Source organism: Mycoplasma testudineum, from assembly GCF_002245785.1.
GTDB lineage: Bacteria > Bacillota_I > Bacilli_A > Mycoplasmatales > Metamycoplasmataceae > Mycoplasmopsis_B > Mycoplasmopsis_B testudinea.
Genome location: NZ_NNCE01000003.1, coordinates 1 through 57,671 on the forward strand (window position 1 = coordinate 1; position 57,671 = coordinate 57,671).

Sequence of the window (57,671 nt, forward strand, 5' to 3'; positions counted from 1 at the left end):
TTTTCAAAGAAAGAAAAAAATACAAAATTCAAAAGTCCTTCCAAAATAGTTTCATTATTTATTGATGGAATATTTGTAAATACTAACAATAAAACTACTGGCAGAAAAAAAGTACTTATTCATTCAATTGGAATAGATGAATATGGCTCGAAAATTTAATTTCCACCTTTACTATTTAATTCAGAAAACACAATTTCTTATAAAACCTATTTCAGATATCTAAAACGTTTAGGTTTAGAAAAAGTAAATTTAGTTGTTAGTGACACTTCATTAAGTGTTTCTAAAGCAATTAAGGAAGAGTTTAGTAAAACTTTACATCAGACTTGCTTAGTGCATCTTAGAAGAAATTTAGAAAAAATTTTAACGACTAAATTTAAGGCATTTAGTTCAAAGATTATTGAATTAATCAAACTTGAAAATCCAAAATTTGTTGATGATCAAATAAGCAAATATTTGCCGCATTCTATTTTTAAAAAAATTAAAAGGATGCTAAAAATTGGTAGTTATTTTACTGTTCCAAAAATTGAAAATTGACAAACTTCACAATATGATCTATGACCAACCAATATAATTGAAAGTGTAAATTCTGAATTAAGATTTCTAAAGTGTAATGCCTATTTTACTGATCCTAAACAGGTCTTTAAAAGAGCAAGATATAAATTATTAAGTAAAAATAACTAGATTGGTCGCTTCATTCTACAATCTATTTTTTTGTATTGACTAAATGTATAATTTTATGTAATATTTAATTGCTAAGGTAAAAATGAGACTTAATTTTAAGTTTAAAAAAAATAAAATTTTAAATCCGTGAATTTTTACTTGCTCCCCTCCTTCTTAGTCGTTGGGTTTTTTTAATTATAAAAAAAGTGCAACCTTTTTACTTAAGTGTTGCACTTCATTTTTCAATGGTGGATTTTAGTTTTAAAAAAATATTTTAAAATCCGTAAATTTTCGTCAGCTCCCAAAATCTAACTATATCATTTGTCTTTTATCACTTGGGTTTGGAAATAAACACCTGTTTGTTCAAGTATTCAAGATCTTGATTTAGGCCTTTAAATTTCAGCATGTATGAATGCAAATATATTTGCTTAGCGTTTTTGCCACCATAATATTTATCTCCATAAATTGGGAATCCTAATTTAGATAAAGTTACTCTTATTTGATGTTTTCTACCTGTTAATAATTGTGCATAATGGTAGTTTCCTTCATCTCATAAAATTGTTGAAGCAACTTTTGTGTCTGGCTTTTTTTCTTTATATAAAATTGCCCTTTGTTTTATTGGGTTATACTCATGGTAGAAATTTACAGTGTGTTTTTCAGGCACTAAGATGTCTGCTTTATATGTATAGATTTTTTCAATATTTTTTTCAGTTTTTAACTCTCTTAAAGTTTTGTAGTTTTTTGCATAACATACCAAACCAGAAACAAATTTATCAATTCGCCCAATTGATGATGGAATGAATGAATCTTTTTGTACAAATTTTAAATATCTTAAAACCTGATTATCTAAAGAATTTGGTTCACCATGCATCACTATTCCTGTTGGCTTATCAATAATTAAAATATTGTCATCTTCATATATGACATTAAATTTAATCTCTACAGGTTGATAAGCATTTCTAACTTTAGGATTTTCTATTCCATAAATTATTATCTGATCACCAGCCATCACTGGAGTATCTTTATCAACATTTCTTTTACCGTTAACTTTTATATCTTTTAATCTAAATATTTTTTCAACTCTGGAATTAGGAACATTATTTAAATATGATCTTACTACTTTAAAAAGAATTTTACCCTGATCATTTTCTGTTGCATCTATTGTAAACATTATTCTTCTCTTTGTGATTGGAATAAATTAAATGTCTGTTCATCATCGTCGAATTCAACATCAGTAAATTCAAATTCTTGCAATCTAGGTAAATCATGTAGTGATCGAATTTTGAAATAATCATAGAATTTATTTGTAACCCCATATAGAATCGGATTCCCAGGAGTTTGTGCAACACCAACTTCTTCAATTAAACCTTTTAATAATAATCCTTGGAAAACAGCATCAGAAGATACACCTCTTATTTCATTTACCATTGATCTAGTTACTGGTTGCTTATAGGCAATTATTCCAATTGTTTCTAAAGAAGCTTTTGATAATTTTTGATTCTTTTTAAAACTAACAAGTTTTTCAACATATTCTTTTACATTTTCAGATGTAGCAATTTTAAATACTTTGTTAAACTCAAAAACTTTTGTCCCAAGACCAAGTTCGTTATATTCTTTTTTAAAATCGTTAAGCAATTTTAATGCTTCATTTTGATTCATTTTTTTATCTTCTTCTGGATCAAAATTAAATACTTTTTGAACATGGTCAATTGTAATACCTTCTTCTCCTTGTATAAAAGCTAATGCTTCTAAAATTCTACTGTTAGGACTCATATGCTTCTCCTTTTGCAATTGTTATTGTTCCGAATTGTTCGTTTTGAGTTAATATAATTTCTTGTTTTCTACTTAAATCTAGTAATGCTAACAATGTAATAACAAAGTGATTCATAGAAGGCAATTTAAATATCATTTCGAATGTCAATTCATTGTGCTTTTTGAATAATTCTTTAATATAGATGATTTGATCAGCAGGAGTTAAAGTAAAATTTTCAAATTTTGCTTGCTTTAGTTTAACAGCAAATGTTTTTTCGAACATTTGCCTTAAGGCAATAATTATTTGAACCATATTTGAATGTCCTTCTAAAATAGATTCATCATGTTCTAATTTAAAACCTTCAGTTGATTCGGGATTTTTTGTAAAAATTGCTTGTCGATTAATTTCCTTCAATTTCAAATCTTCTGACACTTCTTGGAAAGCTTTGTATTCTGCAAGTTTTAATAAGATAGCTTGTCTATCAATTTCAATTTCTTCCGGCAATTCATCCTTAGCTAAAATCATCGCTGATTTAATTTGCAATAAAGTTGCTGCCATAACTAAATAATCACTTGCTAAATCAATTTCATTTTCTTGAAGCGAATTTATTATTTCCAAATATCGATCTGCTAATTCAATTAGATTTATATTTTTAATATCAACTTTTTTATCTCTTACTAATGAAAGAAGAAGATCTAAGGAACCACTATAATTAGATATATCAAAATTATGAATTGAATTATTCATGCTTGTCACCACCTAAATATTCTTTTTCAATTGCACTTTTAGTATTTTTCATTAAGGCTTCTTCACTTAAAGCTAATATATTTTTATATGCTATAGGCTTGTTAAAAATAACTTCTACTGTTGCCTTTTTATTTTTTTTATCAAAGCCTACTTTTGAATAATTTATGGTTGTAGGAATTATTGGTAACAAATTAATTTTTGCAAGTTTGAATGCTCCTCTTTTAAACTCACCCATGACACCTGTTTCACTTCTTGTACCTTCAGGAAAAATTACACCATATTTTTTGTTTTCTTTAACCATAACACCAAAATCTAAAGTACCATTTCAAGCAGATTTAAATTTAGCTCTGTCAATAAAAACTCCATCTAAAAGTTCAACGGCGTGTTTAACAATACGCTTTCTTGTTAATTCTATTTTTCCTAAAAATGAAATCAATTCATGATTCACACTTTTGTCTTGAGTAGTTTTTAACATGGCATACATTAAGGCAAATACATCTAAATTATCGTTATGATTTGGCATTATAAGCGCAGGCGCTTTTTCTAAATTTTCTCTACCTTTAACAACAACTTTAATGTTATAAATTTTTAACATTCGTTTTGCGATTTTCAAAATAAAATCATTTCTTTTTTGAACATCCAAATCTTGAGGATAACGTCTGTGCTTTCTTGCAAGCATTTCTAGCCTTAACAATTTAAACATTAAGTAAGGCGAATTTAAGAATAATTTAAAACTTGGACTCATATTATTTCCTTTTTAAAGCTATAGCTATAACTTCATTTTCTTCGTTGCTTGTAGATATTTCAAAACCTGGAAATAGATATTTGCCATTTGATTTAGTTATTTCAATTTCATTGAAAATTACAAAACTATTATCTGCTTTGAAAATGGCTTCTTTTATTGCCCATCGTGTCGCCAAAAATAGGGCTTTATTTTTTGCCTTAGCATAATCATCTTGCTCTCTATTTGTTAAGATTCTGCTTATCACTTTGGGCTTCAGAGATTCAAATCTATTTATTCTAGTTAAATCTATACCTAACATAAAAAAATTATAGCAATTTATGAATTTTCTCAACCAAGAATATTTAAAAGGTTCTTTCTTAAATTAGGATTTTTTTTCTTAAAATTTTGCACAATAAAATAAAAAAACTTCCGAATGAAGTTTCTAATTATTTAGCATTTTTCATAGAACGCATAACTTGTCGAATTCTACTTTCACTTGCTTTAACTCCCATTTGAGAGAACATAACACGAATCATGTTTTCGGTAATAGGAGGATTTTCTCGAAGTTGTTTTTCAAACAATTTTCTTGTAATGAAAAACGCTGCGATAGCACCAATTATTAAGCCTAAAATAAATAATCCGACAATCAAACCAATCGCTAATCCTAAATCCATTTTCACTCCTTATTATTAATGTTTTTTTATTATACAATCTTTTAAAGTAAGATTAAATAAAAGCAAAAGGAGACAACATGTATAGACAATATAGTAAAGGAATGATTGAAGTAATTGCTGGTCCTATGTTCAGCGGGAAGAGTGAAGAGTTATTAAAAAGATTTAGAATCTTAGGACACGCAAAAGAAAAAATAGTACTAATAAAACCATCTTATGATACTCGTTATGGCGTTGATATGATTAAATCTCGTTCTGGAGTTCAATTCAACTCATATGTTGCTAAAGATAGTGATAGAGTTAAGGAACTTGCAAGTGATTACAATTTTGTAATAATTGATGAAGTTCAATTTTTTGATTTAAAAATTGTTGATGTTATTGAAGAATTAGCTTCATCTGGTAAAAGAGTTATTGTAAGTGGCTTAGATACAGATTTCAGAAGAAAACCATTTCCAGTTGTTGCACAACTTTTAGCTATGGCAGAGCATGTTACAAAACTAAGTGCAGTTTGTGTTATATGTCATAATGCTGCTACTACAACATATAGAACGAGTGATTCAACTGAAACGAATTTATTAGGAGATGATGATATTTACCAAGCTAGATGTAGAACTTGCCATATTGAAGGAACAAATAAAAGAAAGAAATAAAAAAATGGGGTGAATAACGGGGATCGAACCCGCGCGTGTCTGAACCACAACCAGATGCGTTAACCACTTCGCCATATTCACCACATGAACTATTCCATTATATATAAAAAAAACTTTTTGTTTTAACTTTGTTGACTTGATTAAGCATTGAATAAATTTTTATTTTACTCACAATTAAATACATAAAAAATAATTAAATAATTATAAATGTAAAAATAACTTGGCAAAAATCATATTTATTATCATGCTGCTAATCTTAAATAAAGCCAGCTTCCTTATATAACTTAAATTCAAAATATTTTGAATACATTTCAGGGTTTTTATATGTAAAACTTCAATTTACGTTATTTCAAACCGCTTCTCTTATGTATACAAATTTCTCAATTCGTTCAGTTGCATTTTTGATTTTTTTAAAATAGTAGCGAGATTGAAATTTTATTCTTCTATCTTTTTCAATATTAAATTTATTCAAATCGCTAGGAAAAACATAATTTTTTACTTTAGAAATTTCATCTTCTAATATTTTGTTGAAATTTTGATTGTTTCTTATCAATTCTTTTTTAAGATTTTCATCAGTTTTTTTGAAGTATTTTAAAAATTTTATATAAAAAACATAATTACAACTTCAAATAGTAATCAATTGACTATCATTAGAACAATTATTCAAATTGGCATATTATTTGAAGAAAAAATAAAAATAATAGGTATAGAAATTGGGATAATAAAATATGCTATTGATATAGATCAAAGAAGTTTATATTTAAGGTTGATTAAATTAACGGTTCTTTTTGTATAAAATTCAATTAAATTTCTTTGCTTGTATCTATCATCATGGTCAATAATTTTATCACTGTTTTTAGATTTGAACGGATTATAAAAATTAATTCAAGTTATATAAATATAAAATCAAAAAAATATAAATGAAGAAACTATGCTAACTATAAAAAATAAGATATTCATAAGACTATTTACCTTTCAATTGAAACAATAAAAAAATAATTTAGTTGTATTTTATGTAATTTGAAATTTATAATTTTAATTTCTTACAATTTTTTAATAATTTCACTAGCCTAACTAGAGGAAAATAATTGCTAATTATTAAGCCTAAATATAAAAAACTATTTTAAATTTCAATAAACCCCGCTTCGACATATATTAAATATTCAAAATATTTTGTGTAATTAGTAGGGTCGGCATATGTATGGCTTCATTGAATATTATTAGTTACAGCTTCTCTAACAATTGAAAACTTACTAATTTTGCCATCCGTTAATTTTAAGCGTTTTTTAAAATAGTTAAGTTGAAATTTTATTCTTCTGTCTGAAACAATATTTTTCAAATTAATTTGATCTTCAAATTTGTATTTTTTTATTTTAATCAATTGTTCATTTAGAATATCATCAAATTTATCATTATTTAATTTTAAAAAAATTTTTGTTTCTACATCTTGTATTTTAAACACCTTATAAAATTGTATGTCAAGGAACAATATGATAAATTGGTATATCAGACTTGATATTATCATCACAATTGGAATTCATAAAATAACGAACTGGAAAAATGAGATGTAAAATATCGGTAAAAATACTGAAAAAAATAAAAATATTATTAGAATTGAAAATAGCAATCAATATTTATCTTTCATTCTTTTTAATGAAGACAATGTATAAAATTCAATGTAATTCAATTTTTTTCAATTCTCTTCTATTTTTATTTTTTGGTCCTTCTTTTTTAATAAAAATAAGGGATTGAAGAATATTTTATTTCTATTATGTAAATACATTCCCAGAAGACAAACTAATGCAACAAGATGACCTACAAACAAATATGTTTCCATATACCTTCCTTTTAATTATATTAATTGGACATAGAGTTATTATAAATAAAGTAATTATATAAACTCTATGTCAACTTGGACTCTTAAAATTGGCATAAGCAATTTACAAACAATAAATTGATATATTTTATGAATTAAAATAGCATTTAAAATGACTGCTCATTATTTTTCGTTAATTGGAATTGTTAATTTTTTTATATCAATTAATAATTTTTCTAAAGTTATTGAAAAATTAACGGTTGAATCTCTTCTTTTTAAAAATGAATCTACAAGTACATTCATTGCAAGAAAATTTATCCCTGTTTTTCTTTTATGATTTTTAAATTTAGTTTCATGTTCTAATCCTAAACTTAAATTTGAAAAAATCAGCCTAATAAAAACTTGGAGCACATTAAGTTTAAATTCATAATCATCTTTTTTGATGTTTTTATGCAAGAATAATATCAATTCATTTACTCATTTTTTATCCTCTAATAAAATTCCATAAAGTTCTGAAATAAGTACATCATTTCTTTTGGTTACAAGTTTTTTTGTAGCTGGTATATCAGGAATTGCATTAGCATAAACAGCAGCATAAGGTGTTTTAAAATTTTCAGAAATATATTTAATTTTCTCGCTGACTGTTGGTCCATTTATATAGTAACTTTGTGTACGACTTTTAATAGTTGGAATTATTTTTGAGTAATTATTTGTTGTGATAATTATGTGTGAATTTTCAGGAGCTTCTTCTAATGTTTTTAAAAGTGCATTATTAAAATTGTTTGAAGCATTTTCCAAATTAATTAATATGAGAATGTTTTTCTTGTTTTGCTCTAATGGTGTTTTGTTTAATTGTTCGAAAACATATTCTAAATTATCTTTAGATAATTCTTTTTTAGAATAATCTAAAACATATATGTTTTGACTCAAATTTTCTTGATTTAAATTTTTAAAATTTGTATTGCCAATTTTATTAACTAAAAATAAAAGTTTATTATTTAAATCTACACCCGGATTTGCCCTTAGAATAATTGCGTGAGGCAATTTATTTAATGAAATAGATTGATTGATTAATGTTTCAAAATTTATCACTATTTTATTAGTTGCTTAAATTTATCTAATGTAAGCATGTGCTTTCAAATTTGATTTTTAATTTCAGTTAAAGATTTTCTGCCATCAATCACAACAAATCTTTCTGGTTCATCGGCAATCAACATTTGATAACCGTTATATGTACGCTTGTAAAAGTCATTAGGTTGGCTTTCTAATCTGTCTTTTGCTTGCTCTCTATTATTTCTTCTTGAAATTGTTTGTTCATAGGAAATATCAATGAAGAAAGTCAAATCAGGTTTGAACTTGCCAATTATTAACTCAGTAAGTTTTTTAGTCCATTCAATACCTAAATTTCTTCCATATCCTTGATATGCGTAAAACGAATCAATATAACGGTCAGAAAAAATTATTTTTGAATCGTAATTAGGTTCAATAATTCTATCAATGTGTATTCTTCTAGAAGCTGAATAAAGCAAGGCTTCACTAATGTCGCTCAATCTATTTTTAGAATCTAAAATAACATTTCTTATTTGTTCAGCTTCTGTTATCCCTGCTCCACCAGGTTCACGAGTAAAAATAAAATTTTTCTCTTTTTGTAACGAAACTAATTCGTCGTGGATTAGATTCATAATTGATGTTTTACCTGCTCCATCCATTCCTTCAAAAGTAATTAACATTATTCTCCTGTTCTATTTTTAAATGCTGCTGTTAAGGTCATGTCGTCAATATAATCAACTTCAGAATTTATTGGTAATCCAACAGCAAATCTACTTGTTTTAATATTTCTATTAGCTAAATAAGTTTTAATATATTGCATCGTTATTTCGCCACTTAATGTAGGTGAAATTGCAAATACAATTTCTTCGATTCCGTTATCAATATAGTTAATCAATTGCTTCATTCAAAAAGGTTCACTTCGAATAATACGATCACTAAGTAGTGGATCAGTTATAAAATAATAACCGTTGTAAATACCTAATTTTTCGAATTTAAAAACATTAGAAGATATTTCGAAAATCATCAAAGTTTTTCTTCTTTGAGCATTATTGCAAAAAGAACAAATTAATTCTGATTGAATCAAATTGCATTTCAAGCAAGGCTTTGTTTTTTCTCTTAATTCATTTAATGATGAAATTAAATCTTCAAAGTTATTTGAAGAATATTTAATAATGTGCTGAGCAATTTTTATTGCACCTTTTTTACTTACACCATTAAGTTTTGATAATTGCAAAATAGCGTTTTCAAACTCAATATTTTGCATGCTAAAAATTTAATTTTGAGCCATTATTATTTATTTCATCGTAGGCTTGATCAATTTGTTCTAGTGCTTCATTAGAACAAATAATAATCATTGTTTCTAATATTTCTGTATCATCAGGATCAACGAGAGCATCATCAATTTTTATAGAAGTCATTTGTCTTGATCCATTGAAAGTAATAGTAATTCCTTGTTTTTCAACTGTGAAACTTTTTGCTCTAATTTCGTCTTCTTTTTTTTCAAGTTCGGCTTGCATTTTTTTAGCCATTTTCATCATTTCATTTGGGTTCATAATTCCTCTTTTCTATTTTTTATTGAATAAATCTCCTAAAGATTTCATTAACAATGTTTTCCCTGTCTTGATTGGTTTGGGAGCTTCAATTGTTTGGGTAACTGGTAAAGACATAATTTGTGTTTTATTATCAATTCAATATATTTTAAATTCGTTAAATAAAGATTTAGTTATTGCGACAACTTGTTTGTATGATCCAAAAATTGCATAAATTAAATCAATCATTCTAGGGTCATCTTTTCTTTCGTTGATTCTATAAACTGTTTCATCATGATTAGATGATAAAATTACAAAATTTTGACCTGAAGTAATGAATAAGCTTTCCAACATAGATTCAACTATAGGTTTAAATCTTTCATTTTTCATAAAACTTTTTAAATTACTAAATTTTACTTTTTCACGTGATTTTTCAAGCGATGGATATGCTTGTCTTACGTAATTTGCAATTTCTTCTAATGTGTAAATATCAGAAGTGATTATTTCCTTAACGGTGTCTAAATTTATAATATCTGCATCGTCATTAACATCTATTATTTCGTCATTTTCTTTATCATTCGTTTTGGGTTGTTGCTCAATATCCATTGTTAAAGTTATTTCTTCAGTTACAGAATTAAGTGTTGTTTTGTCAATCTTTTCACGAAGATTTTCTAGTTCTGCCATTTTTCTTTTTTGTAAAAATTCGTTTGAATCATTAATTAACTCTTCAATATTTACTTTTTTTGTAATTGGCTGCTCTTCTGTTTTAAATAAATCTAAATTAAAACTATTTTGACTATCTTCTTCAACTTCAGATTCTTTTTCAACTAACTGGCTATTCATTGTGTCTGTAGAAAATTCGTTTGTAGAAATTAATTGTTCTTGGGTATCAATAACATCTTTTTCTTCATTTAAGTTTGAAATAAAATTAGCACTGTTTTGCAAAACATCAGTCTTTTTAGGTTTTGCACTTGGAACAATTATTTCGGTTGTTTCAATTGGGAATTGAATGGTACTTGTTGTAGTAGGCAAAATATCAAATTCATTTGAATCATCATTTTCAAGAATAGATTCATCTTTTTTATCTTTTGAAGTATCGTTATCAAAATTTAAAATATCAGTCATTGCACTTGATATTTTTGATTTACTTTTATTAGAAGTAGTTAATTCTCCGGAATGACTTAATTCAAGATCAATATTTTTGGAAATTTCTGCTTTTTCTTTTTTGATAGTTTCTTTAATATTGTCGATTGAAATATCAATATTTCCTAGTTCGTTATGAATTTGTATTAATAATATCTCTAATAATTCAAAGGGCATTTTTGAATTATGAAAGTATTCTAATGTTTCCATTGCTAATTTTAATATTTTGTATGAATGTGAAAGATTAAATACAATTTTTGATTTGTCTTCTTTTCTTAAAAGACTTGTATATTTGTCACTATTCATTTTGGAAATTAAAATATAGTCTTTAATAACATTGACAATGTTAACCAGTAATTGTTCAGGGTCAGCACCATCTTCTGAAAATTTTTTAAGCATGATGATGGCCTGTGAAATATTATTGGCTGCGTTATTTAACAAAGTTATTATATTTGCTGTTGAAACAATCCCAAACGCATTTGCTAATGCAGTTGTTGTAATGTTGTTGTTTCCATATATTCCCGCTTGTTCTGCAATTGAAAAAGCATCCCTTAATGAGCCATTTGCTAATCTAGTAACAGCTACCAAAGCTTCTTCATCAAAAGCAATTTTTTCAATACTCAAAATTCTTTTCAAGTGTTCAAAGATAATTTCGTTAGTAATTCTTTTGAAATTTAATCTTTGAACTCTTGAAAGAATTGTATTAGGTATTTTATGTGGTTCGGTAGTTGCCAAAATAAAAATAGCATGTTTAGGTGGCTCTTCAAGCGTTTTTAAAAAAGCATTAAATGCAGACTTGGAAAGCATGTGAACTTCATCAATTATGAAAATTTTATAATTTCCTTGTAACGGACTAAGTTGGGCACTTTCATTCAATTTCCTTATATCATCTGCACCATTATTTGAGGCAGCATCAATTTCCATAATATCTAAATTTTGGTTGATTCTTGCAATACATGATTTACATGGCTCTAAATCATTTTCGCTATGAACACAATTAATTGCATTAGCAAAAACTTTCGCAACTGATGTTTTCCCAGTACCATGCGGACCATTAAAAAGATAACCATGCACCAATTTATCTTGAGTTAAGATATTTTTAAGTGTTGTTACAATGTGGTCTTGTCCTTTGATTTCATCAAATCGTTGCGGTCTATAAGTTCTATATAATGTTTTATAGCTCATCTCCACCTCTATTATTCAAAAATTATAAATTAAAAATAGAAAAAATAGGCTTTTAAGACTCTACAACATTAAAACCTTATATTTGCCTATTTATTGTTTATGTTTTGTTAATTTGAATTTAGATTGTAGCTTTTTGATTTTTTCTTTGAAATTTCAATTAATTTCTCACTTAGGCATTGCTTCAAAATTTTTATTAAATTTAGCAAAGGCTTTATCACTAAAATAGTAAATAAGCGCTCCTAAATATGAAAGGGTACCAAAAAGAATTGTGTAAGTTATTACATGAAGTGGGAATTTTGTTAATGGCGGAGCCAAGTTTGAAACAAAAGGATTAATATCACTTGAAATACTTACATAAGCTCAATTTGCATGTCAATTTAAGTCCTTTGATATAGCAGTAAATGAATTTAACATCAGCATTATCATTAAATATGAAAAAATGACAATCACAATTTGATAACTTCTTCTAAAAGTTAATTTTGGTCGATAAAGAAGTAATAATATTCACGGAATAAAAACATTTTCTAAGTGAGTAACTAAATAATCTCAAAATACTAATGAACGAGATCCTCATTTTACTTCAACACCATATACTGCAATGTTTCCGCTTAAATCAGGTGTAGTTAAAGCAGCGATTCCAGTAATAACAGATATGTATGCTGAAAAATGCATATATTCACTTGAACGGATTTTATGGCCGGCAAATAAATAAAATATATTTACTAAAATAAGCAATCTAGATCAATGTAATGGAATTGCTTCTCACAATCTTGGATATAAATTGTTATTAGGACTAAATACATTTAAAATCACAAATGTTCTCAACATAAAGTGCGATAAAATTAATGCACCAACAATTGAAAAAGCTATGTTGATTATAAGTTTTGCTTTTGAAGCACTAGCTATTTGAGTTTTAAATTTAATACTTAATGTTGCACTAAAAAATGAAAGTATTATTAAAAGAAGCAACACAATAATAAATATTGAAAAAAATATTGGTTTTTGACCAGCATCATTTCAGGTAGGAGATTGTACTTGTCCTTGTCATAATAACGAGTTTTGTTTTAGGTCCATTTTTGTAATTTTAGCAATTTTCCACAAAAGTGGCTTTTTTTATATTTAAATATTTGGAGCAAAAATAAATAAAAAAACATGCACAAATTTTTGCATGTTTTAAATGATTTAGTAAAAATTAAATTTTAGCAACATGTAAGATTAATCTTACTAATTGTGAAACGAATGACATTTCATTGTCATATCATGCTCCAACTGTAACTAATTGTTTACCATCTTCTTTAGCTTCAACAACTTTTGTTAATGTAGCATCGAAAATTGAACCGTGTGTTGATCCAATAATGTCTGATGACACAATTTCGTCTGTGTTGTAACCAAATGTAGGTTTAATTTTGTCTGAAAAAGCTTTAGCAGCAGCATTAACTTCTTCAACTGTAACTTTTTTACCTAATACAAATGTTAAATCTGATAATGAACCTACAATAGTTGGAATACGAATAGCAGCACCATCTAATTTTCCGGCAACTGAAGGTATAACTAAACCAATAGCTTTAGCAGCACCTGTTGAAGAAGGAACAATGTTTTGAGCAGCAGCTCTACCTCTACGTAAGTCTTTAGCAGCAGGCATATCAACTAATCCTTGGTTACCTGTGTAAGCGTGAATAGTTGTCATTTTACCAACTAAAATTTTGAATGATTCATCCATGAATTTAATAACTGGAGCAATTGAGTTTGTTGTACATGAAGCAGCAGAAATAATAGTGTCTTCTTTTGTTAAAGTTTCATGGTTTACATTGTAAACAATAGTTTTAACATCGTTACCACCTGGAGCTGAAATAATACATTTTTTAGCACCAGCATTAATATGTAATTGTGCACCTGATTTATTTGCAAAGAAACCAGTAGCTTCAATAACAACGTCGATTTTTAAATCTTTTCATGGTAATTGTGAAGGATCTCTTTGAGCTAATACTTTAACTTCTCTTCATTTATCATTTGCAATACCTTTTTTACGATATTTAAATCCTTCAGCTGTTTGTTCGATTTCACCAATAAATGATCTGTAAACTGAATCATATTTTAATAAGTAGATAATGTTTTCGATTGATGTTAAATCATTAACTGCGACCAATTCTACTTCTCCATCGTGGTGTTCGAAAATATATCTTAGAGTTGTACGACCGATTCGTCCAAATCCATTAATAGCAATTCTTGTCATCTTTTCTCCTTAGATTTTTATGTGATTTTATTATAGTCTTTTATAGAAAAATTGAAATTAAAAAAAATAATTATTGCCTATAAATTTGCTAGTGTTTGTACTCATAAAAATTAGTTTAATAGTTTGAAATTCTCTTTTTACCAGCTATTTGATAATCAATTAAATATATTTTTTTATCTTTAGTTTCTAGTTCAATTATGGAAGGATGATTTTTGAATTTAGGACTAATTTTTGACTTATCATCTACTGCATTATATAGTTTAATTCTTTTATCATCAATCATTGTTCAAGCACCTGGGTTTGTTGCAAAAGCTCTCATTTTATTAATTGCTTCTTGAGCATTCATATTTTTAAAATCAATAAATGAATCTTCCTTAAATAACTTCGGACTCAAAGTTGCTAAATCATGATTTTGACTAATTGGTTTCAAAATTCCTTGATCTAAATTGTTTAGCCACTTTACTATGTTTTCAGAAGCTAGATCAGCAAGTTTTATAAATAAATCATCAGCTATATCATTGGGCTCAATATTTATTTGTGCTTTAGCAAGCATATCACCTGCATCCATTTCTTTGGCCATATACATTAAAGTGATTCCAGTCTTATCATCGCCATTTAATAAACTATACTGAATAGGGGCAGCGCCGCGATATTTTGGTAGTAAAGAACCATGTATATTTAACGAGCCTTTTTTAGCTAAATCTAAAACTTTCATAGGAACGTATTGACCGAAACTTGCGCTAAGTAAATAATCAAAATCAAGCACACTTAATTCATCATAAATTTTTCCAATTTTGTCAGGTTGATATAATTTAATGTTATTTTCTAAAGCTAATTCTTTAACGGGATTAGGCTTAATTTTCATCCCTCGATTTGCCGGCTTATCTGGCTGAGTTACAATTGCTAATACTTCATAATTTTCAATAATTTTTTTAAATGACTGGTATCCAAAATTACCAGTACCTGCTAAAATAAATTTCATTTTAATCAGCTTCCAATTCTAAAATTAAATCTCTTAATTCAGCTGCTCTTTCATAATTCATATCTTTGGCAGCTTGCTTCATTTGTTTTCTTAATGTTGCAATAACTTCTTCTTTTGAAGTTACTCTCATTTTGTTTTCTTTTTGGTTTTTCTTGTCTTTTTCTTGATGTAAATAATAATCAATAGCATTTTCTAAACCATGTCCTTGAATTGCTTCAGGAATTTCTTTTATAATCGTTTTAGGAACAATATTATTTTTTTCATTATATTCAATTTGGATGCGTCTTTTTTCTTCATTATCTTGCATTGTTTCTTTCATGCTTTTACTAATAGAATCAGCATAAAAAATAACTCTACCATTTGCATTACGAGCAGCTCTACCAGCAATCTGAATTAAACTTCTTGTATTACGCATAAAGGATTCTTTATCAGCATCTAAAACTAGAATTAAGGAAACTTCGGGTAAATCAATACCTTCTCTAAGAAGATTAATTCCAATTACAATATCGTAAACTCCCTTACGTAATTTTCTAAGAATTTCATTACGTTCAAACGTTTTGTGTTCACTATGAATGTAAGCAACTTTTTCTTCTTTTGTCTGAAAATATCTAGTTAATTCTTCACTAAATCTTTTAGTAGTAGTTAAGATCAATGTTCTTTCATTTTTAGCTTTTTGTTCTTGAATACGATCATAAATATCTTCAATTTGATTTTCACTTTTTCTTACTTCAATAATTGGATCTAATAACCCTGTTGGTCTAATAACTAATCTAACAACTTCGTTATTTGCCTTTTCTAATTCATAATCAGCTGGTGTAGCAGAAACATATATTTTTTGCAAATCAAATTTATTAAATTCTTCAAATTTTAATGGTCTGTTATCTAAAGCTGAAGGCAATCTAAATCCATATTCAACTAGGTTCATTTTTCTAGCTCGATCACCTTTATACATTGCATGTAATTGCGGAATCATCATATGTGATTCATCGATAATTAATAATGTATCTTTAGCTAAATAATTAAATAATGTATATGGTTGCTGACCTTCGGCTCTACCATCAAGATGACGAGAATAATTTTCGATTCCTGGTGTAAAACCAAATTCTTGAAGATTATCTATATCTGAAGTAATTCTTTGATCTAATCTTTGCAATTCTAGCAATTTATTTGCTTCTCTAAATTCTTCTTTTCTAATTGCAAATTCTTCTTTAATTAACTCTATTGCTCTTTTTAAAGCATCAGCTGACATTGCATAAGCACTTGCTGGATAAATCCAATATTTATCATGTCTTTTTATTACTGTTTTATTTAATGGATCAACAATTGCAATTTCTTCAATTTCATCTCCAAATAAATCTATTCTAATAATTTTTTCAGTATCTCAAGAAGGATATATTTCAATTACATCGCCTTTAGCGTTAAATTCACCAGGATTTAAACTTACTGGATTTCTTTTATATTGTCTTTTAACTAGTTCAAGAAAAAACTCTCTTCTTTTAATTTTTAGTCCTCTAAAAATTTCAATAAATCCTGATTCATAATCTTCAGGATTTTGGACCCCGTAAATTGAAGCAACACTAGCAACAACGATTGTATCTTTGTGTGTTAACAATGTATTGTAAGTTGACATTCTCATTGCCTCAATATCTGAATTAGTTTTACTTGTTTTATCAACATATGTGTCTGTACTTGGCATATATGCTTCTGGACGATAATAATCAAAATATGAAATAAAATATTCAACATGATTTTCTGGGAAAAATTCTTTTAATTCTACATATAGCTGACTTGCAAGTGTTTTATTATGTGATAAAACTAAAACTGGTCTTTGAACTTGTTGAATTACGTTGGCAATTGTAAACGTTTTACCTGAACCGGTTACACCTAAAAGAACTTGATCAGATTTATTTTCTTTAATCCCTTCAACTAATTGTTTAATGGCATTTGGCTGATCACCTGCTGGAGAATATTTTGAAACTAATTTAAACATGATTTGATTATATTGTTAAATAACCACTTTAGAAAAAACTTACTAAAGTTACTTACTTTTTAAAATAGAAAATTCAACATCATCTAATTGAGAAATAATACTTAATTGGAAATCTGGATCAAATTCAGAATAGCTTTTTGCTTTTTCAATTAACTCTAAAGCAAAATTATCTATTGCAAAAATATAAAGTTTTTTAACTTTTAGTAGTGTCGAAATAGGCATTGACCAGATACTTGTATTGTTAGTAATATTCTCTTTTTGATTTTGTAATAGCAATTCTGTATTTTGTGTTGTTGCTTTATCTTTGATACAAATTTTATTGTCTAAATTTTGACTAGAATAGGTAAATGATCCATTTTGATTTAAAACTAAAACAGCTACATCAATAACTTTGTCATGATTCAGAATTTCTGAAAAATTATTTTCATCTGGAAAATGTATATCTTCTAGTAAAGTTTTAGAAATAAATTTTTCATTTAGAAAGTGATAAAAAGATTCAGTGCTTGATTCATCAATATTATCTAGTTCTAGATTGGAATAAAAACGAACTTTATCAAAATCAACAAATTCTTCATATGCTAAGTGAGTTAGAAAAAAATAAAAGTCAGTTAATTTCTCACTAGCTTGAAAAAGGATTTTTGATTTTTCGTTAGTTTTTACAATTGCATTAACTTTTTGAGCCAGAATAATGCTTGCTTCTTTGATATCGGAATATTCTTCAATTTTCATAATTACTTTTTATCTAGTTTGCATTATTATATTAATTAAATGAGTAAAAATTCAAAAATAGCAATGTTCCCAGGTTCATTTAATCCGTTCCATTTAGGACACAAGGAAATTTTAATAAAAGCAGCAAAAATATTTGACCATGTTTATGTTGTTGTTACACAAAATCCTGATAAACCAAAACAAGAAGATATTTTGATAAATTGTGAAAATATTAAAAATGAAATTAAAGAATTTGATAATGTTAGCGTATTAGTAAATGAACATGAATTTACAGCTGTTTTTGCACAAAAAATTGGAGCTAATTATTTAATTAGAAGTGCTCGCAATTTGCAAGATTACAATTATGAATTGGAATTAGCTGCTGGAAATAAAATGCTAAATAAAAATCTGGAAACAATTTTAATTTTTCCAGATTATAAAAATATAACTTTTTCTTCAACATTAGAACGTCATAGAAAATTGATGAAAAAGTAACTATTCTTGATTAGGATTTTCAGGTTCAGTTTTAACATTATTACCTTGCGGCACAATGTGTTGAAAAGCATCTAAAAGTTGCTTTCTTTGCTCAGGATTTAGTGTATTTACAAATGGTAGTAAATCAGCATTCAATGAACTTAAATCATTATTTTTTAATGCTTCGATATCTTTTTCACTTATTAATAAATTGTGCTGTCTTGCGATATCTCCTGCATTTCTTCTTGGTTGAGCAGAATAATTATTAAATAAAGAAGCTACTGATTGAAGAGCTATTTCAATTAATAAATTATCAAATTTTTTAGTCCCTTGTTCTGTATAAACTTGATAAGGATTTTTTTGTGCATATTGAACTAAATTAGTATTTGAACGTAATTTATCCATTGAATTAATATGGTTTTGTCATAGTGCATCTAATTGAGTTATTATTTTAATTCTTTCTTCTGCATTAATTACTTCTTCACCATAATTGTCGCCAATGTTAAGTCTTAATTCTTCATATTCATCTGCTAAAACATCGCTTACAAAAGATATTAATTCTTCTTTATGTAAAGAAGCTAATTTTTCTTTTTTAAATTTATAAGGAAGTTGTGTTAAAAATTGCTCGTTTAAATAGTTGGTAAACTTTTCGTAATTAATGTCACCATTTTGTAAGTAAAAAGTTGGCAATTTAAGTAAATGTTCAACACTTCTAACAATCATTCTTTCGATAATATACATGTGATCTTTGATAGTTAAAATTAAGTCTCTTTGTGAATAAATTAAATCTCTTTGCTGACGAATAACATCGTCGTAATTTAAAACAGTTTTTCTTGAATCGTAATTGAAACCTTCAATTTTTTTCTGGGCTCGGTTCACAACACTTAATAAACCTTTATCATTAATTGGATCTTGACCAGCTTTAGCAAATATTTTTTTTCATCTATCTTGAACTGAAAAACGAAGAATTAATTGATCATCAAGAGAAAGGAAAAATCTTGAATAACCAATATCGCCTTGTCTACCACTTCTTCCTCTTAATTGATTATCAATTCTTCTACTTTCAGCTTTTTCGGTTCCAAGAACATATAAACCACCAACTTCAAGAGATTTTTTATCAGGCTTAATATCAGTTCCTCTACCAGCCATATTTGTAGCAATAGTAACTGCTCCAAATTTACCAGCACGACTAACAATATCAGCTTCACTAGAATTTTGTAAGGCATTTAAAACAGTATGCGGGATGCCTTCTTTTTTAAATAGTCTATGTAATTCTTCGGATTGTTCAATTTGCTGAGTTCCGATTAAAAGTGGCTGGCCAGTCGCATGGACTCTTTTAACTTCATTTACAATTCCTCTGTTTTTACTTTCCATATCTAGATAAATTACATCTTCATCGTCGATTCTAACAATTGGTTTATTTGTTGGAATTACGTTGACTCTCATGTTGTAAATATCAATAAATTCTTGTTCTTCTGTTTTTCCAGTTCCTGTCATTCCTGATAGCTTTTTAAACATTCTGAAAAAATTTTGATATGTAATAGTTGCTAATGTTTTTGTTTCTGGTTCAATTTCTAAAAGTTCTTTTGCCTGGATAGCTTGTTGAAGACCTTCTGAATAAGCTCTTCCTTCCATGACTCTACCTGTAAAAGCATCTACTAATTCAATTTTACCTTCTCTAACTATGTACTCAACATTTATTGACATAATTTTATGAGCTCGAAGCGCATTTTGAATTCGGTGAACTAATTCACTATTTTTAATGTCATACAAATTGTGTAAATTAAAAAATTTATTAGCTTTATTAATTCCACTTTCAGTTAATTTAATTGTTTTACTTTCTTCGTCAATTTCAAAATCTTCTTTAGAAATTGTACGAACATATTGATCAGCACTTTGATATAAAGCAGAGTTATTTTCTTCACCACCGGAAATGATTAATGGAGTCTTAGCTTCATCAATTAAAATTGAATCTACTTCGTCAATTAAAATGTAATTTAAGCCGCGTTGCACTTTTTGATCCATTGATTTAACCATATTGTCTCTAAGATAATCAAATCCTAATTCTGAGTGAATTGAATAAGTTACATCACAAGCATACATTTGACGTTTTAAATTTGGGTCCATTTGTGGTTTATTTGTACAAACTGTAATTCCTAAAAAATTGTGCACTTGTCCCATTTCAAGTGCATCACGTTCAGCTAGATATTCATTAACTGTTGAAACAATTACACCTTTACTTTCCAAGGCATTTAAATAAACTGGAGCAATAGAAGTAATTGTTTTACCTTCCCCGGTTTTCATTTCCGCCACTGAACCTAAATCAAGAATAATTCCGCCAATCATTTGCACATCATATGGGAACTTTCCTAAGATTCTATAAGTAGCTTCTCTAGCAGTTGCAAATGCCTCTTCTCTAATATCTTCTAGCGTTTCGCCTTCTTGCAGTCTCTTGCGAAATATTTCTGTCATTTGCCGCAAATCTTGATCCGACATATTTCGAAACTTATCTTGGTAAGAATTTATTTTAACCAAAGAAGCTTCAGCTATTCTCATTTCTGTAGATTTAAAAACTGTATTAAATGAATTTTTTAACTTATCAAACATATATAACATTTTACTAAATAATTACTTATCCAAGTTTTATTATTAAAGAACAAAAAACGCACTTATAAAAGTGCGGAATTTATATTGTTAAGCTTATTTTTTAGTTTTTGTTTCTTTTTTAGCAGCAGGTTGTTTGTCTGCTTTTGAAGAATTATTTATTTCTTTTTCAGCTGTTGCTTTTTCACTTGCAAGTAATTTTGCTTTATCTTCTTCAAGTCTTTTAGCTTCTATTTTAGAAATTTCAGCAAATGCTTTTTCATCATTTAATTCGATTAATTTATTTATGATCATTTCATTAACTATCGATACTTGCATTTGAGCTTTTGGTAAAGCATCTTTAACAGATTTTAAAGGCATACCATATTGACTTGCTAATCTAATGTAGAAGCTTTCATAATCTTTTTCTTCAGCATTAATTTTTTCAAGTCGAGAAACTTCAATCATTATCATTTGTTCTGTTAAAGATTTTGTTGCTTCAGCTTTAATTTGTTCAGCTAGTTTTTCTTCATCCATTTTTGTAAATTCTAAATATTCAGGACGAGTAATACCTTGTTGTTTTAATGTTTCTTCAAATTTTTCATTGATTTTTTTCATTTCTTTTAAAACTAAAACACGTGGGTAAACTATTTCACTTTTTTCATCGATAGCTTTTATAATTGCAGTTTTGAATTCTGCTTTTGAACGCTCAATTAATTCAACATCTAATTTTTCTTTAACATATTTTGTTAATTGTTCAACAGTAGAAACATTTTCAATTCCTAATTTTTCAATGAACTCTTTTGTTAATTCAGTTTTTTCTCGTTTTTTAACTGCTTTAACAACAATTTTGAAAACTGCATCTTTAGCTTTATATTCATCAACATAATAATCTTTTGGGAAAGTAACTTTAACTTCAGATTTATCACCTTTTTTAAGACCTACAAGTTGATCTTCAAAACCTGGAATAAATGTGCCTCCACCAATTATTAAACTGTGATCTTCTGCTGCTCCACCTTCAAATTCTTTACCATCAATAAATCCAGTAAAGTCAAAAGTCATGTCATCACCTTTTTCAGCTTTTTCATTAGATTCAACTAATTTTGAATGTCTTTTAACAATTGTCTTGATTTCTTCATCAATATCTTTTTGTGTAGGTTTGATTGAGCCAAATTTAACACCTAATTTTTTGTATTCAAACTTTTTCATTTCTGGATATGTTGGAAATGAAAAAGAAATTGTTAATTCAGAATCTGAAATTTTTGATACATCAAAAGTAGGATGATCGATAACTTGATCAGTATCTTTAATTTCTTTTAATGCTTCTTGTAAATAAACTTGTAAAAACTTCTGACTTAATGCTTCTTGTCAAATAGATTGTGAAGAAATCATTTTGCTTGCTACTTTTTTCTTTGCTTCAGTTAATTTTGATTGACGCATTCCTTTTATTTTTAAATTAGTTGCTAGTTTATTAAAGGCTTTTTTCTGAGCTTCTGCCCATGATTCACTTGGAACTTGGATTTCTACTTTAATTTCACTGTTTACTTTATCAAATGATCTATTAGCCATTTTTTCTCCTTAATTTGTAGTAATTGCGTTATTTATAATTATATTCTAATATTTTTTTGCCTTTTCAAATGTTTTTAATAATTTTGTAGCATTTTTATTATGAGCAACTGAAGTATAGTTTGAAAAATAACAATGATAAAACCTATAAAAAACAGAACAATAAATTTTTCAATTCATATTGATAAATTTTGTTTTTTAATTTACAGTTTGTACTTAAATAAATTCCATAGTTTGTTGATTGCTTAAAATAAAAATTGGATTTTTTAAGAAACAAATGCAAGTAAAATATCAATACAGTCTTAAAAAAAGGCAATAAAAAAATGGCGATCGCGAGAGGATTCGAACCTCCGACCACAAGCTTAGAAGGCTCGTGCTCTATCCAGCTGAGCTACGCAATCACACTTTTTTGATTATACAATAAAAATTAAACTCGTAAATAATTAATTGAACCACATGTTTTAAATTTATAGATTTTAAACATGTTTGAACTAATCATTTAGTTATTTAACATTGCATATTATATCAGTTTTTTTAAAATAACCGTACTAATTTGTTTGATTCGCCAAAATTTTTCAATTTATAGTTACTTGTATTGATAATGAATAAATGAAAAAGAAAAATATAATAAAAAAACTATTAAACATTGGACTATTAGCAAGTTTGCCGGTAACGTTTTTTGCATTGTCCTCAAATCACTTAAATACAGTTATTCACCGAGTGAAAAATGAAAATAATACTAATGAAAAGGCAAATTGAAATGATTTTAGTATTAAAAATGGATATTCATTGTCTTACAAAGATACTGAAATTATTTCGGAAAGTTCATTAGTTGATTATGAATGAGTAGATGAATATGAACAAACTGATGATATTACTTATCTATTTAGTGATGAAAATCAAAGACTAGATTTTATCGAAAAAGTAAATATTAAAATTAGAAAATTACTAGATACAAATGTTGTGTCTCTTTATGAATCAAAATATTCGGGGATCGTAGTGTATTCATTTAAAAATAAATCAGACTTTGAAATTAATTTAAAACTCATAAATGATATTTCAAATAATTATGATTCAATTGTTAACAAATTTATAGATTTAAAAGAAAATAATTTGCATGAAATTGTTAGTACAGCAGAAGTGATGCCTTACTATACACTATTTCAAGATAATCCATGAGATTGAAGAAACGATCCTGGATCATCATGAGATTGAGAAAAAATTGAAATAAACCGTTTTGTCGAAAAAAATAAATTATCAAATTTTGAAATGGTTGATAAATTTCAAGTTTTTGGATTAGATGATAATTATATAAATAAATTTAATTACAAACATCACAAAGACATTAAAAGAGTTGGGATGATAGAATGGTGGGGAACTCCTGTTAATGAATACAGATTATTTAAAAATAAAATTAATTTACACTATCTATATTCTTGAGATCAAAGGTATTCTGATAACCAAACATATAATGACCTAATTAACGAAAATGATAAAGATGGACATATATTGAAAGGGCACAAATTTTTAGGAATTGATGCAACAATATTTGAACCAGCAATTTACAATATTGTCAACAGAACACGACTAGGTCTGTCTCATGCTACAGCAGTTGCTTCTATAATTATGGGAGCTGAATCAACAATATGAAACGGCGATATTTATGCAACGTCTCTAAAAAACAGCTATCGAGTTATGCCTTCATACGACACTTTAATTAACAACGGAATAAAACTAATTAACAATAGCTGGGGTTTTAAAAAGAAAATAGATAAGACAATTTTTTTCGATAAATTTGCAAACATTATAGATCGTATGGTTTATTTCAATAGAGATTTAACAATTGTAAATGCAGCCGGTAATGATGCTAATCTTGATGGAGGAATTTATAAATATATTGATAGCTATAATTCATCTATGAATTCAATTATTGTAGGAGCGATTGAGCAAAATTATTTAGGTGATGAAAACAGACCGCTAGAAAACATGTATTTTTCAGAAATAAGTCGTGAAGATTACGATGATGATACAAAAAAAACATTACAATTATTTAACTGTTGCTGCCCCAGGAACTAATTTTGAAAAACATTTTCAAAATATGCAATATTTTATTAACAATATAAACATTAGAGATCTTGCCAATAAAATTTTAGAAATTATTAAAACCACTAAGCAGGTTGTTGAAATAATCCACAAAATTAATCTCGCAATATTAGATGCAATAAACCCATTTTCATTTATTTTTAAATTATTGAGACTTCCAAATCCATTTGCAATTCCATTGAATGCAATTCATGATTTTTTCCAAAAAACTACTGATGACATTATAAATTTTCTTAATACTGAATTACTTAGAAAATTAAACGAATATACCTTAAGTCATGGTACATCATTTGCAGCACCTCTTATAACCAACTTACTCGCAATGCTTAAAACAGAATATAAGGAGAAAATGGAAGCAGGAGATGAAGCATCAATTTCAAAAAATATCTTAATAGCTAGTTCATCATTTAACGGACAAACTCAAAATAATTTATATGATCCAAAAATTGGTTTTGGAATACCAAATTACAAACTGATGAAGCAAGCTATTGAAAATTCTGTATTTAAAAAAATTGAAATTGGGATTAATTACGAAATGAAAAAAAGCTTCGAAAGTTCTCAACCAGTTCGGGTATCTAGTTCATGAGTTGCAAATAATGGAATAGAAATGGAATTATCTATTCTAAATGGTAAAGGTGAAATTGTTTTCAAAAGAAACAATAATAATTGAAATGTTTTAGTAGGCGAATTTACTCCTATACCTGGCGAAGAATATACTTTTAGAATAGGTAATAGAAATAGATATAGAAGAGATCCGGTTGATGTTTCTTTAACTTATGTTCAAAAGTAAAATTTCCTTATTTAAATTAGTAATTATGTCTCCGGTAGTTTTAGCCACCACACCAATTCTAATTTCTTGCGAACATTTTACTCTTTCGAGCTGAAAAGATAGACTTGAAAATAGCAAAAAAGAATTTCCAATGTGAATAAGAGAATTTATTACTAAATTTGGAAATGAAAATAAAGTTTACAATTATTTTTTTGAGCAAAATTATGAATTTTGAGCTAGGAACATTATTTATATAGTTCCAAAAGATTCTAGTTCAATCCAATCACTTAAATCTTCATTGCTATTTAATTATGTAAACAAAATAAATGCTAGTGGGTATACTAAAGTAAGACTTGAAGAATTTCATAATGGGTCAAAACCAATTGCACTGACACTTTTTTATCCTTTCCATGAAATGTTGATGAATAATTTTCAGGGATTGATAGATTTTCAAAATGCTTCAGATTTAATAAAAAGAATAGATGTCTATATTCAATGAGCATATGATCACAGTACCTTTTAAAAAAATAGGGCACACTACTAATAAGGGCCCTATTTTTTATTAATACATTTTGAAAACCTAACTTGCCTTTGCAAATGGTGCTAAATCATTTACAAATAGTGCCTCAAAATTAAAGCTTACATTTTCAGATATTTTATTTAAATTGTTTGTACCATTATTGAAATATGTTCTTAATTTGTTAACCTGAATATTTGTGCTTGCAGAAATATTTGTATTCACTTCATATGAAAAACCTGATTCAACAACAGAAGTATTTTGACCGGCATTTGAAACCACTTGCAATTCATAATAAACACTATATGTAAAAGTTAATTGCATGGTAGTTGGTTCAAAAGATACATTAGAAATGTTCTGAATATTTTTAGAAATGGTTACAGAATTTTGTCCAACACTTCCATCTAAATTTCTTGTTTCTAAGGCTAATCTTGCAGATTCAATATCAGAATTAACTCTTGCGCTTACATTAGCAAAATAAACATTAGCAATGTCTGTTGTGAAATTATCTTGAATATATGTATATTTATCTGAATTACTAAATATATTACCTTTAGGAAAGTTTTCAATAAATGTTGTATATAAATTTCTATTTTGGTTAGTTAATGCAATCGGAGCATTACTTTCAAGATTTTTAAAAAAGGAATCTTGGCTTTCTTGTGAACACGAAATAGCAGCAATGGCAATTATGGGTGCACTTATTACAATTCCTGTAGAAAGAGCTATTTTTTTAAATTTGAACATAAGTTCCTTTCTAAAAATTCGGACCAAGAACTAATACAAATGGCAAGCTTAGTACAATTAAAAATAAAGCCATTAATATCGTTAAAACAAAAACTGAAATATTTTTATCTTCAAGAATTTTCCTAAAATGATATTCATCAACTCCGACGTAATCGTCTTGATTTCATTTATTCTTTTTATTATGATCTCGTCTCTTTTTAAAATCATAACCAGGCTTAATTAACGAAGCCATAAAGCCAGTTTTGGTAATTATGATAAGCAATATGTTAATTACAATCAATGCTGCAGAAAGTGACATTAAGATTGTTCAAATATTGTAGATTTTGTGACCATACTGTCATCATAAAATTGAACCAATTATCACTAATAAATTGAATAGTAATGCAACAATTAAAATTTTATAATTAAATTCTTTTTTAATTCAAAAACCAATTTTTTTAAGCTTCTGCTTCATTATTTACTGATGTTCATCTTTTGAATTGTTCTTCGGTTGCAAAAAGATTATGTTCAGCATTTACTTCATACATTTTTGCAACATTAGGGAATCGTTGTTCAGCTAGATATTCTAAATTAAAATTAGAAGCTCTAAAAGGTATATTTGCATTTGATAATTTTGGTATTGAATCAAATAAATTATTTGTATAAGGATGAAGTGGATTTTTGTAAATCTCTCTAGTTTCACCTTCTTCTACAATTTTACCTAAATGCATAATATGAATTTTATCTGCAATGTATTCAACCATTGATAAATCGTGAGCAATGAAAACTAAAGCAAATCCTCTTTTACGACATAAATCTTTTAATAAATTAACAACCTGTGCTTGGATTGAAATATCAAGAGAAGCAATTGGTTCATCTGCCACAATAACTTTTGGATTACTAATTAAAGCTCTAGCAATAACAATTCTTTGTCTTTGTCCTCCTGAAAATTCATGAGGATATCTATATGCAAATTGTCTTAGTAAACCAACATCTTCAAGTGATTTATAAATTAATTTTCTTAATTCAATTTGCTTAATATGTAATTTAGAAAATGGGTCTTTTTTTATTCCAAAATAGTGCTTAATTTTATCTATATCTTTTGAAAGAATTCTTATTTCCATTTCATAAGATTTCATAGTATCCATTTTGGCACTAAGAGTTGTTTTATAATTATTAATAGTATTTTTAACTTCTTTTTTATCGCTTGAATTACTTTTTATATTTTCGAAAAATTTCCTATAAGTTTTTTTCAATAAATCGTCAATTTCTTTTTCATCTTTAGCAAAATTTTCAAATGTTTTCTTTTGTGATTCTATAGATACATCTAACTGTTTAAATCTTTCTAAATATTTGTCTTCAAAAGCTTTAGTTTCTTTTGCAAATTCTGCTTTAGCAACATTTAGCAATTGAGTTACTTCTTCCAATTTTTCCGGTGTTGGTTCTGGAGCACTCATGCTTTTATATTTTTCTTTCATCTGTGCAATATCGCTTTTTGCTTTTGATATTTCAGTTGTAACTTTATTTAGATGTTTTGCATTTTCTGTAAGATATGAACTGAAATCGAAAGACCAATTTTTATTAATTTGTAATTTTATATTTGTATCATCGTATTTTTTATCATTTGATTTTATAACTGCTAATTGCTCTGAAAAATAATTGCTTAAAGAATCAATTAAATTAGATAATGTTTTTACAGATAGATAATTTAAATTTTTTTGGTGAGTTTTTAATTCAGAAATTATTTTAAGTGTTAAATATTTTTGCTTAACATTGAAATTATATTGTTTGAATTCTTTGCTAGATATACGATTATTATCAAAATATTTGTAATCCGTTTTGTATTCATAAATGTAATTTTTTACAATATTAAGAGAACGATTTGAATATTCTCTTTTAAATTTTAGTAAATTTTTATATTTATCATTTGCAGTTTTAATTTTTGCTTCCATTTCAACTTTTTTAGTTGATTGTTTTTGGAGTTTTTTAGTTAATAAATATTTTTGCTCGGCTTCTTTAAGATTTTTTTCATCAATTAATAGATCATTATTTCTATATTGCTTTTGATATTTTAAATATGAATTTTCAAGCAACTCTATTTGCTTATAAGTCATATTAATCATTTGATTCATTAAACTTTGTTTATCTTCATAAAATTTCGAAATACGATTAAAAATATCATCATGTGATTGATTTTGGTCAAAATTAAAAGAGTGTAACTTTTTTAATCATTTTTTTTGAAATTCAGCGATTAATGGGTTCTTATGTTGATAGATTAATAATTCAGATTTCAACATATCTCTTTTTAATGTATATTTGAAATGTCTAATGATTTGATTTCAGTCAGAAAATAAATTTTTGTATTGGTCTTTTAAAATACCATTTACAACTAAAGGTTCTTTTAAAATCGAAAATATGTTATGTTGTCCATTTAAAGATGTATGAGGGTCTTGAAATATCATTTGCATATTTCTTCTTAAAAACTTATTATTGGCTTTTGAAATTCTTTTACCGCTAATAATTTTATCGTCCATTGTAACGATACCAGAGTAGTCATCGTAAAGTCTAATCAAGCTTCTGCCAACTGTTGTTTTTCCCGAACCAGATTCACCAATTAAACCAAGAATTTCTCCTTCATTTAAATCAAAACTTATTCCGTCAACAGCTTTTACAACTCCTGAAGAAACTCGGAAATATTTTTTTAAATTATTAACACTAAGAATTTTTTTATTAGTTGTTATTTCCATTATTAAATATCTCCTTTGTAGTTTCTAATTTTAATTTTAATTTTTCAGGTATTTCAATTTTTGGTGAATCAGGATGAAGTAATCATGTAGCAGCATAATGACTATCACTAACTTTAAACAGTGGAGGTTCTTTTATAAAATCAATTTCCATTGCATATTCATTACGAGGTGCAAATGGATCACCAACATGTAAATTAGCCATATCTGGAGGTGTACCTTTAATGTTATATAAACTTACATCTTTATCTTCCGGTATTGATTGTAGTAATGCTCAAGTATATGGGTGTTGTGGATTTGTAAATAAATCGTATTTTGTTGCTCTTTCAACAATTCTTCCAGCATACATCACATAAATGTAATCACAAAATTTAGCAACAACAGAAATATTGTGGCTTATGAAAATAATAGATATTTTGTATTGCATTCTAATAGTTTCAAATAAAGCTAAAACAGCAGCTTGAACGGTTGGGTCTAACGCGGTTGTGGGTTCATCGGCAATTATTAATTTTGGACGCAAACTAACAACCATTGCAATAACAATTCTTTGTTTTTGCCCACCGCTTAATGAATGTGGATATGTTCAAAATCTTTCTTTTGCGTCTCTAATACCAAATTTTTCCAAAAGATCAATACAATAAGCGATTTTCTCTTTTTTATTTTTAAATCGCTCATCTTTTTTAATGGCATCAAGCATTTGATCGCCTATTTTTCTAGTTGGATTTAAAGATGTAAGAGGATCTTGTGGAATGTATCCAATTTTTTTTCCACGAATTTTTGTTCAATTTCTTTTTGATTTAGATTTATATGCTTTTAAAATATCAACATCATCTACTTGGATTTTTTCGGCTTTTACAATAGCGCCTTCGTTAATATTTAATAATGATTTAGAACTAACACTTTTACCTGAACCAGATTCACCTACAAGTCCAATTATTTGTGCTTCTCTAACCTTAAAATCGACACCTCTAATAATGTTAATTATTTTTTTGCGACCTGTTTTAAAACTAATTTTTAAATTTTTTACATTTAAAAGATATTCCTTTTTTTCAGACATTATTTAGCCTTTCCTAAACGGGGGTCTAAAGCATCATGGAAACCTACAGCAACAAATTGCAATGATAGTGTAATTAATAATAAAGCTCCGGCTGGTAACAATAAAGCTCATAAATTAGCTTCAAATTGTGTTGGAGTTGCGGCTCTTCTTAAAACATTACCTAAATTTGCAGCATTAGGGTCGTTAAAGAATCCTAAAAAGGCTAATGAACTAACTAAGAAAATGATCCCAGGTATCGATAATACGTAAACGTTTATTAATTTACCTAATATAGCAGGTAATATGTGATAAATTATTCGTCTTGTTTTTGATGCACCAATTGATTGAGCAGCAACAACAAATTCTCTATCTTTTAGAATAATTGTATATAAACGTGCAGTTCTAACCGGGTCAGCTCAACCAACAAATATTAGTGACACAACTAATGCTCAAAAAGAAGTACCAAAAGCAGCAGTTAATATTACAAAAAATACTAATACTGGTAAAAGTGTAAATATCTCGATGATTCTAAGCAATAATGTATCAATTCAAGTTCCGACGTGAAAACCTAAATATATTCCAATTCCAGAACCAATCACCATTGTAATTGTTGATACTAGAAACGCTAAGCCTAATGAATTTGTAATTGAAACTCCGGTTCTAGTTCAAACATCAATACCTGCTAAATCTGTACCGAAATATGAAGTTAATAAACTTGCTTCTTTTATTTGGTAAGCTGCAGCATTACCTATACCAGCAATAGCTCCTGGATATGCAGCAACTAAAGCAGCTTCACGACGCATTACCATTCCTTGAATTAAAACATAAGCATTTCATGTTGCAGTTGTCTGATTGGCAGTAGCGGTTGTAATGACATATTGTAAGTCTAATTCCGGAAAAGCACTTTGAATAAGTGAAATTTGTGTTTGCAAGTCTTGAGGAACTACCCTAGACTGGCTTAGCATTGGGCTTCAAGATGGCGGTAAATTATAAATAACATCATTTGTAGGTAAATTTGACACAATTGCTGATTCAGCATCGTAAGGTGAATTAAATGTAACAATTATTGCTAAAATAAGAAGAGTAACAAAAATAACAAATGAAATTGCATAAAATGGGTTTGAAAAAAATCTTTTAAAAATTTCAATTAAATTCCTTTTGGGTTTACCAACAATTTCACTGATGGCAACTTTTTCGGCATCTATTTTCTTAAATAAATCTTTATCTAAATTTCCAAGATTATACGCCTTATTGAATTCATTTTTATCCATTATTTTTACCTCCTTTATTTTTTATTAACTTTCTAGAATAATATGTATATCAATTATTTATTGATGCAACATATTTATTTTTATGATTATTAGGTTTTTCTAAAGTGTTTTCAATCAAGAAATTTTGACGCTTAATTTTAAGTGATAATTTTTTCAGTGTATTGATTTCAGAACTCTTTGCAATTCTAATTCTTGGGTCAACAATAACAAATGCTAAATCCAAAATAATTGCCATTACAATAGAAATTGAACCATAGAAAATACTATTAAACATAATTACATTTATTTCACCGATTCTGAAGTAGCTAATAATAATTTGACTCGAACCTGTAATACCAAATAAACTTTCGATAACGAATGAACCACCAAGTAAAACAGTAAATGAAGGCAGAATAACACTAATTAATGGGATTCCGGAATTTCTCAAAACATATTTGAAAAATACTTCAAATTCATTCAATCCTTTTGATCTTGCAATTAAAACATAATTAGATTTTAAAATATCTACAGTGTTATTTCTAACTACTGATGCATAACCTGCCATACTTATTAATGTAACGATAATTACCGGAAAGAAATAAATTTTAAATGAAGCATCAGAAAAAATATTGTCAAGCTGACCATTTGATAAAAGGGTTTGAAAATTTTCGAATCAATTAAATACTCTGGCATATAAAATAAAGAAAAACGGAGCTATAACAAAACTTGGTAATGACACGAACAATCTAGTAAATATTTGTGTTCCATGATCCAACCATTTTCCTCGGTTATAAGCTGCTAATAAACCTAATAGAACACCTGCAATTGTACTAATAATAAAGCTTGGTAAAACGAATCTTAATGTATATGGAATTCTATTAAAGAATTCTTCCGGGATAGATAAGGCAATAGCTGTATTTGTATTGCTTGAGTAAATTTGTCCAACATCTCCATTAAAAATATTGCCAAATCACCTAAAGTATCTTGAAATAGGATTATCCAAAAGTCCTAGTTCTCTTATTCTTATATTAATTTGCTCAATTTGCTCTGCTGTTGGAGCACCTTGCAACTCAGTTTGGAGTGGGTTTGGAGCAAATATAGCTACTATAATATATGTTAAAAATGTAAGTAGAAATAAAGATAAAATTGCTAATCCTAATCTTTTTAAAATATACGATGTCATTGCTTCTCCTTTACATAATTATATTTATCACACCAAAAAAATCTATGTCACATTTTTAATTTAGAAATAGATTTTTTTAATTTGAATATTATAACTTAGTTTTTTCTAATATCAACTACATCTCTCAATCCGGCAGGGCTCATCGGAAATTCATAATATGTATTTATAACTGTAGCTGTTGGTTTATCAATGTTAGCATATCTAAATCTTCCGCTTACAGAAACAATGTAGCCCCCAAGTAGTGTAGTTATTTCTTGACCTAATTTCACTAAAGATTCATTAGTATTTTTTCTTTGATAATTTAAGTGAAATGTAGCGGTTTGTGCAGAAGAATCAATTTTTTCTCATGTACCGTCAGCTTTTTGTGAATAACCATCAAACAAAGTTGCAGGGTACTCTGCTTCAGAATTAGTTAATTCAACTCATTTTGAAGCATCTTGTAATTTAGCTAATAAAGTTGGGTCTTTTGGCTTATATGTACCGTCAGCTTCTAAAGTGTGAGTACCAATTTTAAATTCTTTTGAAGCAACAGCTCTTTTTAGTTCTTTGGCCATTTTTGTAAACTCTGGGAATGAATTTTGAAATTCATTTGTTTCATCATTAGAATATAAACTAAGTGCGGCTAATGAATGTGTGTTTTTTGTCCATAATAAACCATCAATTCCGCTACCTAATCCATTGTAATCGTATCCTCAACCAGCAAACTGAGTTGTTCCTTTACCTTCAGTAAAATATTTGTAAAAATCAGCTGGTTGAGAACTAATTTCAAAACTTACATCCAATCTGTCATCAAGAGATTTAATCAATTTAATTATCGCATCATAAGCAAGTTGAAGTTTTTCAGAAACTGCAGAAGTAGTATTGTGGTACATTTTTCAAGTTACTTTTTGACCGTTTGCTATTCCTGCTTTATCTAATAACTCTTTCATTGATTTCTTTGCTTGTTCATAATCAACAGACTGAACACTTATATCTCCACTTACAGCAACAGTAGCTTTTGTTTTATTTTCACTTGGTACTGAAGTAGCCACGATTTCACCGTTTGTATTTAAAACAAAAGTACCATTTACAATATCTGAATAATCTTTAACAGTTTTTTTTGTACTTGTACTTTGATCACTACCACCAATAAATCCATCTGGCGCTAATCCAGAACGTCACGCTTGCGCTTGATCAACACCTAAAAAAATATTATTAATTCTTTCTCAATTTATTGCAGATTCAATAATAGATCTAAAAACTAGTCCAGAACCTGCAAACATAGCTTGTCCGGTTTTGGCAGTACCTTGAGTAATTTCACTAATTGTTGAACCAAAAACTAATTTTGTAAAGTTATCATTATAGAATTTTCCATCTATATCTTTGTTTGGAACAGTGACAATTTTTCCTCTAATATGTAGATTCTGACTTTGTAATTCTTTTACATAAGAAAGATTAGAAGTAATAATTGAATCGTTTTTTCTTGTGTCTGTTAATTGTGAATAAGATAAACTTGAGTTGTCACCAGATCGGAATCCTTCGAATAATCTTGTTTCGAATATTGATGCTTCTGATTCATCAAAATTTACTTGAATTGTATTTATACTTCCTGGTGAATTAACGAATTCTTTATCAACATACTGGTTATTTGTTTTGAAAACTTGAACTTTTGTAGTTGCATTATCTTCAGATACATAATATGGACCTGCATATAAAACATCTTTATATGTTAAACCATAGCTATAGATCCCCATTTCGTATGCAATTCCTGTTGGTGCAGCACCTGAATATCCCAAAGCTGTATGTAATTCAGCATGCTTAGCTTTTAAATATGCGCTCGGTGCAGCAGCTCATTCATTACTATCAATAAACTCTTTTCCGAACATATCAGCAAATTGAGCACCTTTTGAATCAAATGATTCATAGGTTAAGTATGTTGTACCGTCAACTTGTTGTAAAAATTGCTCTTTGTTGGCAAATTTCTTAGCATCAACTGAAAAAATTTCATATAAATACCCATTAGGGTAATGGTCAGATGTAGCAAATCTTGTCTTAACATTTTTGCTATCAATCATAAATTTATCTAATTCTGCACTACCACCGTTTTCATGTCTAGTAGAACCTTCCAACATTCTTGTTCTGTTAAATGAATAAAAATAGTCTTCTGCATTAACTTCATAATCAGTTTTTGCCCCGTTATAATCTGTTCAGTAAAACCCTTTTTTAATAGATATTTGTAATTTAGTTGCACCAGTTAAATCACTAAAAAATTGTGGATTGTTAATTGAAGCTGGGTCACTAGAGCTTTTAAAAACAGAGCTTTCATTTCCTGTTGCAACACCTTGAATTTCATGTTTGTCATTATTATAAGTAACTACAGTTCCATCATTTTTTGTAATTCTAACACTGTCAGCATAAAGTAATTGGTAATATGACTGACTTGGGCTTAATAATTCAAGAGAATTTTTCTCATAAATTGGCTGTCCTGTTGCTTTAACTCTAAATAAATCAGCATTTAATCTTCTGCTATTAGCAGAATTGGAATTACCACCATAGCTTGCGCTAAATTCGAAAGCGTATGGTTCACTATTATATTTCGCATTTAGAGGAAATGTTATTGTTCTTGCAGTTTTAGGTTGAATAGTTACTGCCGGATTTACGATAGGACTTGAGAATCCAAAAACATCTAGACTAACTGTTTTAGAAGCAGTTTTGTAAGTATAATTTACATCTAAAGTTAATTTACCTTCTGTATCATTAGCTGAATTAGCTTTAATGGCAACTGAATTAATTGTTGCTTCTCTTTCAGTAATTTTATTAGCAAAAGCTGGTCATTGATTTTTAAATTGTTCTACACTTGGAGCGGTTGCTTCAGAAGCTTTAACTGTTTTTTGAACAAAATAAGTATTTGATTTTTTAGCTGAAACTACTTTTAAAGCAGCTTCAATTGCACTTACAACTCCTTCATCAGAAGCTAAGAAACCAAGTAGAGTAATTTCAGAAGAAGTTGCTTTACTTCCACCAACTGTTACATCTACTGTAACTTTTAAAGATGCACTTTCGTTGTTTGCTGAATTTGGAACTAAAGTAACACTTGTTAAAGTACCATTAATTACTGAATCAGTTGAATCTTTTGAAGCAGTAATTAAATCATTTAAATTAGTGAAATTCTGGCTAAATAATTCATTAGAAATTGTTGTGTATGTAGTTGCTTCTAACAAAGTAGTAGTTGTAGCAGTTCTTTGACTTACAGATGCTTTAGAAAGTAATCTTGCAATGTAAGCAGCTTTAGCAGCATCATCAGCTAATGCTTGTTTAGCAAATCCTAATACTGTAACAGTTTCTGTTTTACTTAATTCATTTACTTTAATAGTAATTGAAAGCTCTACAGTACCTTTTACATCATCAAATGAATCACTTACAACACTAATATTAGAAATTGTTGCTCCTCTTGAAGTAACTGCTGAAGCTAAATTAGGATATCTATTAGTAAATTGCGCAAGTGTCATTGTAGTAGTATCAGAAGCTTTAGTTGTTACATTTGAAGTAACATTAGCACTAACACTAGCAGCATTATTAAAAGCCGTTACTGCTGCGTTAAGTCTTGTTTGATCAGATTGTGCTGGAGTATCAGTTCCTGAACCACAACTAATGGCAATTCCTGCACTAGTTACAATTGCACTAAGAGCTCCAAAGCCTAGTAATAATTTTCTTTTTTTCATATTTTCCTTTCGATGAAATCTACCGTAAATATAAATTTAAAAAGATTAAGGTGTGGCTAACCTTAATCTTTTTAAATTTATTTTAAGTTTTGATAAAGTTAGTTTGTTATTTTATAAAAAGTTTCGCTTGTTTAATTGTTTTTAAAGAATTGAAAAACATTGCAACACGTACTTGTGTGGCATTAATAATATACTTAGTACTTAGTTTTGCCATGTTTTTCTCCTTCGGTAAATTTCAACACTTATTATATGTTATTTTTTTGATTTGTTAAAATTTGTTTATTTTTTATTACGAGGCTAAAATACGTATTAATTAAGCAAGAAAATTGCATATTTTAAAAATGTAAATTTAGTGTGCATTTTTGCAAAAAACTATTTTTATTTGAATTTTTACTATAAAAAATATTTTTTATTTTATTTACCTAAGAGTATAATGAAAATATGGTTAAAGAAAAATTATTATTGATATTCACAAGTCCTTCTAGTGAAAAAACAAGTGTGAGTACACAAGCAGCTAAAGATTTCGCAAAATATTTCATAGCAAAAAATCCTAAATATTCTGTAGATGAAATGGATTTAAATAAATATCCTGAATTTCACAATATTTTAAATTCATCAAATTTTGAAACATATTTTAGTGATGGAATTACTGAAAAATGAATGGAAATATTAGATAAATATTCTAAAGTTGTTTTTGCTTCACCTGTAATTAATTGGAGTGCTGCACCTATATTTGGTTCATTTATCAATAAAATAACAGTAGCAAGAAAAACATTTAATATGGTTAGAAACGAAAAAACAAATGTTCATGAAGCTGTTGGTAGATATAAAGATAAAAAAGCTTTTGTTATCTTATCAAAAGGCGGAGAAAGTGCAGATGAAGTTAACGAAAATATCATTAATTCAGTTATGGCACAAATCGAATTTATTGGTTATAAAACAGCAGGTCTATTGATGTCTAAAATGGATATGCACGAAAATTACAAACAAAGTCCAGAATTTAAATTAAAAAATTGACAAGACAAAATTAAAGAATTAGCAGAAAAATTCTAGATTATTGTTTTTAGTTAATTCAACACATCACAAAAGTTTAATCAAAAAGTCAGGCATTAAATGAGCCTGACTTTGATTTTTATTTAGAAAACATTGAATCGTAAAATGTCTTAGTTATATATTGTGGCCTTGTTATTGCACTACCAACTATAACGATATCAGAACCTAAATCAAGTGCATTTTTAGCATCAGTAGGAGTATTAAATCCGCCTTCTGCAATTACTATGCAATTATTTGGTTTGCATTTTTGAATAACTTCTTTTAAAAAGAAATAATCATTTTCTGTATTCGATTTACCTTCAGTGTCTTTTGTATAACCTCTTAAGGTTGTTGCAATGTATTTAATTCCGTATTTTATTGCAAGGTCAATATCTTCAATTGATGCAATGTCTGCCAATAAAAATTGGTCTTTCCTTTTGTTTTTATTAAAATATTCAACTAATTCTTTAAGAGCTTGTTTTGGTCTTTTTCGACTTGTAAAATCAAGGGCAATTAAGTCAGCTTTTGAATTAATTAATAATTTTAATTCTCTTAAAGTTGGTGTGATATAAACATCACTATTTGGATAATTAACTTTTAATAATCCAATTAGTTTAATATCTGGAAATTTTTCTTTAATAGAATTAATATTATTTAAGCCACTTGTTCTTATTCCGTGAGCTCCACCTTGAATTGCAGCTGTTGCCATTTTGAGCATCACGTTTTTACCAAACATAGGTTCATCAACAAGAGCCTGACAAGAAACATAAAACTGTTTTGTTAGGTTATTTTTTTTCATATTTTACCATTCCAATCATCGCAGCATTATTTCCATATCTTGAAAAATGTATGCTAGTTTTTATTGGTGTGTCTTTGATTAAATTGTTATATTCTTGAATTAATTTAGTCTTAGCTTCTGGAATAATATGTGCAAAACCACCGCCAATAAATATTTTCTCGACTGGGTTAATAACTGCAATATTAAATAATAATTCAGCTACACTTTTTAAATATGAATTCAGGAAATTTCTCAATTCATTATTGTGGTTATATTCTTTTTCGTAAATGTCTTTTTGGTAAGAGTTAATATTAAATCTATAACCTAATTCTTTATTAAAACTTGAATACGATAAATAATTATCTACTCTTTTATTATCCATTGTGTAATATCCAAATTCACCTGCAGTATTATTTAGTCCGTATTCTAGATGGCCGTTTTTAACAATACCTCCGCCCACACCTGTACCAAAAGCAACAAAAACAAAATTTTTGTCTTTTTCACTAATGTGAGCTAGTGCTGCAGCATTTGCATCATTTTCAACACTTAAATCAATTTTGTATTTATTTTCAAGAATACTAAAATCTGAATTTAAATAATGGTAAAAATTTTTATTAGTATAAATAACTTTTTTAGATTTTGAATCAACAATTCCTGTTGTGGCAACTAAGACTTTATCAATTCCTTTTGTTGAATTTAAAACTTCAACAATTAATTGATCAACTTGGTCAATGATATTTTTTTGAGTTTTAAATTTGAAATCTTTGAGTATTTTTAAATCAGAATTAATAATTGATGCTTTAATGTTGGTTCCGCCGATATCAAAAGCTAAATATTTCTTTGTTTTGTTCATTTTTAAATTATAAACTTGAGGTTTGTAAATTAACTATACTTTCTAATTTGTCATAATCTATTTGCTTTGTTGATAGTTCAATTGATAATTTATCAGCTTTAGCTTTATCTTTTTTAATAAATTTAGCCAAATTAAATTGTGCTTCGATTTTATTCATTGATTTTTCTAATTTAACTAAATTAATAAAATCATTTGTTCTAGTTCACCATGTTAAGTTGACTAGTTCATTATCTTTTTTATTAAATTGAGAGGTAAAGAGTGAAATCAGATATGCAATTAACATTACGGCAACAAAAACAACAATTGTTAAATAACCACCGTGGAATGAAATTTTTGAAGCAGCTGGCATAAATTTTTGAGATAAAACCCAAACAGGGAGCGCTCCAAAAAATCCAGCCATACCGCCAATAATTGCTCCAACTCAGTTAGTACGTTTTGTAAATATTGCTAAGAAGAAAATTGCAATTGTAGGAGCATTAAATAGAGCAACTATACCAGTGATGTAATCAACAAAGTTACCTTCACCTGAAGCCAGTATTCCTACTGATAAAAGAAATGCTCAGATTCCAAAACCTACTATCATGAATTTTGAAATTCATGTTACTTGTTTATCAGTTAAGTGTTTTCATTTTTTAGTTACATAATCGGCCATGATTGATTGGACCATGGATTGCAAGCCTGATGAAACTGTTGATTGACTTGCAGCAAAAACTGATGCAAATACTAAACCAACAATACCCATAGGTAATACTTGAACTACAAATGCTGGCATCAAATTATTTTGGGCACTTAAAATTGCATAATCTTTTGTGACGCCAGCAGCTGAAATTGCAGCAGCAACTGCTTCTTTACTTGACATATCTACATTAGTAAATGTTGATGCAGGTAAACCACTAACTATTGCAGCTAAAGATTGACCGCCATTTTTTACATCATAACCTTGTGATGAATAATATGAAAATACTGCTGAACCTGTCCCAAAAAATAGTAATACAGTAACAACACCTAAACCAGCTGTAATTCATAATGCTCTTTTAACATTATTAGCTGTTTTTGTTCCTTTGTATCTTTGAACAACATCTTGAGAAGCCATAAAAGCATAAGCTGAATTAACTAAGTTGTAAATAAAGAATAAGAAAAATCCAGGTGCAGCAATTGCAGGTGTGATTGTTTTAATACTTAAAACAGTTGCTGCTTGATATGTAGGAGCTGCTGTGTTAGTATTTGCTAGAGCAAAAACTAACATCATTACCATTCCTGCAAGTAAAACAATCGCTTGTAAACTATCGTTATATACAACTGACTTAAATCCACCTACTACTGATGAAATAATTACAACAAATGAAACTAAAAATAATAGTAAGTATGGATTTATATCTAAAATTGCTGATAAAGCTAAAGTTGGTACATAAATAACAATAGCAATTCTAAAAATCATGAAAATGATAAATGAAATTGATGAAAAGACTCTTAAAGAATAGTTAAATCTTACTTGTAAATATGAATAAGCTGTTGATTCTTTAAATCTTCTATAAAATGGTATAACCATCATTGTAATGAATGGTGTTATACCAATCAGTGCAATATTTGTTCCGGCTAGGGATCAGTCGTTTAGAAAAACAAAACCAATTACGGACACAAAAAATAGCGAAGACAAAATTGTGCTTCATGCACTTAGTCCGATAAATATCGGATTAATTTTGCTACTTCCTTCAAAAAATTCTTTCGAATCGTTTGTCATTTTTCGTTTTTTTTGTTTTAGGAAAACTATAACTGAAATACCTAGTACAATTGTCAAGTAGAGAACTAACACTACTCAATCAAGTGCTTGCATAATTTCTCCTAATTAATTTTAATTTTTATGACTATTTTTTTCATTTTTGATTTTGTATCGCTTATTTTTGGAGCATGTGCTTCTCCAGGTCAAAATAGTAAAAACTCACCTTTTTTAGCATTAAAAGTAACTCTATGATTTTTAGCAGTAAATAATTCTACATCTTGTTTTGAATCTCATTCTTTAATGATTTTTTCATCTAAATCATCATGATATTCAAAGTGTAGTTTTTCATCTTCTAAAATCACATGTAAATCAGCCATGATTCCGTGTCTTTCGAATCAAGCATCTTTTTCTTTGTAAGGAGTCACTTCCATATTTAATAGTTTTGCTCCGCTAGAAATAATTACTTCAGGTTCAGTAATATTGAAAATGTCATTTTTTTCAATATATTTAATTGTTGCATCTAAATTTGCATTTAAACCTTTGTATTTAGAAATATTTGAAATTTTGTCGTAAATCATTTAATTTAAATATTTTTCCTTTATTTCTTTAGCTACTTTTTTCATTTCACTTTCGGCACGATTATTAAATGGTAATTTTGAATAACCAGCATCAACACCTAAGTAAGTTAAAGTAGCTTTTAATGTTTGCATTAATCCATTTTTAACTACAAAATCAACAAAATCATTGTATTCATGAACCATTTCCTTTAAACCATCGATGTTTCCTGATTTGACTTTATCAAAAATCTGTTTTGCTTTTTTAGCATTAAGAGTATAAGTTGAACCAATTGCTCCATCTGCACCAAGTAAAATACCTAAACTTAAAGCTTCATCTCAGGCATAGAAAAATATTTTTTCTTTATTTTTTCTTATTAATCGTTCAAAAAAGTAAATGTCCATTGCTCCATATTTGGCACCGACAACATGATCAATTTTAAGTAATTCACCAAATTGATCAACACTCATTTTTCCGCCAGCTAATTGTGGTAAGTAATAAATAAACATATCCAATTTTGCTGCTGAAGATATTTTTGAATAATATTCTTTAACTTCATCGAAACTAAAAGAGTAATAATATGGCGTAATTGCACTAATTGCATCAAATTCATATTTCTTAGCTGCTTTAGCCATTTCGATTGCTTCATCAACGTTTAAGACACCAACTTGTGCAATTAATTTAATTCTCTTTTTAGTAACTTTAGCAACTGTTTCAAATATTTTTATTCTTTCTTGTGCAGACATTAATAAAAATTCACCGGTTGAACCAGTTACATATAGTCCATCAACTTTCTGTACACTAATTAAGTATTCGACCACTTTTTCCAATTTTTCATGGTTAACTTTGCCATCTTTATCAAATGGCGTTACTAGAGCAGGATAAATCCCGTTATATTTTAATTTTAAATTCTTTGACATATGTCCTCCTTGATTATTATCTTGCTACGTAATGGTTTGTAAAGTATAAATTACGTTTTGGAAAATTTTTTTCAAAAAAAGACTTATAATTTTTTTACGAACGGAAAATTAATGGAACTTTTTATAAAAAATGACAAAAAACTCTCTGCAAAAGAGAAAAATATAATCGAGTTGATAGAAACTAACCCTGTTTTATTTTTAGAAAACTCAGCAAAAGAATTTGCACAATATGAAAATATTTCAAATAGCAGCTTATCAAAATTAGTTAAAAAACTTGGTTTTGAAGAAATTTCACAATTCAAATTTCATGTAGCTAAATGATATTTTTCATCAAAGGAAAAATACGAGAGTAAAAATCTAAGTGAACATTCAAGAATAAAAGGTTTTGTAAGAGATTATTATCACTATACTTTAGATCAAACATTTAACGAAACAAATATGAATAAAATTGCACTAGCTGCTAAATGAATTAGTATGTCACAATTTGTAATTACGTTTGGTGTTGGTACATCATATTTAGCAGCACAAGATTTATCAAATAATTTAAATACCTTAAGTTATCAATCACACCATTCGAATAGCGTTCATGATGTTGCTTTATATCTTAAAAAGAGACGAATAAAAAATTATGTTGCAATAATTTTTTCAAAATCAGTTTCAAGTAAAGATATAAGATCTTTGATCAATTTACTTCTTGCTTCAGAAATTAAAACTATATTAATCACTGAAAATAAATCCTTTTCTGAAAAAAGCAATGAATGATTTAATGTAATAAATTTCAATGTTGTTGAACAAGTTGTTAGAATTAATCCCTTATCAAGCAAAATTGGCCAATTCTTTATTTCGGATACTATTGTAAAAACCTTAGAAACAAGAACTGATATAGTTAATTCTGATTTTTACGAAGCATTTTTAAAAACATGAAGAGCAAAGTAGGAAAATATGAAAATTGTTGTATTTAAAAACACAGACTTACTAAGTAAATTTATTAGTAACTTATTAGTAAATAAAATTAAGAAAAATCCAAAATCAGTAATTGGATTTGCAACTGGCGGAACTTTTTTAAAAACATATGAATATTTAATAAAGGATCATCAAGAAAATGGTACAGATTGATCTAAAGTTACTACATTTAATTTAGATGAATTTCTAGGTATAAGTAAAAAAAATGAACAATCTTTTTATCAACAAATGCACTTAAATTTATTCAACAAAATAAATGTTAAAAAGGCTAATGTAAATATTTTGGATTCACAAACAAAAAACTATTTAAAAGAGGTAATTCGCTTTGAAAAGAAAATACAAGAATATAAAATTGATATTCAATTAGCTGGTGTTGGAAACAATGGACATATCGGTTATAATGAGCCGCCTACTGATGAAAATGCAATTACAAGATTAGTTGATTTAAGTAAAGAAACATTAGATCAGTTACTTCAAAATAAAAGTTTTGCAACTTATGAAGAAATCCCAAAACAAGCTTTAACAGTTGGTCCAAAAACACTTCTTGAAAACACACACATGGTTTTAATTGCGGCTATAGGAGTTGCAAAAGCTGAAATTATGTCCAGAATTTTAAATGGGGCAATTAGTCCTAATTACCCTGCCTCTTTTATGAAAAAACATAAAAATGCAGTATTCCTTTTAACACAAGAATCTGCATCTAAAATTGATTTTAAATTAATTAACAGTGATTATGAAATAGTATTTGTTAATGAATAATATTAAAGTTTTTATCAACTATGATGAAAGCTTTTTTTAATCTTTCAATTTCTGATTCAGTAGAAATATTAGGAAATAATTTTCAGATGTTTCCTGATGAAATTTTAACAATATCTTCAAATGATAATTTATTCAATTTAAATAAATGATCAATTATTTTATTATATGTTAATGCTGATCCAGCTAGTGTTTTTGTATCTTTTATATAAGCTACATCACCAACTTTTTCAATGTCTATTTTTCCCAATTTATAATATCCATCTTTTAGACCTTTAACAGCTAATGAATCAGAAACAACAACAATATTATTAATATTTATATTCTCAAATGCAAATGTTAAAACATCATCAATTACATGTATTCCATCTGCAATAATTTCAATATTAAATTCATCTATATTTTCTTTAAAATTAATTAAAACTTCATTAACTATTCCGGCATTTTTTGAGTGAGAAAAACCAGACATAGCATTGAATAAATGGGTTACTTTTTTTGCACCATTTTTTATAGCTTGTGTTGTTTGCAATTGACTAGCATTACTATGTCCTATTGAAAAAATAAATTGATTATTGTAATGTTTAATAAAATTCATATTTTCATTATTTGATGGATCAATGGTAAATATTATTTTTTTTGAAGTTTTAATTTTATTGATTTCATCGATTGTTTTTTGTGTTGCAGTAGTTAAATAATTTGAATTATGAGCTCCTAATTTTTCTTTAGAAATGAGTAGTCCTTCAATATGATAACCCAAAACATATCTCGAAAAGTGTTTGTCAATAAATTCAATGTTATTCTTAATTAACTCCAAATCTGTTGCGGCAAATGAAGGAATTATGTGCCCAACACCTTCATCTTTCAATTTTTTAAAATAATTATTTAATGAATCGAAATCAATTTTTTGAGAAAAATCAACACCATAACCACCATGAGTGTGACTGTCAATAAAAGGTGGCATTAAAATATATTTACCATTTCACTCGTCCTCTACAATTGTAATATTAGATATTATTTGATTATTAATTGTTATATTTGCGATAAACGACAAATTTTTTAACACCACTAAAATGTTTTTGTAAATCATATAAATCATTTTAGCAAACAATCCCTTATAAATAAAGGTTAATAGAAAATATATATCGTTTTAATTAAAAACAGCATGGTATTTTGTTGTGCATGCTGTTTTTAATTAAAATAAATTTCAAAAATAATTATTTTGTAATGATTTACGAATAACTAACAATTTGGTCATTTAATATTGTTATTAGTGAACTATTTTTATCTAAAAAATTTCTAGTATCTAATGGAGCTTCTTTTTGACCATCAAAATGTGATAACAAATCATTTAATGCTTGTGCAAATTTATCTGTTACGTGAATATTTTCACTGCTTTCTAATAAAAATTGCTTAAAATCTTCAACTGCTTTTATAGCCTTCTCTCTATAAGTACTTCAATTTTTGAATTGAACAACAATGCGTACTTCTGCCGAATCTGCCGAATGAGCTTCTTCAACATAATCAAATTCAGTTGAAAAAAGTATACGCGATTTAAAAGTACTAAACATTGATGAAAAATTCTGTTCCGCTGCTCATTTAGCTCCCTCACGTTTGGCTTGTTCACTTGTTGTAAAAACACCGCAAGAAATTAATCCTACTAACAATGGTGATGATATAGATAGACCTAAAAATAATTTTAATTTATGTGTTTTTTTAGGAAATAAAATTTTTATCATTTTTTTCTAGCTTGAACCTTATTTCCTCAATTGAATCCAAAAAATTCTGTATCTTCTTCACCATGTTTTTGAGCTCTTATAAATAACCTCGGCAATGTAAATCAACCATCAGAAACTTTTCACTGTATTCCATATCTAAAATTCTCACTTCAATTTTTTTGAATTAAAACCATGTTTTCAATATTATATTTTCATTGAAATCTAAAATCATTAAGACCATGGTCATGCATATTTTCAACAACTGTATAACCGTTACCTGTCTTAATATTAAGCATGTTGTAAAGTAATTTTAAAAATTGAGAAGTAATATCTAGTGTTTTACTCACAGCTTGCACTAGGGGCAAGGGAATTAGTTTAGTAATTTTGCTGCCAATGCTTGTAATGATTGATCTAGTAAGAATAGCAGTATTTAAGCTGTTTGCAAATTTATTCATTTCCTCATCAGCAATTTTCATAAACCTCTTTAAATCATCATATTGAATTCCAGATTTATTACTCAACTCTTCAAACTCTAATCTATGTTTCTCTGATTCATAGTAAGCCTTTGATATTTCTGGATATGCTGTTTTTATTTTTGTTCATTCGAAACTACCGATATTGATTTTTGATTTTTCAATAAATAAATTATCTAATCTGTGCTTACTAATTAGATTATCGAAATTTTCAACTGATTTTTTGTAATTTTGTAATTTTGCGATTAAATCGGGATAAAAAGCAATTTCTATATCTCTATAAACATCTTCATTACTTTTTCTAAATCAAGATTCATCATCAGCAAAAAAATAATCATGTATATCTCAATCGTTATATGAGTCTCCACTTAATAAAATGTGCCTTCCGTTGTATTTAACTAAATCTCCATTTTTATTTGTAATATACCTATTGAATACTTCTGCAAAAGCTTTGTTAATTTCAATTTCTTGTAGTTGTTTTTGTGATTTGGGGTTACTTTCGGATGAAAAGTTTAAAACTAATGTATGATATTTTTCATCTAAGTTTTTATTCATGAATTTTTTTAATTCTAAATCGATATTTAAATTAAACAATGAATTTTTTATAAATTTGAATGATTGAGTGTTGAAATCAACATTCTTTACTCAATTTAATATTTCTTTAGAATTTTGAGCTAATTTTGATACATTAATGTATTCATTTTCCGTCAACGGAGACTTATATTCTAATAACTTGTTAATTTCTTCAACGTTCATTTCTTCGGTACTTTTAACAGATAAAAGCACCGGTGTTGCTAATGTTGCAATAGCTGCTGTTCCCAGAGCAAATATTTTGATTTTAAACATTTCAAGATTTTACTCTAAATGAAAAAAATGCTAAAATTTTTGCATTTAATTTATTGTTGCTACAACGTTTGTATTTTTAAAAAAGTTAATTTGAACATAAAACAGTTTAATTGCTCTTTTTGTTTTCAAATTAATTTCGATTATTCTTTAGTACTTTGACTAAAAATTTCATCTTCTTTTGATTCATCTTCATCAGATGTTTGCATGATTTTTTTGGTTAATAAAACTGATTTAATTTTGTCTTGGAATTTTGAAATTATGTAAAAAAATAGTAAACTTGCGGCAAAAGCTCCCGCTAAGCCTAAATATAAAACATATTCTTGATAACCAATTGTTGCTATTACAACTAAAAGAATTAATCACAATCCAATTGTGGTAGGTAATGTTCACAATTGGAAAATTCTATATCTAGTTAACAATATTTTAATTGCAATAACTAATAATCCTATACCCACAAATATTCCTGAATTTATAGCTCTAAAATTCGGACCAAAACTTCCGTTTGAAGTCGAAAGAATCAATAATAAAACACCAGGAATAGCTAAAAAAATAATTTCATACAAAAAACCAATTATCGATGATGATTTTTTAAGAAATTGAGTAAATGATTTTTTAGATTTGTTACTCATATTTTTTTACCTTACTTTCAAATATTTTAATCAATTCATCAACAGTGATTTCGGTTGTTTTTTGTTGTCCATATTCTCGGATAGAAATAATGTTTTTTTCAATTTCGTCATCACCAATTACAATTTGATATTTAGCTTTATTCATTTGTGCTTCTCTAATTTTCTTAGCAACACTTTCAGGTCTAGAATCTAATTTGACATTAATTCCTAATTCAAATAATTTATCATAAACTTTTTTTGCATAATCAAATTGTTTATCTCCTAATGGTATTACAACAGCTTGTAAAGGAGAAATTCAGAATGGAAGATTTCCTTTAGTTTGCTCCAATAATATTGAAATAAATCTTTCATATGTTCCGATAAGACCTCTATGAATTAAAATTGGCTGTTCATATTCTCCATTACTTGACACATATTGCATATCAAATCTGATTGGTAATAAGAAGTCTAATTGAAGAGTTGACATTGTTATTTCATGATTTAAAACTGTCTTAACTTGGAAGTCAATTTTAGGCCCATAAAATGCTGCTTCTCCATATTTAACTTTGTATTTAATACCTTGTTCATCCAAAACATCTTTAAGAGCTTTTTCGGCTCTTTGTCACATGTTGTCATCGTTGTGATACTTTTCTTTATCATCACCTCGTAACGATAAAGAAATATAATCGATTTTAATTTTAAAAATATTTAAGATCTCATTAATAAATTTCAATTCATGAAGTATTTCACTTCGAATTTGATCTTGAGCAATAAAAATATGTCCTTCAGTTAATTCCATTGCTCTAACACGTTCCAATCCAGTCAAAGCGCCTGATTTTTCATAACGATATAATCTTGATTGTTCACTCAAACGCATCGGCAAATCACGATATGAACGCTTAGCCATTTTGTAAATTAAAATGTGATGCGGACATGTCATTGGTCTAGGAATTAATTTTTCATTTTCTACCACAATTGGGTTAAACATATCATCACGATAATGAGCCAAGTGTCCTGAAGTTTTATATAAAGACTCTTCACCAAATGGTGGAGTATATACTTCTGTAAAACCGTATTTGCGATCTAATTTTAAAACTAGTTGTTGAATACTATTTTTTATCATCATCCCATTTGGAAGTCAAATCGGAAAGCCCTGACCAGCCATTGGATTGAATGCAAATATATTTAATTGTTTACCAATTTTACGGTGATCTCTTTCTTTTCTATCTTGAACAATTGCTAAATAATTTTCAAGTTCTTGTTCGCTATCTCATGCAGTTCCGTAAATTCTTGTAAGTTGAATATTGTCGCTGTTACCTCTTCAATATGCCCCAGCTAAAGACAATAATTTAATGTGCTTAATATTTTTAGTTTCATCAATGTGACCGCCAGCACATAAATCAACAAAGACATTTTCATCTTTAGAATCTTTTAGTGAGTAAAAAGTTATATTTCTACCTTCTGATTTATATTGATCATAAAGCTCTTTTTTATAATCTTGATTTGTAAATGAATATTCATTAATTGAAACTTGCTGCATCTTTAAATTTTGAGCAGCAATTTTTTTCATTTGTTTTTCAATTTTAAGTAAGTCAGAATCTGTAATTGGCTTACTAAATTCAAAATCGTAATAAAATCCTTCATCAGTTGTTGGACCAAAACCTAATTTTGTATCTGGAAATAATTTAAGAACTGCTGTAGCTAAAATGTGCGATGCAGTATGATTTAATTCCTTATTAAGTTTAAAATTGTAATTTAATTCTTTATCCATTATTGTAATCCTATTTTTTTCATTAAATGTTTTAGTCAATAATCAGCTTTTATTGATGCCTTTTTGGCACCTTCTGCCAATACTGAATCTACTAATTTAATTTTCTCTTTATATTTATTTTGAAGTTGCTCTAAAAAATCGCTTACTAATTGAGCTGTTTCTTTTTTGAAAGTACCGTAATCTACATTTTCATAAATTTTTTCTAGATCTTTAATTGAGCGATTTGATAGGGCTGAATTAACTGTTAATAAATTTGAAATGCCGGGTTTTGTTTTAGAAAAATATATTTTATTTTCTCCGTCTGTTAAAGCAGAAATTATTTTTTTATAAGCTACTTTTGGTTCATCCAAAAGGTATATAGTTTCTTTGGCATTTTGTGCTGACTTAGACATTTTTTTATTAGGGTCTAACAAAGACATTATTTTTTGTCCTTCTTTTACTAATGCAATTTCTGGCAATTTAAATTTTGTTTTAAATTTATTATTGATTCTTTCAGCAATATTTCTAGTTAATTCAATGTGTTGCTTTTGATCGATTCCCACAGGAACTTTATCTGGGTTGTAAAGTAAAATATCTGCTGCCATTAGCGTTGGATAAGTTAATAATCCTGAAGGAATCATACTCGTTCCATTAGCAACTTTAACTGAAGCGCTTTTATCTTTAAATTGAGTCATTCTACTTAGTTCGCCAATTGTAGTTTGATTTAATAAAAGTCATTGCATCATTGAATGTTGCATCACATCACTTTGCTTGAAAATAACCACTTTTTCTGGATCTAAATCACATGCTAAATATAAGGCAACTATGTTTTTAATATTTTGTCTTAATGTTGCAGGCAATATATCATTTGTAAGTGCATGAAGATCGGCAACAAAAATATACATGTTGCTCGTTTCTTGGAATTTAATAAAATTTTTTATAGCACCTAAATAGTTTCCTAATGTTAAATTTCCAGTAGCTGTAATACCACTAACAATTGTTTCTTTTTCATGTAATTCGTTCATAAGGTAAATTATAATGTATTTTTGAGTTTATCTTTAAGTACTCTATTTTACTTACAATGGTGAATTTTTTATTTTTGATCACTCACGCGGATATTTATTAGAAACTTGTTTATTTTTTGAATATGAAAATAATGTAATTGCCATTTCAGATTCACTATTTATTTTTTTAATTTCTGGATTGATTTCAAATAATTTAATCGAATTTTTTGCTTCTTCAATTTCTTGATCTAAATTTAAACCTTTGAAAAAAATATATTCGCCAGATATTTTAGCAATTTGAATTGTAGCTTCAATTAATTGTTTTAAAGGCATGACAGCTCTAGCTGTAACAAAATCAAATCTTTGATTTTCATTTAAATTAATTAATTCAATTCTTTGGGCATTTATTTGAAAATCTAAGTTTAATTTTTCTTTTACCAAATTCAAAAAATTAACCCTTTTTTTCATAGGTTCAAAAATGGTTAATTTTAATTTTGGTTTGATAATTAAAAGCGGTATTGATGGAAAACCTGCGCCTGCACCGATATCAGCTAATGTAGAATCATCTTTAACTAACTTATCTAATCCAACTATAGATTGATAAATTGCATTTTCTCATAAAGCATCACCTTGAAAACCAGTTAGATTATATTTAGCATTTTCAGCTTCGACTAGTTCAAAATATGCTTCCATAATTTTGAACTGGTCTAAACTAATCATTTGGCTAACAATGTTTTTAAACTTCACTTTTAACTGCGCCTCTTATAGCTTCATAAATTGATGAAATACTTGAGTTATCCATTTGTGCTTTAATTACTTGAGAAACAAACGTTGATAATGAAACTACTGTTAGTTTTGGATATTTACTTAATTCGTAAGGTTGTTCAATTGAATCAGTTACAATAACTTCATCAATTGCTGCACAATTTTCAAAAATTTCAAATCCTCGAGTGAAAATTCCGTGAGTAGCTGCAATAATTACTTTTTTAGCACCTTTTGCTTTAACCATTTCAGCGGCTTTAATTATCGTTCCACCCGTGTCGATAATATCATCGACTAAAACAACATTTTTACCACTTACAGATCCGATTAAACCAAGCGTTTCCGTTTTATTTACGCCTACTCTTCTTTTATCAACTATAGCTATTTTTATATCATTAGAAATTAATTCAGCCAAAATTCTTGCTCTAACTGTACCACCATAGTCTGGAGAAACAATATTGAATTTTTCTCTTCTTCTAACAAGTTCAGAAGCAAGTACAAATTGTCCTCTTAAATCATCAACAGGAATATTAAAAAAACCTTGAATACTTGGATTATGTAAATCAACAACAATTGCTTTAGTTACTCCTGCAGTTTCTAATAAATTAGCTACTAATTTAGCAACGATAGGTTGTCTTCCTTTTGCTTTACGATCTTGACGTGCATATCCGTAATATGAAAAAATAACATTGATTGAATTTGCAGATGCTCTTTTTAATGAATCAACAAAAATTAATAGTTCCATAATTCTTTTATTAACCATTAATGAAGTTGAAGTGATAATGAAAATGTCTCGATTTCTTACAGATTCTTCGCTGCTTAACATTAATTCGCCATCGGCAAATTCAGTGTATTTTATTCCAGTTAATTTAATATTTAGTTGTTCTGAAATTTGTTCAGATAGCTTTTTAGACCCTGGCATTCCAAAAAGCATTACGGGGTTATTTTTATTCATTTTTTTACCTATTTATATTTTAGTGAATTTAGGATTTTTTCTAGTGATTTCAAAATTGTTTTTAAAATTTATCTAAGTGTGAAGAATAAATTTAAAAAACAAACTAAATATCGTCTCTAACTAAGGGCATTGACATACAACGAGCCGAACCCATTCCAAGAGATAGCTGATTACCATCAAAACTTAATACAGTAATTCCAGCTTCTTTTAAAGCAGCTTCAGTTTTAATATTTCGATCATATCCAATTACAACACCGGGCCTAATTACTAAATAGTTTGTGGCATCAAAATGTGTTTCAACATCAATATCTATTTGCGTTGCATTTTTGCCAGCAACTGGAATTAAAATAGGTGTTTTACCAATAATGTCCTCGAGTGTTTTTTCAAGTGTTTTTTCTTTAACAATTAATTTCAAATCATTTTCTTTTAAATTAATTTCTCAAATTTTTAACACCTTCATCATATTCGGTGAATATAAAAATTTATCATGATCTAACATGGTTAATCATGTGTCTAGATGCATTAAATTTGGTAAAGGAGGAACGTTAATTACAACAATTTTTTCAAATTGGGTCATCCCATTTTTTTTAATATTTTTAGCAATATCTAAAATAGCTTCGCGGTCAGTTCTTTCACTATTACCTATAACTAATGTTTTGGAATTATAGATAAAAATATCTCCGCCTTCAATATGACCATTTGAAATAGCTTCATCAAAATATTTAGGTGTATTTTTATATTTCTTATTATTATCAAAAATAAAATGAGCGAACATTTCTTCTCTTTTTCTTACAGGATATTTCATACTGTTTAGAGACACTCCATTTCCAATTGATGCAAAGGGATCACGAGTAAAATACATATTTGGTAAAGGGTCAATAAGTAAAGTTGTTTTTGATTTATATCCCATTTCGGCATTTGTAATTCCTGCAATCATTTTTTGAACCATTTGTTTTGGTTTTAGTGATTTAAGGAAATTAAAAACATTATTTGAATATTCTTGATCTAAAGCTGGTCTAGCATTTTTGATGAAATTTCAAATAAATTCTTCTTGTTTTTCTTGATTTACTGACAAAAATGTTTCAACAATTAAATCAACTAGTTGAATAACTTTTACACCGTTGTCTTCTAAAATTTTAATGAATTTTTTATGTTCAATAATTGCTCGATTAGGTTCTATTATTGCTGAAAGAAGCAAATCATTTAATCTATTTGGGCTAACGAATTTTAATTCATCACCTGGTGTATGTACTAAAACCTCTCTAAGAGTACCAATTTCACTATTAACATTAATTTTAGCCATTTTTCACCTCTATATTATTTTAACCTTATAAAGCTCTATTTAAGTGTCAAAACTTGCCAGATTAAAATTTAGTTTAAGTTATTAAAAAAACTGGCATGCACCAGTTTAATTTAGACTTTTCAGCGAATAAATCTAGGTCGATTTAGATACGTAATTATTCGTTCTCTATAAAGCTTAGTTCTTTGAATGTAATGAACAAATAATGTTTGTCCAATTGTTCAAATAGCTCCGATTATTCAGTAAATTTGGACTCCGGCTTGTAGAATCAATGTTACAATCACAAAAATAATCATCATAATGTTTTGCATTTTGTTTGATTTTTTAAGTGATTGCTGTTCAAAAGCATTCGTTCTTTCTTTTAGCCTTCGCCTTGCTAACAATCTTGGTAATATTTGACTGGCAATTTGGAATGCTGCAGCAACAATCATTATTCCAAGATATTGTCATTGCTGATCATTTAAAATCGCTTGGTATGATGTAGTAGCAAAGTTAATTCCTAAAATTTCATTTGATTTCATTAATGGAATTGACTGAATAACTCTTCAAACCGCTAGGAAAATCGGAGTAGTATAAAGTATTGAAATAAATGTGTCGGACGTGCTTATACCGGCCTTTTTATACATTTCTTGAATCTCACGATTTTTTCTAGCACTCATTGTTTTATTGCTTTTATCATATTGTGCGTACTTAGCTTCAATTTTTGCTTTTCTACTATTCATATCTTGCATACGTTGCTGACTAAATACGGCTCTAAATGTAAATAGAAACACTAATAATCTTGTTAATAAAACAACAATTATAATCGCTAATATAATACCTCAACCGCTTGCACCAAGTGGTGTAGCAATTGCTGAAGTTAATTTAGCAACCGGGAAAATAACTAATGCATAAAATGGTCCAAATTTTCATGCTTCTTCTCAAGTAACAATTGGATCTTGCACAGCTGTAGAATAACCATAATTACCAAATGAATCAAAATTACTTAAACCAGCTACTGAAGTAACACTTCCTATTGAAGAATTTGTTGCATTAGAAAGTGAAACAGAATAAGCTGCATCTCTTAATATGTTGTTCATTGAAGTTAATGTTTTTAAAGCAGCTGCTTGCGAAGCACTAAGTTCAATTTGTGATTCAATAATATTTGAATTAGATAAACTTGTTGTGTAATTATTGTTATTGCTAATTTGTTCAATTAACTCAGCAACAGTTTGATTTTGTCCAGTAATTGTAGTTATATTTTGTAATGAATTCTTAGTTAATAAGAATCTATAAACTGTTTCTACAACATCACGATTATATTGTTCAACAATTGAAGCATTATTCATATCTAACTGTGCTCTTAGTAAATATGGTTTAACTAAAACATAATTATTAGCATCATTTAATCTAAGAGTTAGAGAATTAGGAACAAATGAATTAGCTATTGTACTAAAAGCATAAATGTCAGAATATGTTTCATAAAGTCTTTGGTAAGAAGTGAAATTACTATTGAAAAATAAATATTGTTTATTTCCGTTTGCTAATTCTCGATAAAAGATTGCAGAAGGGTTGTTTTTAACATCTGTAACTTGGTTTGCAATAAATTCGCCATTTTGGTTCATGTAAAAGTTCAAATTGACAGTATTAAAATTAACATTTTGATTGTATGACAATTCAACAGCTGAAGTTTTAACTCCTAATTGACCAAATTGTCCACCGTTAAGTGCATTTTGATCAGCTAAAGCTCTAATAATATTTTCATCTTGCTGTGCAATATTGATTCTAGCTTTACTTACTATTAGGGCTGTATCGTTATTTATAACATTTTGGTTATTTGAATTAGTTACTGTTGGTGTAGAATTTTCTGGATCATTAGTAACGAAAACATTTGTATGCGGAGTAATATTACTTGTACTTCCATAGAATTCCACACCTTGCCCTGATTGGGTAGTTGTGCTTATAACAAATGACTGAACACAGCCTGTTAATGTAATTCCTGCTAAAAAAATATATAGAAAAATTTTAAGAACGAACAATACTCTACGAAATATTGTTTTACGTTCTTTTTGAGGATTTTGATTTGGCTTTTGAGTAAAAAAATCATAATTTTTTGATCTTTTATTTGACTGTGCCATTTCTTATCCTTTCTAGTAATTTTATTAACTCATTTTTTCTTGTTTGAAAGTCGAGTTTCAAAAACTCTTTCCGGCTTATTATTACTAATGTCTTTTTAATTTCACTATAGTAAGGATATTGGCCCAATATTGCTTTGATAACCCTTTTATTATAGTTTCTCTGAACTGCATTTGCGAATTTTTTGGGTATGCTAATACCAACTCTGAATTCATCACTTTTTGCATAGTAAATAACCATATATTTGTTTGAAATTTGCTTTTTACTATCAATTATTTTTTGGAATTCTCAATTCTTACGCAGCATGTAGCGTTTTTTCATTAGAATTTATTATTTATCAGAAACAGTTAATTGTTTTCTACCTTTTGCTCTACGAGCTTTTAAAACTTTTCTACCATTTTTGGTAGCCATTCTTGCTCTGAATCCGTGTGTTTTTACGTGTTTTCTTTTCTTTGGCTGGTATGTACGTTTACTCATAATCACTCCGATAATTTATTTTTTTAATTAGCATTTTTGCTAAAAGTGTATTAATTTTACAATTATTAATATCAAATAATTAAAATTATTGACTTATAAATTTTATCATAGCTAAGCGAATTTAATCAATTCAAATTTTGGTTAAATTAGCCCTTCAATAAAACTTGAAATTGCATCAGTTTCATTGTCGCCTATCACTATATTTGCTATGTCTTTAACATCTTGTCCTGCATTGCCCATAGCAACTCCAATATCTGCATTTTTAATCATTTCAAGATCATTTCCACTATCTCCAAAAGCAACAGTAGTCATATTTTTGGTTGATAGATGATTTTTAAATCATATTAATGAATTACTTTTATTTGTTCCTAATGGATTAATATCAACATAAATATGGTTTGTTAAAGTAACTTCGACTTTACCTTGAACATCGCTTTTTACTTTTTTAATTATTTCAGCTGCTTTTAAAGGATTGTGTCTCAAAGCCATTTGAGTAATTTTTTCTTTTTTATTATAAATAGCATCATCAAATACATTTAAAGAAACGTTATTAGCAATATGTAAATCCATTGGGTATTTTGGATCAAGCATATTTTTATGTACTTCATTATCAAAATATACGTAACTGTTTTTATTAGTATCAAGATAAAAAATCATTTTTTCACTTAATGCAGTTTCTTTAGCTAAATCATAAATAGATGGATCTATTTCTTCTTTTATCTCAAAATGATTTTCAATATTGTCAACTATAACATTACCGTTATTGCAGATAAAAAAATCGACAAATGGTATTAATTCTTGAACAGGTTTTGTTTTTATAAAACTTCTACCTGTAGCAATAGCAATTTTGTGACCTTTTGATTTTGCTTTTTGAAGTGTTTGGATATTTTTTTCTGAAATTGAATTATCTGACTTAAGCAAAGTTCCATCTAAGTCAAATATAAAAATTTTTAATTCGCTCATAAGTAATATCATAACCAAAAACAATATTTAATTAAATTAAAAACTGTCTCCGTTTCAATAAAGACAGTTTTCGATTTCTAACCAATATTTTTTGAATACATTCAGATTGTTTTATCTAAAAACATGAATAATTCATCAAGAAGAGGTTGTTCTGTTGGACCTCAATCGATATTAGTTGTTTGCTCTAGTAAAAATTTTGCATCTTTAACAACAGTTTTACAAATTTTCATTTGGCTAAAGTCATTAGCTTCAATTTCTTCAATTCTGCTTGCTTTTAAAATGTCAGATAATCTTGCATATGCTTTTTCATTTTGCATAATTACTTTTTCTGCAAATTCATCGACAAATTCAAGTACTTTTTCAGCTAGTTTATCTAATTCTTCGTGAATTTCGAAAAACATTATATCTTTAATATGTCAGTGAAAATTTTTAATTTTCTGATATCAAACTGTTAAATCAGCTTGTATTTGTAATAGTTCGTTAGTGTTTTTGTTCATATAAAAATTTTACTTAAATCAAAGTCAATTATCAAAAATTATCTGTTTTATCACAAAGACAAATAATGGTTGCTTCTGAGTTGCATCTTTGGCTATTTTAAATTAACTTTTTTGATAAAATAATGGGCAATATTGGGCA

At 27.6% G+C, this 57,671-nt stretch carries 55 protein-coding genes and 2 tRNA genes; 9 read left to right on the plus strand and 48 right to left on the minus strand.

Features of this window, described 5'->3' with window-relative positions:
- The first annotated feature begins 168 nt into the window (after positions 1-168).
- Positions 169-681, plus strand: coding sequence for a transposase (locus tag CG473_RS01650; RefSeq protein WP_094254574.1), 513 nt, complete (start codon positions 169-171; stop codon positions 679-681).
- Positions 682-988: 307 nt separating this feature from the next.
- On the opposite strand, the gene CG473_RS01655 is transcribed toward CG473_RS01650, so the two are convergent.
- The 6 genes from CG473_RS01655 to CG473_RS01680 form a co-directional block, all read right to left on the minus strand.
- The gene (locus CG473_RS01655) at positions 989-1,831 is read right to left on the minus strand and encodes a pseudouridine synthase (protein WP_094254575.1); all 843 of its coding nucleotides are present in this window, start codon (positions 1,829-1,831) and stop codon (positions 989-991) included.
- Positions 1,831-2,433, minus strand: a complete 603-nt coding sequence (gene scpB, locus CG473_RS01660; protein WP_094254576.1) for an SMC-Scp complex subunit ScpB — start codon at positions 2,431-2,433, stop codon at positions 1,831-1,833. The genes CG473_RS01655 and scpB overlap by 1 nt, the downstream gene beginning before the upstream one ends.
- A complete protein-coding gene (locus CG473_RS01665; protein ID WP_094254577.1) occupies positions 2,423-3,160 on the minus strand; it encodes a segregation/condensation protein A in 738 nt (245 codons plus the stop codon). Before CG473_RS01665 ends, scpB begins: the two co-directional genes overlap by 11 nt.
- Positions 3,153-3,905 carry a lysophospholipid acyltransferase family protein gene (locus tag CG473_RS01670; protein ID WP_094254578.1) on the minus strand — a complete coding sequence of 251 codons (753 nt, stop codon included), beginning with the start codon at positions 3,903-3,905 and terminating at the stop codon, positions 3,153-3,155. The genes CG473_RS01665 and CG473_RS01670 overlap by 8 nt, the downstream gene beginning before the upstream one ends.
- 1 nt (position 3,906) lies before the next feature.
- Positions 3,907-4,203 carry a holo-ACP synthase gene (locus CG473_RS01675; protein ID WP_094254579.1) on the minus strand — a complete coding sequence of 99 codons (297 nt, stop codon included), beginning with the start codon at positions 4,201-4,203 and terminating at the stop codon, positions 3,907-3,909.
- Positions 4,204-4,330: 127 nt separating this feature from the next.
- Complete coding sequence (locus CG473_RS01680; RefSeq protein WP_094254580.1) at positions 4,331-4,558, minus strand: YneF family protein; 228 nt, start codon at positions 4,556-4,558, stop codon at positions 4,331-4,333.
- Between the two features lie 77 nt (positions 4,559-4,635).
- Here CG473_RS01680 and CG473_RS01685 point away from each other — a divergent pair, with 77 nt between their 5' ends.
- Positions 4,636-5,205, plus strand: a complete 570-nt coding sequence (locus tag CG473_RS01685; protein ID WP_094254581.1) for a thymidine kinase — start codon at positions 4,636-4,638, stop codon at positions 5,203-5,205.
- Positions 5,206-5,210: 5 nt separating this feature from the next.
- On the opposite strand, the gene CG473_RS01690 is transcribed toward CG473_RS01685, so the two are convergent.
- The 13 genes from CG473_RS01690 to CG473_RS01755 all read right to left on the minus strand — a co-directional run bounded on the left by CG473_RS01690 (position 5,211) and on the right by CG473_RS01755 (position 17,862).
- A tRNA-His gene (locus CG473_RS01690) sits at positions 5,211-5,286 on the minus strand.
- 175 nt (positions 5,287-5,461) lie between these two features.
- Positions 5,462-5,872, minus strand: coding sequence for a hypothetical protein (locus CG473_RS01695; protein WP_133509969.1), 411 nt, complete (start codon positions 5,870-5,872; stop codon positions 5,462-5,464).
- 456 nt (positions 5,873-6,328) lie between these two features.
- Entirely contained in the window at positions 6,329-6,667 is a 339-nt protein-coding gene (locus CG473_RS04160) for a hypothetical protein (RefSeq protein WP_133509970.1), read from the minus strand.
- Positions 6,668-7,204: 537 nt separating this feature from the next.
- Positions 7,205-8,113: a hypothetical protein gene (locus CG473_RS01710; protein ID WP_166623182.1), complete on the minus strand. Its 909-nt coding sequence runs from the start codon at positions 8,111-8,113 to the stop codon at positions 7,205-7,207.
- The gene (tmk, locus tag CG473_RS01715) at positions 8,113-8,751 is read right to left on the minus strand and encodes a dTMP kinase (RefSeq protein ID WP_094254586.1); all 639 of its coding nucleotides are present in this window, start codon (positions 8,749-8,751) and stop codon (positions 8,113-8,115) included. Before tmk ends, CG473_RS01710 begins: the two co-directional genes overlap by 1 nt.
- Positions 8,751-9,335 (minus strand): toprim domain-containing protein, encoded by a 585-nt coding sequence (locus CG473_RS01720; protein ID WP_094254587.1) that lies wholly within the window; start codon positions 9,333-9,335, stop codon positions 8,751-8,753. Before CG473_RS01720 ends, tmk begins: the two co-directional genes overlap by 1 nt.
- Before the next feature lies 1 nt (position 9,336).
- Positions 9,337-9,624, minus strand: coding sequence for a YbaB/EbfC family nucleoid-associated protein (locus tag CG473_RS01725; RefSeq protein ID WP_094254588.1), 288 nt, complete (start codon positions 9,622-9,624; stop codon positions 9,337-9,339).
- A gap of 12 nt (positions 9,625-9,636) precedes the next feature.
- The gene (dnaX, locus tag CG473_RS01730; RefSeq protein ID WP_094254589.1) at positions 9,637-11,928 is read right to left on the minus strand and encodes a DNA polymerase III subunit gamma/tau; all 2,292 of its coding nucleotides are present in this window, start codon (positions 11,926-11,928) and stop codon (positions 9,637-9,639) included.
- A gap of 90 nt (positions 11,929-12,018) precedes the next feature.
- Positions 12,019-13,002: a TMEM164 family acyltransferase gene (locus tag CG473_RS01735; RefSeq protein WP_094254590.1), complete on the minus strand. Its 984-nt coding sequence runs from the start codon at positions 13,000-13,002 to the stop codon at positions 12,019-12,021.
- A 118-nt stretch (positions 13,003-13,120) separates the two neighbouring features.
- Positions 13,121-14,161, minus strand: a complete 1,041-nt coding sequence (gene gap, locus CG473_RS01740; protein WP_094254591.1) for a type I glyceraldehyde-3-phosphate dehydrogenase — start codon at positions 14,159-14,161, stop codon at positions 13,121-13,123.
- 115 nt (positions 14,162-14,276) lie between these two features.
- A complete protein-coding gene (fmt, locus tag CG473_RS01745) occupies positions 14,277-15,143 on the minus strand; it encodes a methionyl-tRNA formyltransferase (RefSeq protein ID WP_094254592.1) in 867 nt (288 codons plus the stop codon).
- 1 nt (position 15,144) lies between these two features.
- On the minus strand, positions 15,145-17,133 hold the full coding sequence (gene uvrB, locus CG473_RS01750; protein WP_094254593.1) for an excinuclease ABC subunit UvrB: 1,989 nt from the start codon (positions 17,131-17,133) through the stop codon (positions 15,145-15,147).
- A 48-nt stretch (positions 17,134-17,181) separates the two neighbouring features.
- Complete coding sequence (locus CG473_RS01755) at positions 17,182-17,862, minus strand: hypothetical protein (protein WP_094254594.1); 681 nt, start codon at positions 17,860-17,862, stop codon at positions 17,182-17,184.
- A gap of 39 nt (positions 17,863-17,901) precedes the next feature.
- Here CG473_RS01755 and coaD point away from each other — a divergent pair, with 39 nt between their 5' ends.
- Positions 17,902-18,336 carry a pantetheine-phosphate adenylyltransferase gene (gene coaD / locus CG473_RS01760; RefSeq protein ID WP_094254595.1) on the plus strand — a complete coding sequence of 145 codons (435 nt, stop codon included), beginning with the start codon at positions 17,902-17,904 and terminating at the stop codon, positions 18,334-18,336.
- Here the strand turns inward: coaD and secA are convergent, their stop codons facing one another.
- The 3 genes from secA to CG473_RS01775 form a co-directional block, all read right to left on the minus strand.
- On the minus strand, positions 18,337-20,922 hold the full coding sequence (secA, locus tag CG473_RS01765; RefSeq protein ID WP_094254596.1) for a preprotein translocase subunit SecA: 2,586 nt from the start codon (positions 20,920-20,922) through the stop codon (positions 18,337-18,339).
- A gap of 93 nt (positions 20,923-21,015) precedes the next feature.
- Entirely contained in the window at positions 21,016-22,467 is a 1,452-nt protein-coding gene (tig, locus tag CG473_RS01770) for a trigger factor (RefSeq protein WP_094254597.1), read from the minus strand.
- Positions 22,468-22,788: 321 nt separating this feature from the next.
- Positions 22,789-22,865: transfer RNA gene (locus tag CG473_RS01775), tRNA-Arg, on the minus strand.
- A gap of 208 nt (positions 22,866-23,073) precedes the next feature.
- On the opposite strand from CG473_RS01775, the gene CG473_RS01780 reads away from it, so the two are divergent.
- The 3 genes from CG473_RS01780 to CG473_RS01790 are packed head-to-tail and all read left to right on the plus strand — an operon-like array spanning position 23,074 to position 25,859.
- Positions 23,074-24,540, plus strand: coding sequence for a S8 family serine peptidase (locus CG473_RS01780; protein WP_094254598.1), 1,467 nt, complete (start codon positions 23,074-23,076; stop codon positions 24,538-24,540).
- Positions 24,488-25,357 carry a hypothetical protein gene (locus CG473_RS01785; RefSeq protein ID WP_133509971.1) on the plus strand — a complete coding sequence of 290 codons (870 nt, stop codon included), beginning with the start codon at positions 24,488-24,490 and terminating at the stop codon, positions 25,355-25,357. The genes CG473_RS01780 and CG473_RS01785 overlap by 53 nt, the downstream gene beginning before the upstream one ends.
- Positions 25,358-25,382: 25 nt before the next feature.
- Positions 25,383-25,859: a hypothetical protein gene (locus CG473_RS01790; RefSeq protein ID WP_148130226.1), complete on the plus strand. Its 477-nt coding sequence runs from the start codon at positions 25,383-25,385 to the stop codon at positions 25,857-25,859.
- A 57-nt stretch (positions 25,860-25,916) separates the two neighbouring features.
- Here CG473_RS01790 and CG473_RS01795 read toward each other — a convergent pair whose 3' ends face one another.
- From CG473_RS01795 to CG473_RS01825, 7 genes are all read right to left on the minus strand, one after another.
- Positions 25,917-26,597 (minus strand): hypothetical protein, encoded by a 681-nt coding sequence (locus CG473_RS01795; protein ID WP_094254601.1) that lies wholly within the window; start codon positions 26,595-26,597, stop codon positions 25,917-25,919.
- A 10-nt stretch (positions 26,598-26,607) separates the two neighbouring features.
- Positions 26,608-27,051: a hypothetical protein gene (locus CG473_RS01800; RefSeq protein WP_094254602.1), complete on the minus strand. Its 444-nt coding sequence runs from the start codon at positions 27,049-27,051 to the stop codon at positions 26,608-26,610.
- Complete coding sequence (locus CG473_RS01805; RefSeq protein ID WP_094254603.1) at positions 27,035-29,323, minus strand: ATP-binding cassette domain-containing protein; 2,289 nt, start codon at positions 29,321-29,323, stop codon at positions 27,035-27,037. The genes CG473_RS01800 and CG473_RS01805 overlap by 17 nt, the downstream gene beginning before the upstream one ends.
- Complete coding sequence (locus CG473_RS01810; protein ID WP_094254604.1) at positions 29,307-30,377, minus strand: ABC transporter ATP-binding protein; 1,071 nt, start codon at positions 30,375-30,377, stop codon at positions 29,307-29,309. The genes CG473_RS01805 and CG473_RS01810 overlap by 17 nt, the downstream gene beginning before the upstream one ends.
- Complete coding sequence (locus CG473_RS01815) at positions 30,377-31,627, minus strand: ABC transporter permease (protein WP_094254605.1); 1,251 nt, start codon at positions 31,625-31,627, stop codon at positions 30,377-30,379. The genes CG473_RS01810 and CG473_RS01815 overlap by 1 nt, the downstream gene beginning before the upstream one ends.
- On the minus strand, positions 31,620-32,789 hold the full coding sequence (locus CG473_RS01820) for an ABC transporter permease (RefSeq protein WP_094254606.1): 1,170 nt from the start codon (positions 32,787-32,789) through the stop codon (positions 31,620-31,622). The genes CG473_RS01815 and CG473_RS01820 overlap by 8 nt, the downstream gene beginning before the upstream one ends.
- Positions 32,790-32,884: 95 nt before the next feature.
- Positions 32,885-36,490, minus strand: a complete 3,606-nt coding sequence (locus CG473_RS01825) for an OppA family ABC transporter substrate-binding lipoprotein (RefSeq protein WP_094254607.1) — start codon at positions 36,488-36,490, stop codon at positions 32,885-32,887.
- A gap of 441 nt (positions 36,491-36,931) precedes the next feature.
- On the opposite strand from CG473_RS01825, the gene CG473_RS01830 reads away from it, so the two are divergent.
- Positions 36,932-37,543 carry an NAD(P)H-dependent oxidoreductase gene (locus tag CG473_RS01830; protein WP_094254608.1) on the plus strand — a complete coding sequence of 204 codons (612 nt, stop codon included), beginning with the start codon at positions 36,932-36,934 and terminating at the stop codon, positions 37,541-37,543.
- A gap of 79 nt (positions 37,544-37,622) precedes the next feature.
- On the opposite strand, the gene CG473_RS01835 is transcribed toward CG473_RS01830, so the two are convergent.
- The 5 genes from CG473_RS01835 to CG473_RS01855 are packed head-to-tail and all read right to left on the minus strand — an operon-like array spanning position 37,623 to position 42,348.
- On the minus strand, positions 37,623-38,321 hold the full coding sequence (locus CG473_RS01835; protein WP_094254609.1) for an N-acetylmannosamine-6-phosphate 2-epimerase: 699 nt from the start codon (positions 38,319-38,321) through the stop codon (positions 37,623-37,625).
- The gene (locus tag CG473_RS01840) at positions 38,308-39,153 is read right to left on the minus strand and encodes an ROK family protein (RefSeq protein ID WP_094254610.1); all 846 of its coding nucleotides are present in this window, start codon (positions 39,151-39,153) and stop codon (positions 38,308-38,310) included. The genes CG473_RS01835 and CG473_RS01840 overlap by 14 nt, the downstream gene beginning before the upstream one ends.
- Positions 39,154-39,160: 7 nt before the next feature.
- Positions 39,161-40,987 carry a sodium:solute symporter family transporter gene (locus CG473_RS01845; RefSeq protein ID WP_094254611.1) on the minus strand — a complete coding sequence of 609 codons (1,827 nt, stop codon included), beginning with the start codon at positions 40,985-40,987 and terminating at the stop codon, positions 39,161-39,163.
- 8 nt (positions 40,988-40,995) lie between these two features.
- Positions 40,996-41,451: a NanQ anomerase/TabA/YiaL family protein gene (locus CG473_RS01850; protein WP_094254612.1), complete on the minus strand. Its 456-nt coding sequence runs from the start codon at positions 41,449-41,451 to the stop codon at positions 40,996-40,998.
- The gene (locus CG473_RS01855) at positions 41,452-42,348 is read right to left on the minus strand and encodes an N-acetylneuraminate lyase (RefSeq protein ID WP_094254613.1); all 897 of its coding nucleotides are present in this window, start codon (positions 42,346-42,348) and stop codon (positions 41,452-41,454) included.
- A 111-nt stretch (positions 42,349-42,459) separates the two neighbouring features.
- On the opposite strand from CG473_RS01855, the gene CG473_RS01860 reads away from it, so the two are divergent.
- Positions 42,460-43,284 carry a MurR/RpiR family transcriptional regulator gene (locus CG473_RS01860; RefSeq protein WP_094254614.1) on the plus strand — a complete coding sequence of 275 codons (825 nt, stop codon included), beginning with the start codon at positions 42,460-42,462 and terminating at the stop codon, positions 43,282-43,284.
- Positions 43,285-43,290: 6 nt separating this feature from the next.
- Entirely contained in the window at positions 43,291-44,070 is a 780-nt protein-coding gene (locus CG473_RS01865) for a glucosamine-6-phosphate deaminase (protein ID WP_094254615.1), read from the plus strand.
- Here CG473_RS01865 and CG473_RS01870 read toward each other — a convergent pair.
- The 14 genes from CG473_RS01870 to CG473_RS01935 all read right to left on the minus strand — a co-directional run bounded on the left by CG473_RS01870 (position 44,060) and on the right by CG473_RS01935 (position 57,532).
- A complete protein-coding gene (locus CG473_RS01870; RefSeq protein WP_094254616.1) occupies positions 44,060-45,154 on the minus strand; it encodes an amidohydrolase family protein in 1,095 nt (364 codons plus the stop codon). The two genes, CG473_RS01865 and CG473_RS01870, sit on opposite strands and share 11 nt — an antisense overlap.
- A gap of 142 nt (positions 45,155-45,296) precedes the next feature.
- Complete coding sequence (locus CG473_RS01875) at positions 45,297-45,803, minus strand: hypothetical protein (RefSeq protein WP_094254617.1); 507 nt, start codon at positions 45,801-45,803, stop codon at positions 45,297-45,299.
- Positions 45,797-47,101: a hypothetical protein gene (locus tag CG473_RS01880; RefSeq protein ID WP_094254618.1), complete on the minus strand. Its 1,305-nt coding sequence runs from the start codon at positions 47,099-47,101 to the stop codon at positions 45,797-45,799. Before CG473_RS01880 ends, CG473_RS01875 begins: the two co-directional genes overlap by 7 nt.
- A gap of 140 nt (positions 47,102-47,241) precedes the next feature.
- Positions 47,242-47,730: a hypothetical protein gene (locus CG473_RS01885; RefSeq protein WP_094254619.1), complete on the minus strand. Its 489-nt coding sequence runs from the start codon at positions 47,728-47,730 to the stop codon at positions 47,242-47,244.
- Entirely contained in the window at positions 47,723-49,480 is a 1,758-nt protein-coding gene (thrS, locus tag CG473_RS01890) for a threonine--tRNA ligase (protein ID WP_094254661.1), read from the minus strand. The genes CG473_RS01885 and thrS overlap by 8 nt, the downstream gene beginning before the upstream one ends.
- Positions 49,480-50,484 (minus strand): tryptophan--tRNA ligase, encoded by a 1,005-nt coding sequence (trpS, locus tag CG473_RS01895; RefSeq protein WP_094254620.1) that lies wholly within the window; start codon positions 50,482-50,484, stop codon positions 49,480-49,482. The genes thrS and trpS overlap by 1 nt, the downstream gene beginning before the upstream one ends.
- 51 nt (positions 50,485-50,535) lie before the next feature.
- Positions 50,536-51,210 (minus strand): 16S rRNA (guanine(527)-N(7))-methyltransferase RsmG, encoded by a 675-nt coding sequence (rsmG, locus tag CG473_RS01900; protein WP_094254621.1) that lies wholly within the window; start codon positions 51,208-51,210, stop codon positions 50,536-50,538.
- Positions 51,200-52,180 carry a ribose-phosphate pyrophosphokinase gene (locus CG473_RS01905; protein ID WP_094254622.1) on the minus strand — a complete coding sequence of 327 codons (981 nt, stop codon included), beginning with the start codon at positions 52,178-52,180 and terminating at the stop codon, positions 51,200-51,202. The genes rsmG and CG473_RS01905 overlap by 11 nt, the downstream gene beginning before the upstream one ends.
- A 103-nt stretch (positions 52,181-52,283) precedes the next feature.
- Complete coding sequence (locus CG473_RS01910; RefSeq protein WP_094254623.1) at positions 52,284-53,483, minus strand: arginine deiminase; 1,200 nt, start codon at positions 53,481-53,483, stop codon at positions 52,284-52,286.
- Between the two features lie 110 nt (positions 53,484-53,593).
- A complete protein-coding gene (yidC, locus tag CG473_RS01915) occupies positions 53,594-55,597 on the minus strand; it encodes a membrane protein insertase YidC (protein WP_094254624.1) in 2,004 nt (667 codons plus the stop codon).
- Positions 55,581-55,916 (minus strand): ribonuclease P protein component, encoded by a 336-nt coding sequence (gene rnpA, locus CG473_RS01920; RefSeq protein WP_094254625.1) that lies wholly within the window; start codon positions 55,914-55,916, stop codon positions 55,581-55,583. The genes yidC and rnpA overlap by 17 nt, the downstream gene beginning before the upstream one ends.
- A gap of 9 nt (positions 55,917-55,925) precedes the next feature.
- Complete coding sequence (gene rpmH / locus CG473_RS01925) at positions 55,926-56,072, minus strand: 50S ribosomal protein L34 (RefSeq protein ID WP_094254626.1); 147 nt, start codon at positions 56,070-56,072, stop codon at positions 55,926-55,928.
- Positions 56,073-56,213: 141 nt separating this feature from the next.
- On the minus strand, positions 56,214-57,035 hold the full coding sequence (locus CG473_RS01930) for an HAD family hydrolase (protein WP_166623183.1): 822 nt from the start codon (positions 57,033-57,035) through the stop codon (positions 56,214-56,216).
- A gap of 77 nt (positions 57,036-57,112) precedes the next feature.
- Positions 57,113-57,532, minus strand: coding sequence for a Dps family protein (locus CG473_RS01935; protein ID WP_094254628.1), 420 nt, complete (start codon positions 57,530-57,532; stop codon positions 57,113-57,115).
- Between the last annotated feature and the right edge of the window lie 139 nt (positions 57,533-57,671).